Consider the following 57671-nt stretch of genomic DNA (forward strand, 5'->3'; position numbering starts at 1 on the left):
AAAGGAGGTGTTGGTAAAACCGTAGTTGCAGTAAACCTTGCCCTGGCGATGGCAAAGCTGGGTCAGCGTGTCGTTTTGATGGATGGTAATCTTTCTGTACCAGATGTTGAGTTCACCCTCGGGATGAATGAAGAAGGTTTAAAAGAACAATTGTCGTCTGATTTTATTTTTTCATCTTCTGCTGAAGGTGAGTTCGCTACTTCGAGCTCGGGCCATCAGCAGAAAGGACTGTTGGATGGTCCTTCGGGTGTAAGGGTATTTACACCGGCTGCTCAGGGCGATTGGAAAGACAGTATCCAAATTATTCAGGCAGTAGAGTTGATTCAGGACATGGATGATCTTGCGTCAGATCTGGATACTTTGATTATTGATACGGCTCCGGGCCTGGCCCCGGATAATGTAACTCTCATTCAGGCGGCAACAGAGGTAGTCGTTGTCGTCAGTCAGGAAGACGTGTCTGTTGTTGATGCTGTTCGACAGATAAGGCTTCTGTATCGGGTTTTCAATGTTCACCAGTTTTATATTGTCGTTAATCTGGTGAGCAGTAGAAGAGGCGGTGCTAAACAGTTTGAGAAACTGCAGGAGTATCTGAAAGACGACAAACAGATAGTTTTAAGCTATCTGGGGGCAATTCCACATGATAAGACTGTAAGTGAAGCGATATTACAGCAGTCGCCACTGTTGACTGTCAGTAACGATTGTCGGGCTGCAAGAGCGTTTCACAGAATTGGACATCAGCTAGCAAAATTACCGGTGCCTGAGCCAAAAGGTCGTATAGAATTCTTTTTGCCTGGTAGGATCAAGGAGAGGATCTAAACATGACAGAGACAGCACAGGACGTGCAAACCAAGTCGGCACAAAAAACGACACTGAACATGGAAGAGATGGTGGTAAAACATCGCTCATTGGTAAAAAGAATTGCTAATCATCTCGCCGCAAGAATGCCCGCCAGTGTTCAGATTGATGATCTGGTCCAGTCAGGAATGATTGGGTTGCTTGAAGCAGCTTCAAAATATGATGCATCCAAAGGTGCCAGTTTTGAAACGTTTGCCGGTATTCGAATTCGTGGCGCAATGCTGGACGAAATTCGAAAAGGGGACTGGGGGCCAAGATCAGTATATCGCAACAGTCGTCGTATTACTGAAGCGGTTCAGGTTGTTGAGGCGAAACTGGGAAGAGATGCCCGGGATTCTGAAGTCGCCAAAGAGCTTGATGTGAAAATCGATGAGTATTACACCATTCTGAGTGATTTAAGAGGGTGTCGTCTTTTTAGTTATGAAGAGTTATTTGATAGTGAAGAATCAAGAATGCAGGCTCGCTCAGGAGACAGGGGGCCCTCAGCAGATATTCAGGAAGAAAAATTTAAAACAGCACTGATTGAAGCCATTGATAAACTGCCTGAAAGAGAAAAGCTGGTATTGATGCTTTATTACGATGAAGAGATGAATCTGAAAGAGATCGGTAAAGTGTTAGGGGTCAGTGAATCAAGAGTCAGCCAAATTCATTCTCAGGCTGCACTGCGTTTAAGGTCACGGCTGCAAAACTGGCTGAGTTAACGTCTCAGCCACACCTTTTTTACAGGGCAGTGACAAAATATGGTCAAGCGTCGGGAAACGGGTTGTTTTCTTTTTTGATTTGACAGTGTTCAGTTGAGTTGATCTATTTTCAGAAATATATGCCGGTTATATGCTGCATAGCTTTGAACATTTTATTTTTAGTTTCTTATTGTTCCAAGTGAGTGGGTCTTAGCTCCATATACTTCTTTTATTAAGTTGTTTAATAACGGACCTGCATAATATGAAATGGACTTCTATCTCGGCCGCCATTCTGTTGTCGGCACTCTCCTTTATTCTTCCGGCTCAGGAAGAAGCACCAGAAGAAATTAATGGTGTGATTACCATCAATACCCACCAGGCAAAACGCCTTCATGATATTGGCGCACTCTTTATCGATGTGCGTCCCTATCAACAGTGGCAATATGGACACGTAGACGGATCTCATAGCCTTGATCTTAGGGGTGGGTTTCGTCAGCTGCTGGTTCCGGGGGTTCTGGAAAAAGAGACTCCTATCGTGATCTACGGAAACAGCACATACCATATGAGAGGGGCTATTGGCAGTTATCTGGCCGCATTATGGGGTTATGAACGGGTGTTCTTCCTCAGGGACGGTTATTATTCCTGGTTAGCCTTGGATTATCCGGTGACATTGAAGTCTGATGTCGTGGGTGAGTCCTACACCACAGGGGTTATGGCGCAGTAACCCCGCCTTGATCCTTTCAAATACTTTCCTTCTGTACCCGTTTTCAAATGCCTTCTATCTTCACTTTCTCTAATGGGAGTGAAGATCGGTATGCCCTGAGACCCTCCCGGGCTTCTTCAATGCTTGCATTGAACAGTATTTACCCCCGCAGTCAGTAAAATTTCCTGATATAATCGCCAACCGACGCTATTTAGGGACATCTTGGAAAGCAGGGCCTTTCATTGCTCATGGCTGTGCTGCTTTGCGAATCAGGGTCTCGGCGATACACGCTTTTGGATTCAGGAGTTCGCTTTGCTTAATGTGGTTCAGTTGAGCTGTGAGCGGGACGACAGGCTGCTGTTCAGCAACTTGTCCTTTCAGCTTGGTAGTGGAGAAATACTCCAGATTGAGGGGCGAAACGGTGCAGGTAAAACATCGCTGCTTCGCATTATTGCTGGCTTTTCATCCAGTTTGAGTGGCGATATTTTCTGGAACGACCAGCCGTTATCGACAGTGTATGCTGATTTTCGTCTTGACTGTTTTTTTCTTGGCCATAAACCAGGGCTGAAACTGGATCTGACACCTCTTGAAAACCTTGTCTGGCGAGCCAGGCTGGCCAATACCATGATCAATAGGGAAGTATTGCTCGCTGCCCTTGATCGGGTCCAGCTTGCCGGTTATGAAGATATTCCCTGTAGCCATTTATCCGCCGGGCAGTTAAGGCGGGTGGCGTTTGCCGGGTTGATTGCCAGCCCGGCACGACTCTGGATTCTCGATGAGCCATTCACTGCGATTGATATTGAAGGCGTCTCCTGGCTGGAGAGACTCTTTGATGAGCACACTCATCAGGGAGGTATGGTGCTGGTTACCAGCCATCAACCATTAAATGATCGCCAGGGGAAACTGCGCAAGTTGAATGTGGAGCACTTTGGCGAAGAAAGGAGTGTTGATGGTGAGAGGGGGCAAGATGTCCAGGGTTGACGAGCCATCCATGCGGGGTTTCTCAGCCTGCCTGGCCCTTATTCGCAGGGACCTGACGCTCACGTTCCGGTCACCTGGTCAGGCGATTAATCCCATGGCGTTCTTTCTGATGGTGGCTACTTTATTTCCCCTTGGGATTGCACCGGACCGGGAGGTGTTGTCAGAACTGGCGGCTGGTGTTATCTGGATTGGTGCTCTATTAGCTGTTTTGCTGTCGCTGGACTCATTGTTTAAAAGCGACCAGGACGATGGGGCTTTGGACCAATTACTGATGTCGCCACACCCGCTGCCCTTACTGGTATTGGCCAAGGTGTTCAGTCACTGGTTAACCAGTGGTTTTTGTTTAACACTAATGGCACCATTACTGGCCATTATGTTACATCTGCCATCAGAAGCTTTTTCCCCTCTTATGATGACGCTGTTACTGGGAACACCAGTACTCAGTCTGGCAGGAGCCATCGGTGCTGCATTAACGGTAAAAGTCCAACGCGGCGGCGTGTTGCTGACCCTGCTTTCGTTACCGCTTTACATACCGGTACTGATTTTTGCCACAGGGGCCATTAATGCTGCAATGCAAAACATGCCGTATACCGGCCATATTCTCTGGTTGTCTGTGTTCCTGATACTTGGGGTATGTCTGGCACCGCTGGCGATTGCCGGGGCATTAAGGGTGATTAATGAGTAATGAATATGTTTGATACGGTAAAGAGACTTGTCTTTATTCAGGCAATTTCTTGAAAAGTGAAGAGATTTCCAGCACTCTCTGCCTGCAGAGAATCCCTGCAAAATCAGGTCGCATTGGTGGCGGCCTCAGTAAGTAGAACAAGAGTATGAACTGGACGTTTTTTCATAAGTTGGGTTCTCCCAAGTGGTTTTATGATATCAGTGGTAAGTGGTTGCCCTGGCTTCAGGTGTCATCCCTGGTGCTGATATCGGTGGCGCTTGTCTGGGGGCTGGCGTTTACCCCTCCGGATTACCTGCAGGGCAACAGTTACCGCATCATCTTTATTCATGTACCTGCTTCGTTCCTTGCCCAGTCGATTTATATGATGATGGCAACAGCCGCTGCTGTGACCCTGATCTGGCGAATCAAACTGGCGGATATGGCGCTGAAAGTCATGGCACCTGTCGGGGCTTCCTTCTGCATACTCTCTCTGGTTACCGGAGCCATCTGGGGGCAACCGACCTGGGGGACCTGGTGGGTATGGGATGCACGTCTGACCTCTATGCTCATTCTGCTCTTTCTCTATATCGGTATTATTGCCCTGCGCGGTGCCATCCACACCACAGAGGCTGCCGCAAAAGCCTGCGCCATTCTCAGCCTGGTGGGGGTGGTCAACATCCCGATCATCAAGTTTTCGGTGGACTGGTGGAATACCCTTCATCAGGGTGCCACATTGAAACTGACTGAAAAACCTTCCATGGCCCCGGAAATGCTATGGCCCCTGTTATTGGCCATTCTCGGATTTTATCTGTTTTTTACGATGGTCATGGTGCTTCGTCTACGTATAGAAATTATCAGTCGTGAAAGAAAGACCCGCTGGGTAAAAGAGCTGGTGAGTTGATGTCTATGTATTTTGACAGTTGGAGCGGTTTTCTGGTCATGGAGGGGCACGGTCTCTATGTCTGGAGTGCCTACACGATGGCTTTGGCCGTGATTGCTTACAATCTGATTGCACCGTTTATGGCAAGGCGGCGGATACTCGCACAGATAACTGCACAAGTGAGAAGACAGGAGCGATTGGTTCAAAGAAACGTGATCGTGAATGAGGTCAGAGGTGATAACAACGAGAATCGCTCTGCCAACCCTGAAAACACACAACTAAAACATCGCCCCAGGCGACAGGAAGAAGGCTCTGAGTCTGTAGAGAGGAGTGCTCAATGAATGCAGTTCGCAAACAGAGATTAATACTCGTATTACTGCTGCTGGCAGGCGTTGGGGTGGCAGTGGCTCTGATGTTGTTTGCGCTGCGCGAGAACATTAATCACTACTTTTCACCCGCTCAGATGGCTGCCGGTGAAGCTCCGGTAGGTCAGCGGATGCGCGGTGGTGGCCTGGTTGTTCCGGGTTCCGTTGAGCGTGATACCAAAAGCCTGAAGGTCAGCTTTCGCATCACGGATGGCGGCGGAGAAGTGACGGTGCACTACGAAGGTATTCTGCCCGACCTGTTTGTTGAAGGCTCTGGAGTTGTTGCCCTGGGAACGCTCGGTGATGACGGTATTTTTGCCGCCACGGAGGTCCTGGCCAAGCATGATGAAAACTATATGCCGCCGGAAGTGCAGAAAGCCATTGATGAGGCTCATCCGGGTTACACGAAGCCGACGGTTCAAACCACTGCTCAAAGTGAGCTGAGGAGTCTGCAAGATGGTAGCTGAAGCTGGCCTGCTGGCTCTGATTATTGCCTTGTGCCTGAGTCTTTTACTCAGCATTTTTCCGCTGGTGGGTAGTTACACCGGTAATCTCCGGTTGATGAATCAGGCTCGCTCCCTGTCCTGGGGACTGTTTGCGTTTGTTGGCTTTTCGTTCTTGTGTCTGGTCTGGGCATTTATTACCGACGACTTTTCGGTGGATTACGTCGCCAGACATTCAAACAGCCTGTTGCCTGTACAGTATAAGGTCAGTGCCACCTGGGGAGGACACGAAGGGTCGCTGCTGATGTGGGTGTTGATTCTGGTTGGCTGGATGGCGATGGTGGCTGTCAAGAGTGACCGCCTGCCCCCTGAGTTGTCCGCCCGGGTGCTCTCGGTCATGGGGATGATTACCGTTGGCTTTTTGCTGTTTACTCTTCTGACATCCAACCCGTTTAACCGGATTCTGCCTTTCCCACCAGAAGATGGGGCCGATCTTAATCCTCTTTTGCAGGACTTTGGCCTTATCGTTCACCCTCCCATGCTGTACATGGGTTACGTGGGTTTTGCCGTTGCCTTTGCCTTTGCCATTGCTGCTCTGCTGGGTGGCCAGCTTGACACCGCCTGGGCCCGATGGGCAAGGCCATGGACGACTGTGGCCTGGGTGTTCCTGACCCTGGGGATTTCCCTGGGAAGCTGGTGGGCCTATTACGAGCTTGGCTGGGGTGGCTGGTGGTTCTGGGACCCGGTAGAAAATGCCTCTCTGATGCCCTGGCTGGTGGGAACGGCATTGATGCACTCCCTGGCAGTGACAGAAAAACGCGGTCTGTTCAAGAGCTGGACGTTACTGCTGGCCATTTTTACCTTCTCATTAAGTCTGCTGGGCACGTTCCTGGTTCGCTCCGGCGTGCTCACTTCGGTCCACGCCTTTGCCAATGATCCGGAGCGAGGCGTTTTTATCCTCTTTTATCTGATGATTGTCGTCGGTGCATCACTGACGCTGTTTGCCCTCAGGGCACCTGAGGTACGCAGTCGTATCAGTTTTTCCATGGCATCCAGGGAAACGCTGCTGCTGGTCAATAATATTTTGCTGACCGCCAGTGCCGCGACCGTGCTGCTTGGAACATTATTCCCGCTGCTGCTGGAATCCCTCGATATGGGCATGATTTCGGTAGGGCCTCCTTACTTCAATTTTGTCTTTGTGCCAATGGCCATGTTGCTGGCGTTTGCCCTGGGGTTCGGGGTTCTGCTCAACTGGAAGAACGGTTCGGTCAAATGGTTGGTCAGTCAGACTCGATGGATTTTTCTGATATCCATTCTGGGTGGTTTAGGGTTCAGCCTGTTCTACGGTGACACTTTGGCAAAGAATTTTCTGATCAGTGAAGTGCTGGCCATGGCCCTGGTGCTGTGGATCGTACTCACCATGGTCCGGGATATTCTGAATAAAACCCGAAATACCCGGGCAAAAGCCGGGCTGGTTGATGCGCTAAAACGGTTGAAACCAGCGTATTACGGAATGCATCTGGCGCATCTGGGGCTGGCTGTCACCATTGTTGGTGTCGCCATCACCAGTGGCTACAGCAGCCAGCGTGATTTGCGCATGGCTCCCGGTGAACGGGTAACCCTTGGTGCGTATCAGTTCCGTTTTGATGGTGTCAGTTTGCAGCCCGGCCCTAACTACACATCCAACTATGGGTCTGTCACTATCTACAAAAATGGTCGTCAAATAGCGGTATTGCATCCCGAGAAGCGAGTCTATACCGCGCAGCAAATGCCTATGACCGAGGCTTCTATTGACCCGGGGTTAACCCGTGATATTTACGTTGCCCTGGGTGAACCATTGGGTGATGACGGCAGCTGGGCACTGCGACTGCATATCAAGCCCTTTGTCCGCTGGATCTGGCTGGGTTCCCTGTTTATGGGACTGGGTGGTGTGCTGGCGATCTCAGACCGGCGCTACAGAATGAAAGTTCGTCAGAAAGTGAATGCATTGAGACCACTGGGTAATGAGGGAGTAGCCAGCGCATGAAGCGACGATTGCAACTGTTTTTACCACTGGCAATCTTTCTCGGGCTTTGCCTGATGTTTTATGTGGCGCTGTTCCGGGAAAACCCGGGCGAGCTGCCATCTGCCCTGCTGGATCAGCCTTTGCCAACATTCGAGCTGCCAACGGTGAAAAATCCAGACAGAAAAGTGACCAGAGAGAACCTGCTGGGTGAAGTCGCCCTGATCAATGTCTGGGCTACCTGGTGTCCTGCCTGTCGTGTCGAGCATCCCTATCTGGTGGACCTGGCCAATAAAGGCGTACCCATTTACGGTGTGAACTACAAGGATGACCAGCCTGAAGCCAGAAAGTGGTTGAAGACGCTGCACGACCCTTATCGTTTCAGCATCAATGATAACAGTGGTTCGCTGGGCATTGATCTGGGTGTTTACGGGGCACCGGAAACCTATTTGATCGATCATCAGGGCGTTATCCGTTATAAGCATGTCGGCATTGTTGATGCCAATGTCTGGAAGAATGATCTTGAACCCAGATTCAGGCACTTGCAAAAACAAGTGCTCCAGGCCCACGCAAATAACCGTGAAGGGGAGGCCAAATGATAAAGCGCATAACCTCCCGATTGATCATTGTGCTGTCGACCGTACTGTTTATGGGCACGGCTTATGGTGTGATCGACTCCTATGAGTTTTCGACACCGGAACAGGAGCAGCGTTTTTTCGAGCTGACCAACGAGCTGCGTTGCCCAAAGTGTCAAAACCAGTCCATAGGCGATTCTAATGCGCCCATTGCCCAGGATCTTCGGCGGGAAGTGCACCGGCTGTTAAATGAAGGCGCAGATAACCAGACAGTTATCGATTTTATGCTGGCCCGCTACGGAGACTTTGTACTTTACAAACCCCGTATTGCCGGTGTGAATCTTGTGCTCTGGCTTGGGCCTTTGCTCCTGCTGTTGGCAGGTTTGATAGTGCTTATTGTGGTAGTTCGCAAGCATAAGGCAACTGCTTCGGAATCGGCACCAGCGGCTCCCGATCAACATAACGCAGATAAAGAGTTACTGGACAAAAAGCTGAACAGATTTCTGACAGACTATTTGAGCACACACTCATCAAAAGATAATAAAACGGATGGTAAAGAGTAATGATGGAGTTCTGGTTGATAGCCGCATTGCTGATTGCCATTGCCGTGCTGGTTTCGGTCTGGCCATTGATAAAGCCAGTCGTTTCAGCACCCGGTGAGGATGAGTCTGAAGAGTCTGCAAACGTTGCCAGTTTCCGTGACCAGATGGCAGATCTGGACTGGCAGCTGCAACAGGGGCTGGTGTCAGCGGGAGAAGCGGAAAGGTTGAAACTGGAGTTAAGGCAGAAACTGGCTGATGAGTTGGGTGATGGGCAGCCAGCAAGCCCATACTCTCTGTTGAAGAAGCCGGGGTTTGCCCTGCTGATCGCACTGATTGTACCTGTGTCCACCGTACTCCTCTATTTTAAGCTGGGTGCCACCACTGAGATTGCTGTGGTCAACGCCATGAACAATGGCAACCTCAATGGCGAGCAGGTGGAAACGGTACTTAAAGAGTGGGTGGCCAAGCGGCCGGAGAATAATCAGGCGCTGTTCATGCTGGGCAGCCATTACCTGAGAACAGGCAAGCTGGATGAAGCAGTTAAAACCTACCGGCACCTTGCCAGTATCAGTAATGGCCATCCCCAGGTAACTGCGGAACTGGCGCAGGTGCTGTTTTTAAGCAGTAACAATGTGGTCACACCTGAAATTCGCGAACTCTATCTGCAGACACTGCTGAAAGATAGCCAGAATACCACGGCATTGGGATTGAAGGGGATTGATGCCTTTACCAGGGGTAACTATCAGGACGCCATTGCCGCCTGGCAGCTGGCGTTGACCCATGAAGTGGATCCCGCAGCCCGACAGTCATTGAGTGCGGGTATTAATCAGGCTCGTTCAATGCTCGGTGATACCGTGGTTGCCCTTCGGGTCATGATCGATCTGGCCCCTGAGCTGGGTGAGTTGCCCGATGATGCGCGGGTAGTGGTCTTTGCCCGGCCAGCCGGTGATGCCAAACAGCCTCCGCTGGTGGCTGTGCCACTGAGTGTTGGAGATCTTCCCAGGGAAGTTTTGCTTGATGATAACAGTGCCATGATGATGGGCGGACAGCTGCTGTCATCCATTGAGAGTCTTGATATCACCGCACGGATCAGCCTCACCGGCAATGTAATGTCTCCTGATTATCAGGTGCAGGCAAAAGGAGTGAAAACCACGGCAACTGAGCCAGTCAGGTTGACATTTACGCCAGCGGGTTAAGCGTTTGAACTAAAGAACCGCAAAACAGTCTGAAACTATCAGAAATACTGGAAGTCGCCTTTTTCATTTCGGAAAAGGCGACTTTTCTATTTACTGTGGTAATGTGTAAGATCTGCTTTGAAAGAAATAATCTTTCAAACAAACGATTCGCTATGACAAGGAACCGGAGCCCATGCAACATGCTATGAATGGTGGTTTTACCGGAGCATAAAGCCCCATAGCGTGAACTATTGGTCAGTATTCAGGCTCATACATCCTATACCGAGCCGGGCCCCGACAGTGAAGAGCTAAAGGAAACGATGCGTTTAAAATCCATCAAACTGGCCGGATTCAAATCGTTTGTGGACCCCACAACGGTTCACTTTCCCTCCAATATGTGTGGGGTGGTAGGCCCCAACGGTTGTGGCAAGTCGAATATTATTGATGCGGTTCGCTGGGTAATGGGGGAATCGTCCGCCAAGCATTTGCGTGGCGAGTCCATGACCGACGTTATCTTTAAAGGCTCCAACAGCCGCAAGCCTGCCAATCAGGCGTCTGTGGAGCTGATCTTTGATAATAACGAAGGGCGGGTCACCGGAGAATTTGCCGCTTACCGGGAAATCTCGGTCAAGCGAACGGTTAACTCCGATGCCAAGAACACCTATTTTCTCAACGGCAGTAAGTGTCGCCGTAAAGATATTATGGATATCTTCCTGGGCACCGGTCTTGGACCCAGAAGTTATGCCATTATCAGTCAGGGCATTATCTCCAATCTGATTGAATCCAAACCGGAAGAGCTTCGGGTATTTATCGAAGAAGCGGCCGGTATCTCCCGCTACAAGGAGCGCCGTCGCGAGACGGAAAACCGCATCCGCCGAACCAATGAAAACCTGGAACGACTGACCGATCTGCGGGAAGAGCTGGGGCGTCAGCTTGGCCACCTGCAACGACAGGCTCAGGCGGCGGAAAAGTACAAAGAGTTCAAAGCCGAGGAACGGCTGAAAAAGGCCCAGCTGCAGGCATTGAAATGGCAGACCATTAATACCGGAGCCCAGTCCCAGGAACAGGCCATCCGTGAGTTCGAGGTTCAGCTGGAAGCGGCAATCAGCCAACAGCGTTCAGCGGATGCCGCCATGGAAGATGATCGCGTCCAGCAGATGGAGGTGAGCGATCGTTTTCATGAAGCGCAATCCAGCTATTACGGCACAGGTAATGAAGTCACCCGTATTGAGCAGACTCTGCAGCACCGGGAAGAGCGCGCCAAAGAATTGAGTCGCGACCTTGAACAGGTGGAGCACAGCTGGGAAGAGGCCCGTGAACAGCTGGCGGATGATCAGCAACAGCTGGAGTCTTTCCAGGAAGAACTGATCGAGCTGGAGCCGGAGCTGGCCATGCTGCAGGATCAGGAGGCGGACTCTGGTGATGTCCTGACCCGGGCAGAAGAAGCCATGCAGCGCTGGCAGCAGGAGTGGGATAATTTCAATCAGCGATCCCATGAACCAAAGCGAACCGCTGAAGTTGAGCAGTCCCGCATCAATCATGCCGAGCAGGTGATGGGGCGTTTGCAGGAGCGGGAAGGTCGCCTGAAAGAAGAGTCCGCCGCGCTTGGGGGGGCTGAAGACCAGGAAGAGATGACACTCCTTTCGGAAAAGCTGACCGAGCTGGAGTTAACCGCAGAAACCGTTGAACTGCGTATTGAAGAGTGTGTTGAAGCGGTTGAGCAACAGCGTGATCAGGTGCAGAACCTGACGGCTGAGCTGGAAAGCAACCGGGATGAACTCAGCATGGTGCGAGGGCGTCATGCCTCTCTGGAGGCTTTGCACCAGGCATCACTGCATCAGGATACGGGCACCATTGAGTGGCTTGAGCAATACCAGCTCAATAACCACACTCGTCTGATGGATAAGCTTCAGGTCGATGCGGGCTGGGAACGTTCGGTTGAAACCGTACTGGGCGATAGCCTCCAGGCCGTGTGCCTGGATAGCCTTGATCCGGTGGCTGACGCACTGGGTGCGTTAGAGCAGGGATCGCTGGTACTGCTGGAGGCTGGTTCAGGCCAGCAACACGCGCCTTCGTTAAGTGAGTTGCCACTGCTGGCAGACAAAGTGATCAGCGGTCAGGAAGCTCTGCCCCTATTGGCTGGAATCTATGCCGCAGATTCACTGGAAACGGCGCTTTCCCTGCGCGCAAAACTCCAGGCTGGCGAATCGATCATTACACCAGATGGTATTTGGCTCTCTTCCGGCTGGTTGCGGGTTAACCGGGGTGTTGATAATAATGCCGGTGTTCTGGAGCGCCAGAAAGAAATGGACGCTCTGGGTGACAAGCTCACGACTCTGGAAGAAAGCAGCCTGCTATTGAAAGAACAGCTGGAAGGCGCAAGGGCAAAGCTCGAACAGCATGAGACTCAAAGAGAACAGCTGCAAAAGCAACTGTCCGAACTCAACCGGAACCAGGGTGAGGTGCGGGCAGATCTTGGTGCCCGAAAGGTCCGGTTAGAACAGTTTTCCGAGCGCCGTCGACGGCTTGAACAGGAGCTGCAGGAAGTCAGGGAGCAGTATGGGTTGGAGCAGGAAGTGATTGGCGAGTCCCGCATGCGCCTGCAGGAAGCACTGGATCATATGGAAGAAGACATTGGTCGCCGGGAAGCGATGCAGGAGCAGCGTGAGAAGCTTCAGGCCCGTCTCGAAGAAGTACGTCATCAGGCCCGTTTTGATCAAGAGCGGGCCCATCAACTGGCCCTTCGCCAGCAATCCATCAATACCCAGATAGGCTCTCTGAAAGCAGCCATTGAGCGTTTGAGTCAGCAGTCTACCAAGCTCCGGGAGCGACGGGAGTTTCTCCGGGAGTCCATGTCTGAATCCAACTCACCAGAGGGGGATCTGCGGGAGCAACTGGAGGAAATGCTGGCCAGACGTCTTGAGCAGGAAGAGACGATGCAGCAGGCCCGGATGGCGCTTGAAGAAGTGGAGCAGCGGATTCGTGCTGGCGAGAAGGTTCGCCACAGTGCTGAGCAGCAGGCACAGAAAATACGCGAACAGTTGGAAAAGCTGAGGATGGACTGGCAAGGGATGCAGGTTCGTCGAACGACACTGGCTGAACAGCTGAAAGAAGATCAGTTTGATCTGGCAACGGTACTTGAGAACCTTCCGGATGATGCATCTGAACAGCAGTGGGAGCAGGAACTGGAACGGATCGCCGCACGCATTGAGCGTCTGGGGGCCATTAACCTGGCGGCTATTGAGGAGTACGAAACCCAGTCAGAGCGCAAGCAGTATCTGGATGCCCAGAACGATGACCTGGTGTCAGCCCTGAATACCCTGGAGAATGCTATTCGCAAGATCGACAAGGAGACCCGTCAACGGTTCAAGATGACGTTCGATAAGGTCAATGCCGGTCTCCAGGAATTGTTCCCCCGGGTATTTGGCGGTGGTCAGGCCTATCTGGCTTTAACCGGAGAAGACCTGCTGGATACCGGAGTGGCTATAATGGCTCAGCCGCCGGGCAAGAAAAACAGTACGATCCACCTGCTTTCCGGTGGTGAAAAGGCGCTGACGGCTATTGCCCTGGTATTTGCCATCTTCCAGTTGAATCCGTCACCCTTCTGTATGCTGGATGAGGTGGACGCCCCTCTGGACGATGCCAACGTTGGGCGGTATGCCAAAATGGTCTCTGAGATGAGTGATAAAGTGCAGTTTGTGTACATCACTCACAACAAAATCGCCATGCAGGCCGCCAGTCAGCTGGTGGGTGTCACCATGCACGAGCCGGGTGTATCCAGACCGGTGTCGGTGGATATTGAGCAGGCGGCGGCGATGGCTGAGTTGTAACTATCCGGTATGCTTAAGAGTTGGATAAATAAGCTATGACATTGACAATACGCAGTTTATAAAGCACGTAAAGTAAACGTTCATGGCTTAATTTGTTATTTTTTTATTGTAATATTGCAACGTTGGTCGATTGCAGAAGTAATTAATGCAGATGTGATAAATGACGGTGGTCTATTTTTCATTGTCATCAAGTGTTATCACAGGGAAGCAGACTGCAATTCGGGCGTTGTTTCAAGGTCTACAGGGCAGCAAGGACATGAGTTTGCGAGATTGGCTGATACTCATAGGAATACTGGTAATCATCGGCGTGTTGGCCGACGGTTATCGCAGGATGCGATTGGCCAGAAAAAGGTCATCGGAAATCAGCTTTGGTCTGGAGGAAGTCAAAGGCTATGACGATGATTTTTCCAGTGAACTGCCCAATGGCGGTGCCCGGCCCAGTGCGCATAAAGAAAGCACTCTGAAAGAGAGCTTTCTGAAAGAAGGGTTTACCAAAAAAGAGTCTGCCAGACCCCGTGTTGAACCCGGGTTTTCGGGGGGGGACTATTTCGATGACTATCCAGAAGAGGGTATCGAAGAACCGCCCGTGTACCCTGAATCCTTGAGACAGCGCCATCGTCACCCTGAAGAGGCTGAACGACATGCAGAGCAAAGCGACGCAGGGGAAAAAGCGAGAGTTCAAAGAGCGCTTGATCTGGATGAGCCTGTTCCGGTGCTGATGAATCTGGATGAGTCACAGCAACCCTCAAGAAGTAAACGTCTGTCGTCTTCTGAGGATCATTTGCAGTCTGGCGGCTTTTCAAGGGCAGCAGGCGCTGACCGATCCGTTCGCTCCCGTGAAACGTCCAGATTGGATGCTGGGCCGGAAGAGTTTGTTGGTCAGCCACGAGCGGCAACCAGTCAGGGCAAGGCACCGATTCAGGAACGTGACGTTTCGGCCAGAGAGAGCTCCAACCCACAGAAAGAACTCAACCTGGGGGGGCGTGAGAAGGCAGAGAAGTTACAAGAGCGCCCGCCCGCCAGTGAAGTGATTGTGATCAATGTGCTGGCCAAAGGCGGTGGTGTTTTTGCCGGTGACCAGCTGATGCAGTCCATGCTGGCATCCGGCATGCGCTTTGGTGATATGTCGATCTTCCATCGATATACCAATGCCGATGATACCGGAAAAATTCTGTTCAGCATGGCCAACGGCGTAAAGCCGGGTACCTTTACCATTGATAATCTGGAAGCCACCGAGACACCGGCTTTGAGTCTGTTTATGAGTCTGCCGGGGCCGGAAAAACCCATGCAGGCCTTTGCCCTGATGGAAGAGACGGCCCGTCGTCTTGCCCTTGATCTGGGCGGTGAGCTGAAAGATGAACAGTTCAGCGTGATGACTCAGCAGACCCTTGAACACTGTCGTCAGCGTATTCGTGAATATGAGCGCAAGCAGCTGGCGAAACAGCCGGTGCATTGATATTCCTGCTGGCCTAGGAGGCTGACCGAGAATAGACTGCCCTACTGCGGTGGCAGCAAATTGGTCTAAAAAGTCGGAAATTTTTAGCAAATAGAACCACTATTCACTAAAAATTTCCGACTTTTTATCCTCAATTTTCTGCCATCCTCGCTACGGGCGCTATTCTCGGACAGCCTCCTAGCCATTGCTATCTAATGTTTTCTTCAGCGGGTTCTCAGGCAGAGAACCCGCTGGCCTTTGATAATTCCATGAGCATGACTTCTTCAGATACTCCACCGGTTCCTTCCCCTGAGCTTGCAGAACAAGAGATACTTCAGCTGCGTCAGCAGATCGGCGAGCACAACCATCGTTACTATGTCCTGGATGAGCCGGAAATTCCCGACAGTGAATACGATAAGCTGTTTATCCGCCTGAAATCCCTTGAAGCTAAATACCCACAGCTGATAACCGAAGATTCTCCCACCCGGCGAGTTGGCGGTGCTCCTTTGAAAGCGTTTGGTCAGGTTCGCCATGAACTGGCCATGCTCTCCCTGGATAACGCTTTTGATGCAGAAGATCAGGCAGACTTTAATCGCCGGGTTAAAGAGCGGCTGGGCACCACTGAAGACATTGAATACGCCTGTGAACCCAAGCTGGATGGTATCGCTGTCAGCCTGTTATACGAAGATGGTCTTCTGGTCAGGGCGGCTACCCGTGGCGATGGCACTACCGGGGAAGATATTACCCAGAACATTCGTACTATTGAATCAATCCCACTCAAGTTGATGGGCGATGGCTGGCCTCGACGCCTTGAAGTCCGGGGCGAAGTGTATATGCCAAAAGCCGGTTTTGAACAGTTAAACCGGCGGGCCAGTGCCAAAGGTGAGAAGACCTTTGTTAACCCGAGAAATGCGGCGGCTGGCAGTTTACGCCAGCTGGATTCACGGATAACGGCTAAACGACCATTGACAATCTATTGCTACAGTGTTGGCGTTGTCGATGGCGGAGTACTGCCTGACACCCACGGTGAGATACTTGCCTGTCTGAAACAATGGGGTTTGCGGGTCAGCCCCGAATTGCAGGTGGTCAAAGGTGTCCAGGCCTGTGAAGACTACTATCAAGCCATGGCTGAGAAACGTCAGGGGCTGCCTTACGAAATTGACGGTATTGTTTATAAAGTGAATGCCATTGCCCGGCAACAGGCTCTGGGGTTTGTTGCCCGGGCACCGCGCTGGGCCATCGCCCGCAAATTTCCGGCACAGGAAGCGATCACGACTCTAAAGGATGTGGAGTTTCAGGTTGGCAGAACCGGTGCTATCACTCCAGTTGCCCGTTTGCAGCCGGTGTTTGTGGGAGGAGTGACGGTCAGTAATGCGACCCTGCACAATATGGATGAAATTGCCCGGCTGGATATCAAAATAGGCGACAGTGTCGTTATCCTCCGGGCGGGTGATGTTATTCCCAAGGTGAACCGGGTTATCCACTCCATGCGTCCTGATGATGTTCGGGATATCACGTTTCCGGATCGCTGTCCGGTATGTGACTCTGAACTGGAACGTGAAGAAGCCATCTTGCGCTGCTCTGGCGGACTGTTCTGTTCAGCCCAGCGCAAAGAGGCTATCAAGCACTTTGCTTCTCGCAAGGCGATGGATATTGATGGTCTTGGGGATAAACTGGTTGAGCAGCTGGTCGATCGTCAATTGATCGCAACGGTGGCAGACCTGTTCAGTCTCAATGCCCGGGAGGTTTCCGGCCTTGAACGTATGGGGAAAAAGTCGGCCGAGAACTTGATTAATGCGCTTGATCAGTCCAGAAAAACCACGTTTCCCCGTTTTATCTACTCATTGGGCATTCGCGAAGTGGGTGAGGCAACCGCACAGGGGCTGGCAGGACACTACCGTGATTTGTATAAATTGATGGCCGCTTCGGTGGAAGACTTGCAAACCGTGGATGATGTTGGCCCTGTGGTTGCTGGTCATATTGAGAAGTTTTTCCGTCAGGAACACAACCGCGAAGTGATTGATGCACTTCTGGCGAAAGGTGTTGCATGGGAAACGGAATCCCCGGTTGTAGAAGGAGGTGATCAACCACTGGCTGGTGAAACCTGGGTGTTAACCGGGACGTTAAACACAATGACCCGTGACGAAGGTAAGGCCATCCTGCAAAAACTGGGTGCCAAGGTGACCGGATCTGTCTCGGCAAAAACATCAGCCTTACTGGCCGGTGACAAGGCCGGCTCAAAACTGGCCAGGGCAGAGAAGCTGGGAGTGCGTGTCGTCACTGAGGATGACTTTATGCAGATGAGGCAGGCCTGGGGCGTGTAGCGTCTGCGGCATTTGATTGGAGCTGAACCACAAAGGTTGTAAACACTCCGGGAAATCTGGACGGATGAAGCAAGCTAAAGGTTATCTTTTCTCAGTGCTCCTGGTGATCTCTGTGGTTAAACATTGGAGGATGGCGGCTGAATGTCAAACCTGAGTCGAAAGCTGTTTATTTTGATCCTGTCTGCCGTGCTGGCAGGCTGTGCCAGTAAGGCACCACCCGAGAAACCCCACAACCTTTGCAGTGTCTTCAAGGAAAAACGCGGCTGGTACAAAGACGCGAAAAAAGCCAACCAGCGCTGGGGCACCCCCATCCAGATCATGATGGCCATTATGTATCAGGAATCATCTTACCGGCACGATGCCCAGCCGCCACGGCCATGGTTCCTTTTCATTCCATTACCCCGTAACTCTTCTGCTTATGGCTACCCGCAGGCACAGGATGGCACCTGGGAGCAATATGTCAGCGAAGCCGGAGGTTTCTTCCCCAGCCGCGAAGACTTCGGTGATGCTATTGACTTTATTGGCTGGTATACCCACAAGTCACGCAAGCTGAATGGCACTTCACTGTGGGCCGCCGATCAGCAGTACCTGAATTACCATGAAGGCTGGAACGGTTACCGCAAGGGAAGCCATAAGAAAAAGAAATGGTTGTTGAGCACTGCCAGCACAGTAAAACGCAGGGCCAGTAACTATGGTGAGCAGTTGCGCCGCTGTAACCTGTAGTGGATATAGAGAGCTTCAGACTTTAACTGATCATTGGTCAGGGGCAATGAATCATCGGATTGCCTGCTCACCGGGGGGGATATATTGAACCGAAGCTTCGGAACCTTTCCAGCTTTGTTTTGTCTGATCAAATGAACAGATTTTCAAACAAAGGTAGTACTTATGAATCCCGTTTCTTACTTGCCACCCTCTTCAACATCGGAACTTTCCCAAGAGACCAATGCTGTTACCCCTAAGCATGTTGACGAAGCTAAAACCATTGGCCTTGATAATCCAGAGACCTGTACTGCTTCGGCTAAACCGTTAGCTGCATATTCCATTGACTCTTCTGATGATGAGTTTGAAGGTGATGATAATGGCATTCTAAAGCTGAAAACTGATAATTATCAATGGGTTGCCATGAATAGGAATGCTCAGGCTGTAGGGCGTATTAGTTTATGCCTTGTTCATGTTCCTGATGATGGTAGGGGGTATTTAGCCTGGCATATGGATCCCGGAGATTTGAACTTTATACTGAACCCCAACACGCAACTCCCGATTATGCTTATGATGGAGTATTGTCCAAGCTTAATTATTGCTCCTAAAAGTCATGCGCACCATTGGAAGGAGAATGTACAGATAAATCCTGGAACCACCTATTTATGTGGTCCTGATGCTGATGAGTATGAGTCGGTACAGGATTTTTTTAATGTTGATCCAGCTAATGTCGTTAGAACTGAAAAAGACCCTGTCTCAGTAACATTTGACATTGCTACTCGGAGTTTTCATACGAATTATCACGGCCGACATAGTCAGTCATGAGATTTTGCAGACAGATAAACGTCGTTGACAACTGGTAGAACACACTCTGTATCAAGTAAACGACAACGTTTCACATATTGCCCGCCCGGGCGACTTTGTCTGGGGGATCCTGTCCATAATAACGGGTCTGTTTTTCTGGACAGGTTTCTGGAAAAAGGGTGATCAGACGTCCTGCTCGGTCAGCCTCCTAGCGACGTCCTTGTGCAGAATATTCGATGTCTGGCTTTCCTGATCAAATACGATCACCATGTCGCCGGATTTCAAACGGGATAATACCTGCGCCACTCGCTTTGCAAGAGCATCGTCATAGCCATTATCCGTCCCTTCACGGCTGACAAACTCTTCGATCAGACTGTTTAGCGTCTCGGGCTCAATCATTTCGTAGGGAATAATCATTACCCATTACCTTCTACCGTTTTCACGTCAAGCTTCAGAGGTTCCAGCTCTTTAACCAGGAAGTGCTGGTTGGTGTACTCCCAGACCACATTCAGGTCCCACAGTGCGGTGCCATGGCGTCGTCCGGAGGATTCCCTTAGATAAGCGGGTCTCGGGTCCTGGCCAAGTACCTGCTCGATCAGCAAAATCAGCTGCCTGCCGGTTCGTCGTTGATAACGCAGGCATTGGTTCATGGCCTGATCGGTGAACTTCACTTCCGCCATTGCCATTGGCAGGGGAGCAAAGCCACCCTTGGCATCAGGCAGTGCGTCGGCATAGGGCAGGTAGGGTTTGATATCAATAACAGGAGTACCATCAAGAAGGTCCACCGCCCCCAGCTTCAACGTCAGCTTGCCATTGCCGGACTCAATGCTGCGCAGCTCAACCACGGACATACCCAAAGGGTTTGGCCGGTGTGTGGAACGGGTAGCAAATACCCCCATGCGCTGTCGACCTCCCAGTCTTGGTGGGCGAATGGTTGGACGCCAGCCCTCATCCATGGTTTTGTGAAAGATAAAATGAACCCAGATATGTGAAAATCCATCCAGACCACGAACCAGGTTTTCCTGATTGTAAGGGGGGAGAAGTTCCAGTGTTGCTTCAGCGGCGGTGACAATGCCGGGCTGACGGGGGATTCCAAATTTCTGGCGGTAGCAGGAGTGAATAACACCGATCTGTACAAACTGAAATGAGTGGTTGGTGATCTCTTTCACGGTGAGTCTGACAAGTTATTGGGCTGGATATAATGACGGCAGGTGCTGTTTTTAGCAATCAGGTTTTGTGGCCACAAATGCCGATGGCGCGTGAAAATATTTTGCGCCACCCTCAGGGATGAAAAATGGTTACGCAAAATATTTTTCACGGCAAAGTTCAAGAATAAACCTTTTCTTTTTGTCTCTGTGCCTTTGCTCAAGATGGCTGAGCAACCTGATTTTACTGAATGACAGCGAAATATCCAGCCTCTGGATTTTATACTCTCAATGATTGCTGCCCTGGCCAGGAGGCTGTCCAAGTGGCCAGGAGGCTGTCCAAGAAAAGACTGCCCTGCTGCGGCAGTGAAAAAATTATGGCCACTGATTCGTTGTCCGATGGTTTTCTGACCTGCCCGCAGACTACAAATGAACTTCTAGTCAGTTTTTTTGTCTGAATTTGGTAGACAGTTACGATTAGGGATTTGATCCATTAATCTTGGTGGTCCCTCTTTTGTCAGGAGGTTGCTAACTGGTCAACCGCAGGGACTGTGGCAAATAAATTTTACACGATAATGTAAATGGATCTTTAAAAATGATTAATTCTACTACAGATCAACTGCTTAGCCTGCTTGACATATCTGACTGCCGCACACAAGACCCTCAATCAACCGCCAGGACTTTTGACGGGAAGTCTGTCATGCCTGCCGAGGCTAACCCATTAGCTCTTGAGTTGGCATCCCACACTACCGATGTTGCAATATTGGCAAGGGATGTAAAGCCTGATCCTGAGCAGCCCCCATTGCCTGAAACACATCTTGATCATCTTGTGTCCTGGCAACAATTGCCGCGACAAATTACCGAGGCGTTATCCTTCAACGAGCAGTCACTGTTTGCCATTTATTTGGGGTTACCAATACCGGATATCATGAACAAATTTTGGGAGCGTTGTGGTCAAGCTCAACCAGAAAAATTTGATTATATATCCTGGTATTCCCAGCAAGAGGCGACCAGGTTGATTCAGGAAAAAATTACCATAACCCATGAAACACTGCTGACCATGTTGGCGGGTATCTCCAGACCCGATCTGATTGTTTTGCATTGTGAAAACTTCGGCATTGCCCCTGAACAGGTTCGATTCTTGCGTGAAAATCAAGCTCTGGAAATGGATGATAATGGGTTGTTCAGTGTATGGCCCGACTGTGTAAAAGCAATTAATACTGATGCTGCGTTGAATCATGAACTGGATTTTTTCAAGTTGTGCAAGTTTGTGATTGAAGATCGCTACCTCAGTTATACCAAAACAGCAACATTGGCCTTTGCTGCCGGATACCCGGAATTAATGGAGCTGCAGGATTTGCAACAATTATCCAAGGCTACCTTAAGCCAGTCAAACGTCCTTTTGTTCAAGAAAATTCTGGATAAAAAAGGGGGGAGTATGAAGGCCAGGGAGCTGGTAGAAATAATGAGTAACCCTGAGATTATGGCAATAAGTTCCGCGCATAAGTTGATTAACGCCCTGCAAGGGCAACCAGCGCAATTAGATGCTGCTGAAGAAACAAGCCTTATCAGACAGACTGGTCATCTTGGCCATGAACTTGCCTCCATAGGAATCAATGCTGAATCCTTCGGTCATGCTCTTGAATTACCGTTGCATATAATTCAGAAAATTTCCAATAGAGTTAATAAAAACAACAAGGGCTACCAAAAAATTTCAAAATTACTCAGTGCAGCAAAGGGTTGCTTGCCCCAACTCACTCCTGGACATATTGCGTATGCTTCGATGGTGGCTGCAAGGTCCTGCAATTGTGATAGCGAATTATTGGATTTGTTTCAGAAAAAAGGTAAAGATTATGCCTTCTTTCGTAATTTTAATGGCAAAAAGCCTCCTCAAGTCAAACCACTCAATGGGCAGGATAATAACATATCCACAGAGGCTACCGTTTCGAAACCGTTGACTATGGATTTTTTGAGGTGTTTGCCATTAAGCCATAACTGGTTACTGATTGGTCGTACCATGGGATTGTCACAAGCTGAGCTTAAGGGTATTGGCAGCAAGATTACAGCAGATGGCTGGTTAGAATTAGACGAACTCAGTCTTGCAGCTTATGAGTTGTCGAGAATCCTGGTTCAACCCGAAAGAGGTTTGGAAACAGGGCATCTCTTTCAGGCACTGAAATATCTGGATGATCAAGCCGCACTGGCTTACTTTCCCGGTCATCTGTCAGGCGATCCCGACAATCCATTACCAGGGCACATCGCCAAATCCCTTGAAACGGGTAGATTAATGACCCGTCTTCTTCAGACTTGCAACACAGAGGAGATAACTGGTTTTCTGGAATTGTTCCAAAAGTATGATCAGATGCAATAATCCACTTGATAGCAGAATTGGCCCGACAGTATCCGGTGATTTATTCTGGTCCTTCTGTCAGGTCAATATCAAATGCATTGCCACTATTGGGTCAATTCAACACGGTATGCACAAAGCCGAATAAGCAGTTTTGGGTTACACTTCTTTTTGATGAAGATAACCCCCATATTTCTTAAATAATTCTGTGATTTGCAACGGCCCTGGCTATTCGTGCCACGCCTTCTTCCAGAACAGATCGGCTGCAACCAAAGTTAAGCCTCAGGTAGTTTTCATCGCCAAATTGCTTTCCGGGGGACAGGCCAACACCAGCCTGTTCAAAGAACTGATGAGGATCTTCCAGTCCCAGTCCGCTGACATCAATCCAGGCCAGATAGGTTGCCTGCAGTGGTTCCATGGCAAGGCCGGGAATGTTATTGATGGCTTCCAGCAGGTAGTCGTGGTTACCACGAAGATAATCCAGCAATGACTGACGCCAGGGTTCACCATGACGGTAGGCCGCTTTTGCAGCAGTGTAGCCAATCAGGGCGCTGTCCACTGACGGCACAATACCGGTGCGAACCTGGTTGAACTGATGGCGTAACTGATGATTGGGAATAATCGCGAATGCACAGCCGAAACCGGCCAGATTGAAGGTTTTCGACGGTGACATAAGAGTCACTGAGTTGTCTCTGGCAAATTCGCTGATGGCAGCATAAGGAATATGTTCAGCATGGCGATCAAGAATCAGGTCGCAATGCACTTCATCGGAACAGACCACAAGGCCATGTTTTTTACAGAGTTGTTCGAGCTTCTCCAGTTCTGCCCGGGTAAATACCCGACCATTCGGGTTTTGCGGGTTGCAGAGCATCAGTAATTTGCAGGCGGGTGTGATTTTCTGCTCCAGGCTGTCGAGATCCAGCAGCCATTGGCCGTTTTGCTTAATCCATTCCACACCGATTAGCTCACGTCCGGCCAGTTTGGGTGCCATAAGAAAGGGATAATAGACAGGAACGGGGGAAATTACGCCTTCGTTTTTGTCGGCATAGGCACGAACACAGACATTAAGGGCAGAAACCAGGCCCGGCATCCAGACAATCCATTCTGGCTCAATATCCCAGTGGTAGAGATGGCGACAGCGCTCAACGACAAGTTGTTCCAGTTCACTGTCTGGCTCGGTGTAACCAAAAACCCCATGGTCGATACGCTGGTGCAGTGCTTCAATGATTTCAGGCGCTGACTGGAAATCCATATCCGCTACCCACATAGGGAGAACGTCAGGGCCGAAGCGTTCCCATTTAAGGCTGGAGGTGTTGGTTCGATCCACCACTTTATCGAAATCGATGTTCATAGCGCTATCCAGTGTTTGTTTTCCAGTGTTTATTTTCTGGGTATTTTATCAATATTCAGTTTTTTAATTGGCTTTTGGAATAAATTTGGAACAAACGCCTATAACTTTTGCCTACTACTTAGTCATATAAAAAATAACATAGTAGAGTCAGGATGATATCAAGCTTTATTTCCAGCCATTTTCCGCCAGTGATGCCATTTTGTGAAAAACAAGCCACCAGTGGAATAGCTGTACCAAACAATTTTGCTCAGCAGCGTTTATCAGCATTGTCGCAGGATCGGATTGGATTCTGGTCAGGTCATTCTCAGATTGGCTCCCGGCAATGCGCCAATATGACTGAGTTTATCCATACCTATATCCACCCACCTGGCCAGCATGCTGATGGGACTCCGATGTCGGATCAGGAGCGGTTGGAAGAGAGAGAGTTCAACTCTCTGGTGGATTCCATGACCGGTGTGAGTGCTTGCAAACATGCCACAATCGCTGAAAGAAGCGTGAAGCCTTTCAGGCTGAATGGCCTTACCTCAATGTTGGTTGGGCTTGTGTATATTCTTTCCGGTACGGGCACAGCAGCATTGCCTATTCAAAGAGGGGTCGATAACTGCAGGTTGACTGACGACCCTCGGGAAATAGCCTTCTGTCAGCAAGCAAGGTTTGAAAGAGAGAAACCGGAAGACATTATCTGTTCATATGCCGATGATTGTCCCGTGAGGCGTTATCCTGATGCATCATTTACGGTTAAATCTACCCATTCAGTCTGTCAGGCCATTACCAATCGACACCCAATGATCCATGAATTTGAACGGATCAATGAATCCTTTCGTGATCAGCTCTCACCAACTATCAACTTAACCCGTCAGGAGAAGATCATTCGATCCTACCGGTCAATGAGCTTTGATCGTAACAACCGGCAGGGCTCAAACGTTGCCCTTATTCTATCCGGTGGAACCCGGGCGACCGCCCAGCTGACCAAAGAAAATCACGCTGCTTACGCCAGGCTTCGCGGTATCAATTACCGGTTTGTATATCCATTTGAATTCCGGGAAGAGCTGGGCACAAAACAGTTGTACTGGATGAAAGTATTCGCTCTTAAAAACGCCCTGGAGTGTGAAGAGGTACCTGCCGGTCAATGGGTCGTATGGCTTGATGATGATATTGTCATCAACGACTTTGCCGGTATTTCCGGAATGCTCGACCGGTATATCGAAGATTTTGGGAACGCTGATTTACTAGTTGCCGGAGATAACCGCTGGGTCTTGTTGAATACCGGGATAATATTGGTGAAAAAGACCGAGAAAGCACGGTCGTTTTTGCATATGTGGTCGTTATACAGTAATGATTTGACTACTGGCTATAAACCACAAAAAGATACCTTGCACGAGCAGTATGTATTGAAATACCTGATTGAGCGTGCCCCGTTTGGTTCCTATTTTTCCACAATCAACAAAGACCTTAACCTGATCAAGATAGTTCCGAACAGGGTCAGGACTGAGGGACTTAATCTCAATACCTACAAAAGGGAAACATTTGTCAAGCAACAGCCCTGGTACGATCAGAGTCTGCAAATTCAGGGCTGTGATGAAGAACAAGAACAGGGCTATGAGGATGGTGACGGTTTTATTCATCTTGGCACGAAGCTATTTCGAACCCGGCTCATTATGGAAACATTACAACAGCCTATCGATAGTTATCAGCGTCTTAAAGAGACATCTCAGCAATAGTGGTTTTTCAGATGCTCTGCATATGGATAAGGACATTTCAGGCAAGGCCCTGTATTTAAAAGAGCCTTGCCGCTGCCAATGACGCCCTGAATCAGTTTATCAATGAGGTGTTGTAGTAACTTTCAATAGCCTTACGATCTCCCCGAAAAATCACTTTACCTTCCTTCTGCCCCAGCTGATAGTCATACATGGGGTCGTAATAATTGCTGAGCAGATCACTGATCAGAGGGCTGTAGCCTTCTATTCCCCCGCCAGATTTATGTTGCACAATGGCGTTTTCCAGAATATTGGTTAATTGCTGAAAGCGCTCTCCACCCAGTCGGCGGCGAATACGGTAAAGGCTACCAGAGAGGCCTTCGGCGAATTGCTCAAAACCCTGTTGTTCACCATAAGCGGCAATAAATTCGGCAAGATTGTCTGTCACATACTCCTTAAGACCAATCCTGACCCGCTCTTCCATGGTCTCTTCGAGCAAAATTAACGGGGATTGCTGCATTTTGTCCCGCATCGTCTGGGGCAGGCTGCAACGGCCAATCAGTTTACTTTCATCTTCCAGCAGTACCGGCATTCCGGGGTGTCTGTGACGGTGCTTCAGCAGCGCGATGGACAGACGATTTTCAAAATCGATCTGACCTGGCTGTCCACCATATCGGCGGCCAAAGCTGGAGCCTCTGTGGTTGGCGAGGCCTTCCAGGTCAATGCTGTAAGGCAGTTGTTGAATAAGCCAGGTTTTGCCGGTACCGGTTTTGCCACTGAGGATAATGAATGGGATTTCATCAATGGAGCGTTCCAGTTCATCGATCAGAAAACGTCTCAGGGCTTTATAGCCACCTTTGATTAACGGATAAGGGTAGCCAGATTCCTTCAGCCACTGCTGGGTAATATGAGAGCGTTGTCCGCCACGAAAGCAGAACAGGTACCCTTTTGGCTGTTGCCTGATAAGTGATTGCCAGGCTTCGAGTCGCTGAGCCCGAATATCATCAGTAGCCAGCCTGTAGCCCAGGGTGACAGCCGCCTCAGGCCCTTCTTTTTTATGACAGGTACCAATCAGTTCCCGTTGGTGATCATCCAGAATGGGGATATTGATCGCCAGAGGGAAGCTGCCCTTGGCGAACTCCACCGGGGCACGAACATCCATCAACGGAATGTCCTGAAGAAAAATAGACAGGAAGTCTTCAGTGTTGGCTCTTTCTTGATTTATGGATGTGGTCATTGAGGGCTGCTGTGGCTGATCAAAGCTGCATAGTTTCATATCCGTAGCAGTGATTTGGCAAGTCTGAATAGGTGCAGGAGTAACCGTAACTACCCCTACTACCCATCAATAATGCCAATCTCATAATATCCGGCCCAGTCGGGGAAAAAAGAGACAAAAACGGTTGAACATCTATAATTTTCCATTCATATCAAATCGAGTTGCCAGTTAATGGATTCTATCAGAAGTTGTTTTTCTACCTGTCGGATAACCGCTCAAAATGCCTCCTTATCGGGATCGGGCACTGCGCTTTCCATTTCCAGTGCTGATGATGACGATAGATCAAATCCAAATGGTGAGGCTCCGATACTGGCTGCCTGTCGCGGCAAAAATCTTCCCTGGGTACAAGAGTTGCTGGAGAACGATCCGGCTCTGGTGAACAGATCATTCCTGTCGAAAGTTGCTGGTCCTGCCTGGCATGTGTATCCGCTCTTCATCGCTGCCCAATACGGGCATCTCGACGTCGCGAAATGCCTGATTAAGGCTATCAGCGTGGCCCTGGAAACTCTGCCAGAGGCGGACAAGTCTGCGGCCGCCGGGCGGTTCCTGTCGGCCGCTTGCAAGGACGGATCAACTGCCCTCTTTATCGCTGCCCAGAACGGGCATCCTGATTTCGCGAAATGCCTGATCGAGGCTCTCAACGAGGCCGTGGAAACCCTGCCGGAGGCGGACAAGGTCACGGCGGTCAGGGCGTTCCTGTCGGCTGCTTGCAAAGGCGGAGCGACCCCCCTCTTCATTGCTGCCCAGTACGGGCATCTCGGCGTGGTGAAATGCCTGATCGAGGCTCTCAACGAGGCCGTGAAAACCCTGCCGGAGGAGGGCAAGTCCACGGCCGTCTGTGCGTTTCTGTCGACCGCTTGCAAGGACGGAGCGACCCCCCTCTTCATCGCCGCCCAGAAAGGGTATCTCGGTGTGGTGAAATACCTGATCGAGGCTCTCAACGAGGCCGTGAAAACCCTGCCGGAGGAGGACAAGTCCACGGCCGTCAGGGCGTTCCTGTCGACCGCTTGCAAAAACGGAGCGACCCCCCTCAATATCGCCGCCCAGAACAAGCATCCCGGCGTGGCGAAATGCCTGATCGAGGCTCTCAACGAGGCCGTGAAAACCCTGCCGGAGGAGGACAAGTCCACGGCCGTCAGGGCGTTCATGTCGACCGCTTGCAAGGACGGTGCGACCCCCCTCTTGATCGCCGTCCAGGACGGGCATCTCGGTATGGTGAAATGCCTGATCGAGGCTCTCAAGGAGGCCGTGAAAACCCTGCCGGAGGCAGACAAGTCCACGGCGGTCAGGGCGTTCCTGTCGACCACTTGCGAGGTCGAAGCGACCGCCCTCTTCATCGCTGCCCAGAAAGGGCATCTTGAGATCGCGAAATACCTGATCGGAGCTTTCAGCGAGGTCGTGAAAACCCTGTCGGAGGCGGACAAGTCCACGGCGGCCGTCAGGTCGTTCCTGTCGGCCGCTTGCAAAGGCGGAGAGACCGCCCTCTACATCGCTGCCCTGAACGGGCATCTCGGCGTGGTGAAATACCTGATCGGAGCTTTCAGCGAGGTCGTGAAAACCCTGCCGGAGGCGGACAAGTCCACGGCCGTCAGGCAGTTCCTGTCGGCCGCTTGCAAGGACGGAGCGACCGCCCTCTTCGTCGCTGCCCAGAACGGGCACGGCGCGGTTCTGAATTTTTTGCTTGAACAAGGCGCTGACCCGGAACAGAAATGGACTCTTTGCTTTCTCGGGAAATACCGGGTCTTTAAATGGTTCTTCACCAGGTCGCCTTTGGAAGCTGCAGGCATGAGCGGCCATTTAGTGACGAAACGCCGCCTGGAATGCATCCTTCAAGAAAGAAGGATGGCCGTCAAACGACCAGAAATAATGGTGATGGAAGAGGCTGTCACCTTAATGCCGGGCACTGGGGAAACGGCGCTTTGACATCCTCCCACAACTAAAGTTGTGGGATTCCTTCTACAAGACGGCGATGCCCCGTCGCGACATACTTCTAACATACTCTTGTCGGCCTGTTTGCTGAGTGAATCCTGCAATTTTTCCCGTATCTTGCGGTCTCTCCGGATATCGGCATAGACGTTTTCTCTTTGGTGTTGGCTCTTTCTTGATTTATGGATGTGGTCATTGAGGGCTGCTGTGGCTGATCAAAACTGCATGGTTTCGTGCCCTGAACCGTGTTTTGGCAAGTCTGAATAGATGAAAGAATAACCGTAACTATCCCTATCGGAACGCTTATATAGTGGCAATCAGGTAACCTTGTTCCAGCTGGTATTTCAGCGTATCTTCCGAACTGCTGCCCTGTAACCAGTCAACATCTGCGAGTTCAATGGTATTGGTCCATTGGTGGGCGCTGGTACTGGCAAGGTTCAGGTGGGTGCTGCTGCCGTTGGTGTTCAGCGCCATGTAATCATAAGGCTGGGCTCTGGCTTCTGCAGGCAGGAAGCCTGAGATATCGATAACATCTTCTGCACTGTGAAAATTGAATACCCGGTCATAAGCGGGTGCAGCTTCACTGCCAGCGTCTTCTTTCCGCCAGTAGAGCCTGTCTATTGCATGACTGGTTGGGCTCAGCTCCAGAATATCGTTGCCAGATCCGCCTCTCAGTTTGCTGCCTTCATTGTTGGCATACAGGTGATCATCTCCGGCACCGGCATTTACAATGCCATCGCCCTTTAATTCAGCGGCTGGTGGTGCATACAGGGTATCTTTTCCCTGGTGACCAAACTGATGGGAGACAATCAGGTGACCCTGTTCAACCAGCGAACTTAAACGTTCTGCGGTATCCATGGTGTTTCCTCCTGGCAGTAGCGTTTCCAGCGGTATGGTATCCAGGGTAATCACCTCGGATAGTGCAGTGATCCGCGCTTTACCATCCACTTCATCAATAGTGACCTGGTTTGCCAGATCACTACCGGACCACACATCGTCAAGGTTCAGCAGCTGGCTCAAATCAATAACATCCACGCCGGGCTCGAAGTCCTGGATAGCGGTTGTGCCTGTATCGCCAGCCTCAAAGAGGAACGTATCACGGCGACCATCACCTGAGCCTGAGTACGCTCCCCCCCAAACTGTATTGTTTCCTGACCCGGGAAGTATCTGGTTTTCACCGTTACCCCCGGCAATAAGATCATCTCCATTACCAGCGGAGATCTTCGGCGTTGTGCCATCGGAAACGATAATATCGCTGTTTGGGGTGCCGCTGATGTCTTTACTTTTTTCAAACACCACAATGTTCAGGTCAATGACATCGCTGCTCTGGTTATTCCCATCACCAACATCGGAGATGGCCTCAACATTCAGGGTATAACTTCCGGTTTGATGATCTTTAAGGTACAGGTTTTGCAGCTCATTGCTGACCAGTGCAATACCTGCGGGGCTGGAGGAAGGGGTACCTGTTGGTGTTCCGGCATGGTTAACCAGCGATGCACTGCCTGGTAGTCCCTGAACAAGGGTGTAGAGCTCAGTGCCCACCAGATTGCTGACAGTCAAAGCAGGGTTGATCACTGAAGCCCGGAGAAAAACAGGTACGGGTGTTTCTACGGTGGTAATGATGCTTTTGCGATCAATCTGCAGTGAGGGCTTATCAGACTTTGGCGCAATGGTAATGGTGCTATCCATCACAACTTCAGGGCCATAGGCTGTTGTCAGTCCATCGGTTTTATCCACAGACCGGACGGCTAACGACATCAGTAGTGTTCCATGACCATCGCCCGGATTAAATTCCAGCTCGGGTAATGTGGTATCCGCTGTTGCTATGGTTGCGGTGTAACCGCCTGAGGCATTTGCCGAGAATATGGTTGTCGTTTGGCCAGGAATGGTCAGGCCGGGTTTGATGGCCTCTGGCTCAGGAGGCATCAATGTGGGGGCGTTGCCCGGTAAAATCGTCAATGTTGCCTGAAGTTCTTCCGGATGGTCATGTTTGTCTGAATGGGTGTCTGTGGTTTTGGCATTCAGACGAAAGACGATGGGAGTGTTTTCATCCCCCGTCATTGCCCCGGGAATCTGATCCAGTGTGATGGGGTCACCCACAGGCTGTACCTTAATCTGAAATGCCTGCTCGTTACTGCAAACCGTATTCAGGCTCTGTTCGTGGCTGTGACTGTTCAGGGTCAGTTGCACCACACCGCTGAAGTCTTTCACTGGCTTCAGTAACAGTGGCTGTATATGGCCATTGTTATCTATTAAGTGTGCTGGAATCTGCCACTTCCCGCTCCCGTTAAAGGGCAGGGGCTTGCCGGAACTGTCCTTGACCACCTTGCCATCAGGCAGGCCAGAGAGCACAACAGAGATGACTTCAGAGCCATCATTATCGTTCAGGGCCGCAATCAGCCCTTTTATAGGGATATCTGAGTCTTCATGGCCTTCCTGATTGGGTGCAGTAAGGGTGGCACAGTGATTGACCGGTTTAACCATCAGATCAATCGCTTTGCTAAATACTTTGCTGTCGGTATCTCCGGTTCCCGGAGCAGTATCCAGTACTTCTACAGCAAGCGGCATGGTATAGGTTCCCGCCGGTAGTCCCGGTCCGGGCGTGAAGGTGAAGCTTGCTATCCGTTGCTCAAACTGCGCTTCTGTTTCGGATGTTTGTCGAACTACTGAGTTGTCCGGTTGCAGCCCATTACCACGGATAACGATGTTTTCCGGTGGTTTAAAGACAACTTTTTCGATGGTTTCCGAACCATCAATATCCGTGGTTCTTAACTGCAGGTGCATGGGTTCGGGTTGATCCGCATCCTTCCACTCATCGGCCTCCGCTGCCGGTTTTGTCCAGGCTCTCAAGTCATATACCGAATCTTTCGGTGGTTCATCCGGTGAGTTTTCCACCACCGGCAGTACCTTGAACGGGATCTTGAAGTCTGTTTTGCTGGTTTGGTCGGAATCGGTATTTCTCTTCAATATGTGATAGGTAATACTGTCCTCTCCGGAAAAGTCCCTGGGGGGGCGAAATTGAAGGTTTCCGACGTCTTCCGGCCTGGTGATGTACTCGGTGACCTCACCATCGTTATTCCAGTACACCGTTGTGAAACCTTTAAGGCTCCACCCGTGAAGATCAGTCACCGTCATACGGAATGTGGTTTCTTCCTCTGAAGAGGTGTGGGTCTGGTCGAGGTCGATGCAACGGTCTGGAATGGTGAAGTAGTAATCCTCTTTACCCTCTACCGGTTCTGAGCAGACAAACAGGCTCTCCGGTGGTATCGGTTGATCTGGGCCACCGGTATTCTCTTCGACAATGACCTGCATCCGGGCATAGCGTGCTTCCTCATCCCCAGCGTCTTCAACAATGACTTTCGTATGGATAAAGTACGTGCCTTTCTCGGTAAAATGGACTGAGACGCCATCAAGTTCACCACTTTGAATCAGCCATTTATCGTTATCAAAGATCAGCTCCTGCTCTCCGGAGGTTTGCAGATGCCAGCCTCCTGTCACCTTTTTTCCGGCACGGTCATAAACGTCGATCTCATATTGAGGTCGTTTGTCGTCTTTTATTCGCTCACTGCCATCTCTATCGGTGGCAACAAGTTGTAATGCCTCCAGTGGCACATCATTTCCTGTAAAAGGCCCGGGGTTATCAATAATGACCCGGGTGTTTTCATCAGGATTGAACGGTGTGGCTGGAGGCTGTTCTCCATCAACTTCACCTCGCCAGTCAATATGCCCACTGATGGTTACCTCTTTTTTCGCCGTTAAACCATTTTGCTGATCCGAGATTTCCACGGTAAAACTGAAGTCGGTGCTCTGATGGGTGGGTGTCGGGTAATCATGATCAATCGTTCCATCTGAATGGATCGGTACTATGCGGATATCACCTGCAGCAAGCGCCCTTTTCAGTGCATCCAGGCCGCCCGTGTGATCAACCAGGGACCCGCACTGGTTGGCCAGCAATGCGCCATTTACCATCAGTTGGAAACCATCGGGCAAATTGAATCCGGTAATATCGGTCATGGCTTCACTGCCATCACTGTCGCCCGGGGTGAACCCGGTAAGGGCCAGTGGCGCTCCGCCCGAGAGAAATTTGCCGGCTATGTCCAGTTCAACTTCATTACCCCGGATGGGGGCGATGGCCTGATCCCGGGTATCCACCACCGGGGCAAAGACAGCTCGCAGCTGGTAGTCAAAAATAGTATGGGCTCCGTCCAGTTCTGTCACCAGAACCTTCATGGGTACCAGTGTCTCACCGGCATAGTCCGGCGGTGGTTTCAACCTGTATTTGCCAGAGCTAAGATCAGCTGGCGTTATTTGGAAAAACGGTTTGTCATTAACGAGAAAAGCGATGGGCGGCTGCCGTCCGTGATTATCTTCCAGACGAAACTGGCTGTCTTTCAGGGTAACGACTGAGTTCAGGCTTTCGGAGCCATCCATATCTGTTGAGTGCAGATCAAACACCAGGGGCAGTCTTTGGTCTTCCTGGCCACGGCCTGTCAACTCATTGACTTTATCCGGATTCACGGTCCAGGTATCATTCGGGGTCACTTCCGGCGAATCTGGAACCCCTTTGATGCTTATTTGCATGAACCGGTCCGGTGATATGGCTTCTTCTTTGCCAGCCACCGGTGTGAGCCCATCCTGAGTAGACTCACGACTGATGGCGTTTATTTGCAAACGAACATCGTCAAAGTTTGCCGAACTTCGATCTTTTCCCGGTTGATAATAGAGGTGGTCAATATCCGGACCAGTGACTTCAAAATGATTCGTTGAGCCGAGCTTTATTTCTGTCCAGGCGCTTCCCTGCCGAATCCACAGACGGCCTGTAGCTTCTCCGGGCTTAACCAATGGTGTGACTGTCAGGAAGAGGCTTTCAGACCCGTCCGTATCCACCAGTGCTGCCTTGATGTGGTTGCCAATGGCAATGCGCTCATCTTCATGTCCCGTTATCTTAACGGTGTCAGGGTCCGCACCCGCAGGCATAACCACCAGTGTGGGCGGGTCTGCCACAGGTTGAACATTGACAGTAATTGTTGCCGGTGATCGTGCGGTTTCAACCGCAAAATAACCTTGTTCGGTTGCGATGGCATCCACCTTTATTGCCAGTCTGCCGCTCCAATGTTCATCAGACTGAACAATCAGCTGCCCAAACTGCTCTGGCGTAAGCGTGGTCCCGGCGTTAATTTCCTGCCCATGACACAACAGTTTCATGCTGTCTGGTAATTGCATTATCTGGTATGAGAGGACTTCTGATCCATCCTTATCCTTAAGACTGGCTTTTATGCTGTTGCCAAGGGGAATGCTTTGATCCTCCTCGCCGGTGACCACAGGTATCTGTTCGGGCCAGGTGGGGGGATCCGCTACGCCTTTAACATGAATAACCACCGGAGTGCTAAGGCTTTGAACCGACCCCGGGTTGTTGCTGATGGTGGCATTCAGGTTGAGCGTGACCTGGTGGTTGTGGAGGGTAAAGTCCGACGCATCGGCTGCGGGCAGATAACCAAGATTGACAGCGCTCAGGATGATGCTGCCGGAAACCATGCTCCGGCTCATGGCGGCAAGGGGGATATGTACGGTATCACCCGTGGCGCTGAGAAGTTTGCCATTCCAGATAAGCGTTCCTCCCTGAAGATCACGGGTGCTGACCGATAGGTTGGTCAGGGTTTCCTGCCGGTCCGGGTCCCCAAGATCAATGGAAAAGGAGAGAGCAATAGGCGTTTGCGTGTCTTCAGGGCCTTCGGTATTGATGACGCTGGTGAACGTTGCAGCCCGGTCAGCAATAGTGATCTGGAAAGGTGCCGAACTGTTATCACCATCGCCATCGACAATGGTGTGGAACATCTTCAGGGTGAAGTTCTGTCCCGCACTGTGATTAATATGCGGATAGGAAAGGAACCACCATCTGCCATTGCTCTGGACGATCAGTATGCCTACATCCGTGGTGATGGTGGTTGTATCGGTTGGGCTGACTGGATAGACCATATTCTGGTAGGTGATGGCGGTGAGCCTGGCATTATCGGCATCGGCATTCAGGGAATCGTTTCTTAGCAGATTACCACTGAAAGTCTTGCCTTCTTCCCCGATGGGCTGGTTATTTTTCCGATAATAGTTGCCGTTGGCCACCGGTACGGTATCCACGACGGTGTAGAGAAAATTTGCCGGTGTGCTGTTGAGGCTATTGTCACTGTCGCTCATCAATACAGGTATGGTCAGAGTAATCGAGTTGCTCTGGCTGGCAAGCGACGGCGGATGATCGAGGTTGTCCAGCTGTTCAAATTGAATAGTGGCCGCAGTCGGTTGTGGATCACTCACTGAAAAGCGGAAAACCGGCAGGTTATCATTGGCCCGGCTGATGGTCAGCACTGACTGGTCCGGACCAGAGACAGTAATACCGGTCAGTGGCTTACCATCGGAACTGAACCCGGCCACCTCCTGGGCAATGATGAATCGATCAAACACTGGGACGGGGCGGTCAGAACCCGGGATATAGTGGAGGGTACCGGTCACGGAAGTATCGTTGCCTTTGTTAATGTCCGTGGTTGCCGGTGGCTGGGTGATTTTGCCCGGTGTCGGATATTCACCGTCCAGTAGTGACAGGGTCAGGACGTCACTGGTTGTAGTGCCATCGGCATCTATGGCCTCCAGGGTATAGCTGACGGGCAGCATCGGGGTGTTCAGTCTGGTCGCCGTCAGGTGATCAAGGTAATGATACCAGGTGATGCCAATGGTGGCGGTTACTGAGGTGGCTGGGGGCACATAAATCACCGTTCCATCATGCTGTATCGTGGTCAGACTGAAAATATGATCCTTTTGTTTGCCATCCTGAATGGACCAGGCTTCCCAGGTTTCAGGGTAGCGGACTCCTGCCGAGGGTCCGAAGTACCGAATGGGCAGGCCATCGGCTGTCAACCGGTTGCCCAGGTCATCAAGGGCAAAGCCGCTGCTGTCGACGACAGGGGGCAGAAACCAGACTTTGATCACGGCATCGGTATCGGCACGGATGTCGACGTTGATCCGCTCGCTGGCCGGTGTTCTTTGATACAGGGGCTCGGTCATTTCCAGGTCATTTATCGCCAGCTTCAGTTCAAGATTGCTACTGACATCATTGATCTGAACCGGAATCTGTTTTTCCGTGGTATCACCGTCTGAATCCGTAATGGCCACCGCAATGGATAAGGGCCAGCTGCCCTTATCCTGATCCATGGGATGGGAGAGTTTTACTGTGTAGTGCAGTGAGGCCGACAGTGCGGGGAGTGGTTGATCATCAAGCGTCACGGTGAGTACCGGGGATTCCGGCTGGGCAGGCCAGTGCAGGGAAAGGGTTGGCCCCTGAGCTTTCCAGATCAGCGGCTGTTGGTTGGCGAACAATCCATCCAGTCCGGGCTGGCTGGCTGAAAATTGCCAGCTGTCTGGCACGATTTGGTCGGACTTCGGGGTGGCTGTAATCGTCCCGGTGGCGGTAACCGGCAGGTTTACTTCATCGATGTTGATCTTTGAGGGATTGCTTAATACCGGGAATACACCGTCAACAACGGTCACTGTAACCATACTCTCTGTAACTGCCGGTGTGCCGTCAATATCGTCAAAGGTAAAGGGCAGGGAAAGGATAATCCGCTCGCCATTCACCATGACTGAATTATTGCCCACAGTACCGGCCAGGTGATCCAGGGGACGAACCAGCTCGCCATTAACCCTGACCATTAGATTTTTGTTGTTTTTGTTAACAGCCGACAGTGACAGAGTGAGGATATCGATGTTTTGGCCATTCTCGATAACACTGCCCCGAAGCTGGTTACCAGCTGACGTGAAGCTGACCGGAGTGCCCAGTGAGGTCAGGATACCGTTCAGGTTGTCAGGATCTGCAGTGAATCTCAGGCTCTGGGGGTCGATGGCATCAGAGCCATCGCCATGCAGGGTGGCAATAGGGCCAGCGTAATACTCGGGATAGCGGGGCGACGTGGTCAGGTTGTTTTCGCTAAAGGTCAGGTTGATCTGCTCATTTCCCGTGGCGGCCGGGCCATCTTTAATGCTGACAGAAACAGCCGCATGAGCAGTATCACCACTGCTGTCGGTGACAGTGTAGGTAAACTCCTGGGGCAGAGGTTGCTGGCCCGGATGATACAGAGAGTCCCGGGCCGTATAGGCGTACTGGCCATCCGGTTGGACAGTGAGCGAGCCGTAAAGGGTTTCAATCCTGGTGTCGGTTTGAAAACTGAACAGCTGCCCGGTTTTTGCTGTGGTGTTTTTATCCAGATAAAACCGGTCAAGGGAGACCTTGGTAATGTTGAGAGTCTCAAGACATTGCACATCATTGTCCAGCAGATTACCGGTCACCGTTTCACCTTCGGTGAGCTCAATATGGTCATCCCTCAGGGTTACGCCACCATCAATCACCGACAGCGTTACGGTATGGCTGATGGTATTGAGGTCATGATCGCTGGCGGTGAGTACCACGGGAATCATTGCAGGCTCAGGTTCTGTGACATCCAGATTGGCCAGCTGTTTTACTTTCAGGTTGGCAGACAGGTTGCCTGAGGTGTCGGTGCTGATATTTTCCAGATCAATGCTGAGCACCGGTTTGCCGGACAGGGTCGATAGCATCAGACTCTGGTTGCCCGGACCGGGATGCAGGTTATCAAGATCCAGACCTTCTCCGTCGCTATTGGGCAACCGGCTGGCCAGGGCGTTGTTCAGCTGCTCTGCGGTTGCATTAATATCCAACTGCAACTGGTCCGGTGGCAGGGGGTCGGAACCTTTCAGAACGGTAATCTGGCCGTAATCCGGAATGGGGCCGGGCTGGTCACACTCCTGGTCGATGGGCATGGTACTGACCGTGTCGTTTGAAAAGCTCAGTGCTGTGCCATCCAGAACCGTAAAGCAGATGGTGGCACTGCCGCTGTCCCCATCTGTATCAGTAACGGTAAAGGTAAACGTCTCGGTCAGTGTACTGTTGGTGGTATGAACCAGGTTAGGTGTTGCAGAGTATTTCCAGGCACCATCGGGATTGACATACAGGGTGCCGTATTGACCGGAAAATGGGTAAAAATCCGCTATGTCACCGCTGAGGTTATGACTACTGGTTAACGGAGTGCCATTGATGGCCGTGAGCAGGCCGCCATCGCTTCCGGCTAGCGCGGGGGTAAATAATTTGCCGTTATGCTCACTCCACAGTGCCGTAGTGCCTTCCTGCACAAGAACTGGCGTATGATCCACCAGGGTTGGCACATCATCCGTAATGGTGACTCTTAATCCTGCCTTGGAGTAATGGGTTCTTTGATAGGTTGGCGAGTAAAGGCTTTTCTGATAGGGCAGGATAAAGCTGAGTTCGTCATTGCCTCCCGGATGAAAAAAGGGACGGTCAACCTGTAAAGTGGCCAGGCCTGTGCCTGAGTCCGGCAGGGTAAACGTGAGGGCTGTCTGGGTTGATGTCCCATCATGGTAGACGGCAGTCAACGTTTTGGGGTCGGTGATCTGCCAGCTGACCGGAAAGCTGGAGCCGTTGTCAATAATGTTGATATTGTCGGGTAGATCGGTAAGGTAAGCGGGCTCAAAAGAGAGTGCTGTGCCGCTGGCTGCAATGGGATCTATGTCAATGGTAGCTCCCATATCAACGCGCTCCTGAATGTTGATGCCCGGAGGGTTACCCAGGGGCATCAGATGATCGGTGGCGATGGTACAGGCACAGTCTGTAACGGATGCCACAACCTGATAATTGTCGCCTTCGGTTATAGGTAACGTAAAAGGGGGATGGTTCCAGTGGTTATCCTCTACCGGTACTTTGCTCGGGACCTCCTCTACCGGGACTTCGGCCGTTATCCTGTTTTGAAATACGCCGGGGCCAAAAAAAACAGTAACCGACTGTCCATTTTCAATACCTGTGGTCTCACCGGTTATGGGCATATTAAAGAAATTGATACCGTAGGTGTCGATATCGTTGATCCAGATACCTGCTTCGGTATCAATGGACAGCAGCAGCTCTGCAGTGGCCGTATTACCGGCCCTATCGGTAATTTTAGCTGTCAGTGTATGGGGACCATCAGACAATGGCTGGATAATTTGGGCAGACCAGGTTCCATTGCTGCCAACCGGGATGTCACTCTTCAGTAGCTGGTCATCAGCGAACAGCGCTATCGTACTGTTGACTTCACCGGTACCGGTCATCACCGGTATATTATCGCTGGTAGGATTGTCAGGCTTATCAGCTGCTTTGCCATAACAGGAGTCACTCTGTGGGGCGAGTTCAAGGGTAACTTCGGTGACGGTATCCAGCAGAAACGTTGTGCTGTCCCTGGCAATATTGCTGGCCAGATCGCTGGTTTCTGCTGTTATGGTAATAACGCCGTCTAATAATCCGCTCCTGGTAAGATCCGCCTCCATTTGCCAGCTGCTGCCATCGCTGTTCACCGCTGTTTGCAGCTGCCATTGATGGCCGGCCTGATCCGTCAGGGTCAGGATAACCGGGCGCAGGGGCTCAACATTTACCACCTGGCCAGCGATGGACAATGCCCGGGACTCCCGGCTGTTGACGATATTATCCGGGGTGATCGGTGTATCAATGGTAATCAGTGCCAGGCAATCCCTGGCGGTCTGGTCACTGAGCGTTGCGAGAACCACCGGTAGATTATCCAGCCCCGTGCCAATGCCGGCATCGGGTGTGATGGATGGCGTAAGCAGAGGAATGGTGGTCGGCGTCATCAGCCCTTCATCGGCGGTCTGTTCCTCAATGGCTGCCTTCTGATCGTCACTTCGTTCATCAGTAGCCAGGGTGACCGATGGTGTTTCTGACAACCGGTACTCATTGGCATCGGGTAACTCACCAACAGATAAAGCACCGGCAGTAATGGGCTGAATCAGGATATCTGCATTGCCTTCAAGCTCAATCAGCTCACCAGCTATCAGCCGTTCGCCTTCTGCCAACAACTGACGACGTTGGCCTGGTAGTAGCTTCCAGGCATGGCCAGCAATGCCAATGATCCTGCCATCATTACTCAGCAATACGAGTTTATTCATGGTGTGGTGCCATCATTGGATGACGATGGGATAATGAAATGTTTGTGTCGTTGGTCCCATGCTCAGGAACGTTTTCCGTCGGCTGTGTTTTGCGGTAATACTGGCTTCAGGAGCCGAGTCCGGCGGCAGCGTCAGTCCTAACGACTCAAGCAGTCGGTCGGTAATATGCAGCAGCCGGTAGCATGCAACAAGCTGTGCAGCCCAGGCACGGTTCCATGCCAGTTCCGCTTCAAGGCTTTCATTCTCGGCATTCAATACATCCAGTAATGCCCGCTCTCCAAAGGCAAATTGCCTCCGGTAGGCCGATACCGTATCCAGACTGTAGGTGACGTGTTTCTGCAATTGCGGCAGTTGTCTGTTGAGCTGAGCATGGGCTTCCCAGGCGAGACGGGCCTCTTCCTGAGTATCCAGCAATGCCTGGTGGTAGATATCTTTCGCTTCGTTCCAGCGGCTGAGGGATGCCTTCATACGCCCGGAATCAGCGCCACCATTAAACAGGTTGTAGCGGGCATGGAACATCAGATTATAATCATCATCACGCCCAATCAGACCATTCATGTTGTAGTTCCATGATCGGGTTGCCTCAAAGGAGATTTCCGGGTAGAAGCGTCCCTTGCTGGCCAGGTACTCACTCTCTGCGGCGTTATTGTCCTGAAGCGCTGATTTCAGTAATGGGTAGTTTTTTCCAGCCAACAGAACGGCCTGCTCCATTGTTTCTGGCAGTAAATCCATATCAGGCACCGGTTCGAGCAGAAAACAGGCTGGAGCGCCCACCAGCCTGACAAACTGGAAACGGGCATCCTGCAAATTGTTTTCAGCAGCAATGGTATTGGACTGAGCCCTCGCTAGTCGGCCACTGACAAGACTGAGGTCTGCAATGCTCTGCACACCGGACTCAGAACGTTTGAAAATGTTGTAGTAAATGTCCTGGTGAACCTTCAGATTTTGCTCGGACATGGCCAATGCCCTTTCCATCATGATCAAAGTCAGATAGGTCTGGGTCACTTTGAGTGCCATCTCGGAAGCGGTGGTTATCAGTCGGTACTGTGCAGAGCGTGTGCTGGCTTCAGATCTATTACTGTCGTGTATTGTGGAAAAACCGGCAAAAAGCACTTGGCGAAACGTAATGGAAGACTCATATCGATGAAGTCTGTCATCACTGTCAGGTCCACCGGCACGGGTTGTTTGGTTAGAGGACCATTCATAGCCGGAGCCTCCCTGTACATTCAATGTTGGCAGGAATCCTGATTTGGCAATGCTTTCCTCATCAACGCGGGTCTGCACTTTTTGCATGGCCAGGTGCAGCTCCGGGCTCGTCATCAGTGCAGTAGACACGGCTTCTGCCAAACTTTGAGCATTTGCTGACGGGATGTTGGCAGCAACCAGCAGGACAGACAGCCAGCATCGAAGATGATGAATACCGGCAAGACGCTTCATACTCATAACAGTGTTGAAAATGTTCCGGGGGTGATCTTTCACGTAGCGGGAGCCGTGAGGTTCAGGCAAACAAAGAGGGCTACCTGAAAATTAACAACTGACAAGGTCCAGCGATAAAAAAGCCTGAGTAAGCATAGATGATTTTTCTGAGCTTGGCTGAGAATGGCGGGGGAGGCATTTCTACTCTAGGCTCTGTTTTGCTTAAACAGAATCTGTCTCTGGATGAAGTTGCAATGGCGCAAAGCCCTTTACTGACCAGCTTGATCTGGATTGCCAGGTTTTATGGGATCAGGGTCATTGCAGAAAGTGTGCTGACGGGCTTGCCCGTTCAACCGGATGAGTTTGCCGATGAATATCTGGAGCGGGCTGCCGGGAACGCAGGGCTTACCCTGTTCACCAGACCGCTGGTATCCCACGGATCACTGGAAGAAAACTGTCCACCATCGTGCCTTCCCTGCATTGTCTGGTTGGCAAAGTCACCCATCGTTGTTGTACAGATTACCAAAGAGTATGTTGAGTTGCGCCAACCGAAACATGGGATGGCCGCAGAGCGTCTGCATCCTGACGACTTTCTTCAGAATATTGACAACCGGATGGTCTTTTTCAGTCGAGCCAGGGTTGAGGATGATCGTGATCCGGACTATCCACCGGACTGGCGGGATCACTGGTTCTGGGGTTCGTTACTGGAAAGTCGTCGTATTTATCGGGAAGTGTTGTTAGCGTCTCTGCTTGTCAATGTTTTTGCCCTGGCGGTGCCACTGTTCGTTCGCCTGATCTATGACCGGGTGATTCCCGGTATGGCACTGACCACGCTGAATACACTGACCACCGGTGTGGTGGTTGTTATCTTTTTCGAATTGATCTGTCGACAGCTACGCACCCGATTTATTGATATAGCTGCAAAAAAATCCGACCTGCTGATGTCCAGTCAGCTGTTTGCCAAAATTATGAGAATCCGAATGTCGTTTATTCCTGCAGCCGTAGGCTCATTTACACGGCAAATTCAGGACTTTGAGGCCATTCGGGAGTTTATCACCTCCACTACGCTAACAGCCATGGTCGATTTACCATTTGCCATCCTGTTTCTGGTGGTTATAGGGCTTATGGGCGGTCAGCTGGTGTGGATTCCCCTGATAGTTATTGTTTCTATGTCGTTTATCAGTGCCGCAGTCCAACCCCGGCTCCGTCAGAGTATCGAAGAGAGTGAACGACTTTCGGCACGAAAGCATGGGGATCTTGTGGAAAGTATCACCGGTCTCGAAAGCTTGCGGCTTGCCGGTGCACAGAGTCGTTTTCAGCAACGCTGGGAGCAGGCAACCGGGCATATGGCGACCTGGGGGCTTAAAACCCGGGCAATTACCGGCAATGTTACCGCGCTGGCAACCTGGCTGCAGCAATTGGCAACCGTGGGCATTGTCTATTTCGGCGTGCTCTTGATCAGCGCTGGCAGAATGAATATGGGCGCATTGATAGCCATTATGATGCTTTCTGGCAGGGCGATAGCGCCTTTTATGCAACTGGCACTGCTGGGCACACGGTATTACCAGGCTCGCAGTGCTTTTATGGTGATAAACCGGTTGATGGGGGCACCTGAAGAGCAGGGTAAGCAAATGGCCTATCGCCGGGTCAAAAAATTTCATGGAAATATTGAGTTAAAGCAGCTGTCATTTTCTTACACTGATAGTGTGATTCCTGCGCTTTCTGGTATATCCGTGGCCATTAACAGCGGTGAGAAAGTGGCTGTGGTGGGGCGCTCTGGCTCGGGGAAATCAACGCTTGCCCGTATTCTGGCGGCACTCTATCAACCCGACCAGGGACAGGTATTTCTGGACAGTATTGCCCAGGGGGATATTCATCCGGCAACCCTGAGAGCGAAAATAGGCTTTCTGCCCCAGGATCCCTGGCTGTTTCATGGTTCAGTGATGGATAACATCACCATGGGGACTTCCAGCTTCTCCGAGGAAGATCTGCTGACCACTGCGAAAGACTGTGGTGTGACATTTTTCACCGGCGACTCTCTGGCTGCTCTGGAATACCCCGTGGGCGAAGGTGGACGACAGCTCTCTGGTGGTCAACGGCGGGCCGTTGCATTGGCCCGTGCCATGCTATCCAAACCGGACATCCTGATTCTTGATGAGCCCTCTGCGCACATGGATAGCCTGATGGATGCCCGGGTTCAGAAGACACTCAAGAGCTTACCGGAAAATGTAACTCTGATTATCATCACCCATAGAAGCAGTCTGTTGTCGATTGTTGATCGTGTCATTATGTTGGACGGCGGCAAACTGGTTTCTGATCAGCCTGTTCATAGCAGAGAACCGCAGGCATGAAAGCAAAATCATGGTCGGAATGGTTGCGGTTAACCGCCAGTAACCGCCAGCAGGCTCAGCTGATGGACATTACTGTTACTTCACGCTGGTTTATCTGGGTGATGGTTTTTTTTGTCGCTTCATTAATTGTCTGGAGTTGTCTGGCTATGATGGATGAGACCGTCACAGGCTATGGGCGTGTTATCCCTTCCAGTCGGGTTCAAGAGGTTCAGAGTCTGGATGGTGGAACCCTGAAATCTGTCCATGTCAGGGAAGGTGAGTTTGTCCATGCCGGAGATTTGCTCTTACAGATTGATGAAACGCGCTATCAATCCTCTTTTCGGGTGAATGAGTCTGAGCTGGAAAGCCTGCAGGGCTCTGTTGCCAGACTGGAGTCCGAATTATCGGCACTGGCAGGGCTGCAAAATGGCTTACGGTCTATGGATGATCAGGGTGGTATCAACTTCCCTGAGCACTATCAACAGCATTTTCCTGAACAGGCACTTCAGCAAAAAGCACTGATGAATGAACGGATGGCGGCACTGAACAGCCAGATTACCATTTTCGAACAGCAAGTCATTCAGAAGCAGCATGAACTGAATGAGCTCAAGGAAAAAGTAAAAACGCTGACCAGAAGCTTACAGCTTGCCAATGAGGAGTTATCGCTGAAGAAACCGCTCACGGATGATGGCGTTATTACCCGTGTAGAGATTATTAACCTTGAACGAAGGGCGAATGAGCTTCAGGGGGATCTGACCAATGCACAGTTGATGGTCGCTCGTCTTGAATCTGCATTGAAGGAGGCCGTCGGGCGTCGGAATGATCTGGTGATTCGTTACCGGGCAGACTTACAAAAAGAGCTGCAGGATACGCGGGATCGTTCCGGCAAACTGCTGGAGGGGCAGGCAGGCCTGGAAGACCGGGTTCGCAAGGCGGCGTTGCATGCACCAGTGGATGGATTAGTCAAAACGGTGAAGGTGCATACAGAAGGCAGTGTTATTCAACCAGGAAGTACTGTCGTTGAGATTGTACCGGCAGAAGACCCTCTTATTTTTGAAGCCCGTGTTCAACCGGCAGATATTGCCTTCCTTCAGTCCGGACAAATGGCACTGGTAAAGTTAACGGCTTATGAATTTGCCACCTTCGGAAGTTTGAAAGGAATTGTGGATACCATCAGTGCCGATACGCTGGATGATGAAAAAGGTCTGCCGTATTACCGGGTTCGAATAGTGCTGTCAGGTAATAATAGCTCCATGCTGTTGATTCCCGGCATGACAGGGGTAACCGATATTGTGACGGGGAACAGAAGTGTACTTGAGTATTTTATAAGCCCTTTGCTGAGAGGCTTTTGAGTATAGAACAGAGATCAGTTAAGTCATTAACAAGACAGTTAGTCTTACTGACTTATCTTCAGATACAAAAAGGAACTAAATCTGTTTCATGGTACTCAAAATAGAATCAGCTCATGATTCAGGAGATATAACCGGATGGAACCCTCTAATAACAACCCCGTTGACTGGGATTCTGCTGGCCCACAAACCCCGTCGGAAGATACACATCAGGCATTGGGCATCAATATCGTGGGTGGTGCCAGTACTTCTGGCACAATGGATGATTCCGTAACTCTGCATGACAGACAGGTTGAGGCTTTACCGCCTGCCAATAAAGTCCAGAGTGTTTATACTCGCCCTGATCATGATACGGGCAACTTACGCACAGCGCTGATCAGTCAGGCTATCAGTTATTTATCTATTGTCAGGAAAGATATATCCGGTTTGCCGGTGGTAACGGGCGTATTTGTCAGGGCGTTTCGCCAGCCCATGGTTTCAGAAATTCAGGCTTCAGTAGCTCAGGTACCTGTTCTCAGGGATGAAGACTTTCTCAGTAGTTGGCAGATGGATATCGTGGTAAGCCCTGGGCAATGCAAGGATTTAGCCCGGGTAATGGGGCGTTTTTTGCATAAAGAGAAAAAAGAAGATGCTCGTGTTTCTTCTTTCTCTGGAACAGGTGTACTTCAGGAGGAGAAGTTTCATTATCTGTTCAATGGCGAAGAGTTCTTTTCAATCAGGTTATTAACGCTTGACGCCCCCGTAAACCTGAATATTGGAGATTACACCTATCAACCCTCTGAGGGAAAGCCTGTAACACTCAGAATATCCACTGAAGCCTGGGGCACATGGCTGAATCAACAGTTTGCTGGTTTGGTTAATAATCCCTGTGCGTACAATATTATCGAGACCGAATTCCAAACCCAGGCAATAACCGATGAGGAAGCGTGGTGCCTTTGCCCTGAAATTCAGCAATGGATCTACTCACAACAGCCGGTTTATCTGCATCCAGCGGTTTATTATACCTATTGTGCAGCCAATATGCCCCAACCCGTTTATTCGCCATTAGCGACTGCCTGGCAATCCGGATACTGTTCTGGTACTCCGCAACAATTTGAGATAAACGTACCAGTTGATCTTGAGGCGTCGGCTATAACATCGGTAATGCAGCCCGGTAAGCAGGGAATAGTTGAAGATCAGACTGGTGATCTGACACCGTCTTCTACAGCTGAAACCGCAACACCTGTCGCACTTCAATCAGGTCCGGCACATTTGGTGTTGAACAATGGTAGCAGTCTAATAAAAGATACCGATGCCATTCAGGACCTTGGCTTTTCCCTGATTGCAGACGTACTGCCATCTCTTGAACCGGCGGGAGCCGGAATTGTGCACCAGGGCTCGAAAGTTGAACAGTCTGAATCAAATAACGAAAGCAGCGGTGACAGCAAAAGCAGGGGAAGAAGGCAACGACGCGGAGTTAATGCGCCTGAACGAACAAAAAATGCCCGGAAAAAAGGCAGCGCAAGGGGGCTGCGTGCAAGAGGAAGTGATCGTTATGGATTTGCGGCAGCGATTCAGGCTTTAACCAAAGTCACTAATGTTGTCGCTGACGAACAGAGGGCACGGTTGGAGAAGTTGTCTATACCTGATGAGGTGATTAGCGGGTTAAACAACCTTATCAGTACTGAGAAAAGCGCTGAATTAGTGCGCCACCCTTTCAGGCGCAGTCCTTTCCTTGGCAGAGCCCAATGCTACTACGTCAAACAACCTGAAGAGGGCTTTAACTACAGCTATGAAGGGCTGGCTGGCATTATTGAAAAGATGGTTCATGAATTATGTGACTCCCTGAAACAGAGTGAGTGTTCTGTGGCGAGCCAGAATGAAGTCAGGGCGATTATTGCGGCATTAATGCTTAAATATCTGGTCTATATGCCCAAAGAAAAACATCAAATGAGTGCGCTTCTGTTCAAATTAACAGACATGATTGAACATGACTGCAGAATCATTGCGCACTATGAAGCGGGTAGCGGTTCACCGATCCTGAAGTTGTTGCCGCAGACTTTTCTGGTGGTATTGACCTCAGCTGAATTGGAAAAAATAACCCTGCCGGTAAACCTTCAGCAGCGGTTAGTCAGTACTCTTGTCACCATTATGTCTGCGTCTAATCATCATGGCTGCTACGATATTTCTGCATCAATTATTAGCTCGCTTCACCAGTTACCGCTTGATTTGCCTCTGCCAGACCTGAATTGGCAGGAAGTTAATAACCTGGCAATACAGATACAGGAAACCTTTGGTTATTTGCACAAATTGATGGATTTTCCGGGGGCTTTGCGGGTAAACCGTCTCACAGTTGCCCGGGCAGTGATGGATTTGAGGGATGGACTACATGCACTCCAGGAAAAAGGTAAAGATAGCCGGAGCCTATCGTGGTTCTCACCGGCACCCGGGAAGCAAGACCGCATCGCCATGGCTGTTCGTTCCGCTGAGAAAATATTGGGCGACGATGAGCTGGCATTCAAGAAGGCGTGTCGTGAGTTAGTCCTGGCTAAACGTAAGGCGCAGGAGGATATACGCAGAAAGCGACTTGAAGCGCGGATGAGAATGCAGCAAAAAGAGAGCCATCCGCCAGAACAGCCTGGCCGGGACATTGAGCAACCAGAGGAACAAAATGAGGAGCAATCTGAGAAATCGCGTTATTGTCTGGTGACCGCGCCCATCAGGGAGACGGCAGTCGATGCTATCAAGTTGGAACTCAGTCCATGGGAACAGAAATTGGCCGTTGCCGTATCGCTGTATAAAGATGGCCAGCTTGCTGAGGCTGAAGCCAGCAGGGCGTCTGCACTGAAAGCCTGTAAAGATAAGATTGACCGGGCCTGTGTATGGGCGGACTGTGGCAATGCCTTGCTGGAACCCTATCACGAGTTGCTTGCCCGGGTGGTAACGGTCACAGCAAAAGTCACTCCGGTTAAACGTCTACTGGATCTTATTGCACAACTTATTCCCGATGACGTGGTGAAAAAATCTGGCGATGCAAAAAACTGGCTGTCAGCAAAAAAATATAAAATACCAAAAGAAGCGTCACTTTTATCATTAGCCATGAGCTTGCCATCACAAGATGAGATGAATTCTTTACTTAAGGCGCTCAGATCGACTGTGGAGATGTATGAAAAGGCGGTAGAGCTGATGAATGATTGCTCTGTCTTGCAGTTGCGGGATACGGGGGATTTTATCTTGCATATTATGGAGAGTGACCTGAATAGCCTTTTTGATCAGCAGGATGACTTGCTCTCCATCAGAAAGGTGGTTGCCAGTGTCATGACTGCGCGCTCTGAACTTATGAAGAAACTCGGCTTTTATGGTCCTCGCTCCGGGTCCAGTGCCAGCACAGAAGCAGCCATCACTTATCAGAAGAGCGTTTATACTCAGCTGCGTGAGCGCTTGAGCAGGGAAGCAGCACAATTTGATGTTAATGAAGCGGATTTGACGAAATGGGGCAACTTAATGGAACGTATCGGTCAGTTGAGAATAAAGTCTTCTGAAGTGTAAATGCGTTTTGAAGATCTTTTATTGACATATTCGTGTATTCACTACGATGATATAACGTTAGACCTGCAATTTTCTCCCCCGGTTTTATCAACCAACAGTTCCTGATGAACGTTGAGAAAATTCATGCAATCCCTGGTATGGATTGCCACTGGTTTTTGGCTCTCAGCCCTGCGTATGGGTTGGCACGAGCAATAGAACAAGCAGCCTCCGGTACCGGTTGCCACTGTAAATTGATTACAATGTAAGGACTCCTTCATGCCTGTTATTACGCTTCCCGATGGCAGCAAACGTGAGTTTGCTGATGCAGTATCCGTAATGGAAGTCGCCCAGGACATCGGTCCGGGGCTGGCCAAGGCGACCCTCGCCGGTCGCGTCAATGGTGAACTGGTGGATGCCAGCGCCAAAATTGCCGAAGATTCTGATTTATCCATCATTACCACCCGCGATCAAGAGGGTGTGGATGTTATTCGTCACTCTACCGCGCACCTTCTGGCGATGGCTGTGCAGGACCTGTTTCCCGGTGCCCAGGTGACCATTGGGCCAGTGATTGAAAATGGCTTTTATTATGACTTTTCCTACGAGCGCGCTTTCAATATGGACGATTTGTCCAAAATTGAAAAACGCATGGAAGAGCTGGCCAAACAGGATCTCGCTATCGAGCGTGTGGTGATGAGCCGTGAAGAAGCCATCAGCGCCTTTAAAGCCATGGGTGAAGAGTACAAGGTTGAGATTATCAACGACCTGCCCGCCAGCGAAGAGATCTCTGTCTACCGCCAGGGTGAGTGGATGGACCTCTGCCGAGGTCCACACGTGCCTTCCACCGGTAAGTTGAAAGCGTTCAAACTGATGCGGGTTGCGGGTGCCTATTGGCGCGGTGATTCCAATAATGAAATGCTGACCCGCGTCTACGGTACTGCCTGGGAAGACAAGAAAGCCCTGAAGGCCTACCTGCACCGTCTGGAAGAAGCAGAAAAACGCGACCACCGTAAACTGGCCAAGAAGCTGGACCTGTTCCACATGCAGGAAGAAGCGCCGGGAATGGTGTTCTGGCACCCTAACGGCTGGGTGATCTATCAGGAACTGGAACAGTACATGCGCAACAAACAGCGCCTGGCCGGTTATGAAGAGATCAAGACCCCTCAGCTGGTGGACCGCAGCCTGTGGGAGAAGTCCGGTCACTGGGATAAATACGCCGATGGCATGTTTACCACCAGCTCTGAAAACAAGGACATGGCCATTAAGCCCATGAACTGTCCTTGCCACGTGCAGGTCTTTAACCAGGGCCTGAAAAGCTACCGTGACCTGCCGTTGCGACTGGCTGAATTTGGTTCCTGCCACCGTAACGAACCATCTGGTTCCCTGCACGGCCTGATGCGGGTGCGTGGCTTTGTCCAGGACGATGCCCATATTTTTGCCACGGAAGACCAGATTCAGTCAGAAGTTTGTGAGTTCATCGACTTCCTGCACAGCGTTTACGACGATTTCGGTTTTGCCCGTGAAAACCTGATTTACAAGCTGTCTACCCGCCCTGAAAAGCGCGTAGGTTCCGACGAAATCTGGGATAAAGCCGAAAAAGCCCTGGCTGAAGCCCTGGATGCCCAGCAGTTGCCATGGGATGAACTGCCCGGTGAAGGTGCTTTCTACGGACCAAAGATCGAATTTTCCCTGAAAGACTGTATTGGCCGGGTGTGGCAATGTGGCACCATTCAGGTGGATTTCTCCATGCCGGGTCGACTGGGTGCGGAATATGTGGACGAACACGGAGAGCGCAAAACGCCGGTTATGCTGCACCGCGCAACCCTGGGATCCTTCGAGCGCTTTATCGGTATTCTGATCGAGCATTATGAAGGTGCCATGCCGGTTTGGTTGGCTCCCATGCAGGCTGCTATCCTCAATATCACTGATCGTCAGGCCGATTACGCCAGAAAATTGGAAAAAAACCTCTCTGAACAGGGCATCAGGGCAAAAGCGGACTTGAGAAACGAGAAAATCGGCTTTAAAATCCGCGAGCATACCTTAATGAAGGTTCCTTATCTGCTGGTGATCGGTGATAAGGAAATGGAAGACAATACCGTGGCGGTCCGTACCCGCACCGGTGAAGATCTGGGCGTAATGTCCATCGAAGCGTTTCGGGAACGCCTGCAGGCCGATGTCCTCAAGCGTGGTCGCACTGCCTGAGTGGCTGTGCCGCTTGCCGATGCACTTCGAGAACACTGTTCCGGGTTGCCTGATGGTCTGGCAGCCCAGGAGCTTATTATGTTGCTTACACAGGAGATACAACCATCAGACGCAACAGCTTCCGTGATCGTCGCCCAGTAAAGGCTCCGATTAATGAAAATATCCGTGCAAAAGAGGTCCGCCTCATTGGGGCCGACGGAGAACAGGTCGGTGTAGTTGATATACGTGATGCGTTAGGCATGGCCGAGGAAGCGGGGCTGGATCTGGTTGAGATCAATGCGACCAGTGAGCCGCCGGTCTGTAAGATCCTGGATTATGGTAAGCACCAGTACGAATCGAAAAAACAGAAGGCTGCGGCCAAGAAAAAGCAGACTTTGATCCAGGTGAAAGAAATCAAGTTTCGCCCGGGTACCGAAGAAGGGGATTATCAGGTAAAACTGCGCAACCTGATACGTTTCCTTACTGAGGGCAACAAGGCGAAGGTCTCCCTTCGTTTTCGTGGTCGTGAGATGGCTCACCAGGAGCTGGGCATGGAACTGATGAAACGGGTTGAAAAAGACCTGGAAGAAATCGGAACCGTTGAACAGCATCCGAAAATGGAAGGCCGTCAACTGATCATGGTGATTGCCCCTAAAAAGAAGAAGTAATTAAAAAAACGGCGTTTGGGTTTGGTGTTCGTTGAAGGTATCGGGTCTGGCCGTTTTTTTTAGTGCTTCGTGCCGGTTGATGGCTTCGGCTTTTGGCGGCAGTATTTTTAATTGTCCCGACGCTGGTTTCGCAGATCAGTGGTCGCGAATGCGGAGTGTTTTTCATGCCAAAGATGAAAACCAACAGTGGAGCCGCGAAGCGTTTCAAGAAAACCGCTTCCGGTTACAAGCGTAAAGGTGCCTTCAAGAGTCACATCCTGACCAAGATGACCACCAAGCGTAAGCGTCAGCTGCGTGGTACCTCACTGGTATCTCCGGCCGATCAGGGTCTCGTTAAGCGTATGCTGCGCGACTAATCGCTTTTTTGATCATTTTACAGGAGAGATAATTCATGGCACGTGTTAAGCGTGGCGTCATTGCGCGCCGTCGTCACAAGAAAGTTCTGAAGCAGGCTAAAGGTTATTACGGTGCACGTTCACGTGTATTCCGCGTAGCCAAGCAGGCAGTTACCAAAGCGGGTCAGTATGCTTACCGCGACCGTCGTCAGCGTAAGCGTCAGTTCCGCGCTCTGTGGATTGCCCGTATCAATGCCGGTGCTCGCATGAATGGCCTGTCTTACAGCCGTTTCATCGCAGGTATGAAGAAAGCGGCTATCGAAATTGACCGTAAGGTTCTGGCTGATCTGGCCGTTCACGACAAGGTGATTTTTGGCCAGCTGGTGGAAAAGGCGAAAGCTGCTCTGGCTTAAGTTTTTATACCGGTTTGTATGAGGGAGACCTGCTTTTGCGGGTCTCCTTTTTTTTGTTTGTTATTCGTTCAGACTCATTTCCTGTTAGCAGAGAATGAGGCCAGCATTTTTTCCCGAATTTTGCTAAAGTTACCTCTGGTTTTAAGGTCGCTGATAAAAAGGACCTGGCTCCACCGTCGGATATGGATTCCGAAGTCATCTTTGGTAAGGACGCAAACAACGAAAAAGAAGCAAAGTATGTCAGCATTTAATCAAGAAACCGTGTTAACCGTGAAGCATTGGAATGATACTTTGTTCAGCTTCACCACCACCCGTGACTCATCGCTCAAATTTCATAATGGCCATTTTGTCATGCTGGGCCTTGAAGTGGATGGGAAGCCGTTGATGCGGGCATACAGTATCGCCAGTGCCAACTATGAAGAGCATCTGGAGTTCCTTAGCATCAAGGTGCCTGATGGGCCTCTGACTTCCAGGCTTCAGCATTTAAAGCAGGGGGATTCCGTGCTGGTCAGTCGCAAGCCGGTGGGTACCCTGGTGGTGGGTGATTTGAAGCCTGCCCAGAATCTGTTCCTGTTTGCCACCGGTACAGGTCTTGCGCCGTTTATGAGCATTATCAAAGATCCTGAAACCTATGAGCGGTTTGAGAAGGTCATACTTGTTCATGGCGTTCGTTACGTCAGTGAACTGGCTTATCACGACTACCTGCTGGATGAATTGCCTCACCATGAATACCTGGGAGAAGAGATTCGTCAGAAGCTGGTCTACTACCCAACGGTTACCCGCGAGCTTTTCAGAAATACCGGTCGACTGACAGATCTGATTACCAGTGGTCGGTTATGCAATGACCTGGACCTGCCACCACTGAACCCACAAACCGATAAAGCCATGATCTGTGGCAGTCAGGCCATGCTCAATGATACCTGTGATATTCTGGACAGCCTCGGCTTTACTGCATCGGCTCATACCGGAGATGTGGCTGATTATGTGATTGAAAGGGCTTTCGTTGACAAATAATTATCTGATAGTACTTTTGTCCGGTTAAAAATCCGGTTGAGTCTGAAAGTGCCTGTCCTTAATGGTTAAAATAGTGGTTATCCAGGCGGCTATTTTAAAAACCAAAGGGTAGGCATAAATCACACTGCCGCAATTCCCATCAGCTGTTTCCTGCCAATAAATTTCACATTACTTAAGTAGCTAACCATATGGAATCATATATTTCTGACTCCTTGTGCCGGCACTCTGCTTCGTTACAACTCCGGTCACATAGCTACGGCTATGCTCTCTCCGTTGTGCCTCGCATAGTACCAGCCCAGGTAGCCAGAAATATTCGATTCCATATGGCCAGCTACTTACAACAAGCTGTTATATCTATAGAGCTTAATTACAGAACTACACTAAGAGGGTCTAACTCGAACAAAGAACTGTAATATGGATTCCCAAATTTCACCTGAATGCACTTACGCTGCCTCGGGTTCACATGAACCCCTGCTACCCGAACAACAGTCTGCTGATCAAGCGACCACTGTATTCAATCCGAAGCGAGCATTGAAACGCAGTAATGAGGAATGTTGTGTAAGAAAAACAAGCAGTCTGATCAATCTAAAAGAGATAAAAGATTCTCTTCATGCAAGACTTTGCCAGCGTTCAACCAGTAACCAGATGGTATGTGGGTTACGAATACCGTCATCACGACCTCAGCAGAAAGATATATCCCCCCTTCCTGTAGAGATATCTATTGAACAAGTAACGCTTAATGATCAGCCTGCGACAACAGGAAAATCCCGAATAATCAAAGACGAAAAATCAGAGCCTGAAAAGGATCTGGAAATCGGCCGTCTGGAAATAATAAATAGCCTTCAGGCAATCATAAAAGGAGAAGGAGTTTGGGAAAAAATCACACATTCATTGATCAGGTGCTGCGCTGACCTGGAACAAGGGGAAGAAGATGAAGAGTGGCTTGATTACATGTGTTTAAAAATTCAGGTAATTGATGAAAATCCCAAAAAATACTGGAACTATTACCCCAGAGCATTACGCTCCATCATCCAGGAGATAATCTACACAACGCTAAAGACAATTCATCGCTATATAGGATCAATGCCAGACGTAAATCCTGAGCATCTGGATAATCTGAATAATGGGATACAGCAGATGTTAAAGAAATATTACCAAAGGTTTGGTGAAGAATGGTTCTGTCAGATTTTAAATCCTGGCACTTACATGAAAAGAACCATGACTCATCCTTCGCAATACAGTGTCATACCCTGGTATCACTATGAGGTTATTCCCAAAACCCTAACCAGGCTACTCGCTCCAACCTCAGCAACGTTAGCATACCTTCCTGTTTTATGGGCACTGAAAAACGAGGAAAAGGCGATAGAAGTAGCCCTTGGCTTTGATGCACAAGCCATACAGGAAATGGCCGGGAGAAAAGAACAACAACGGCTTCTTAAGTTGTTCACTCATCGTCCGCTGGGTGCACTCCTCTCGTCAGTCAACTCTATGGAAGGATTTACAAACTTTGGTAACACCTGCTTTGCCGCCGTTTCGATCTGGCAAATTCTGGTTTCACGCTATATTTATTTACTTGCAGCTTCCTTGCATCCAGAGGCGGCTGAGGGTGCCCCCGATACTGCGCTGAATCACAATGAAGGGTATATATCCCCAGGCCCGGGAAAAAAAGCAATTCCACTGAAAAAACTCACTCCTGAAGTATGCCTGACATTAATCAAAAACGCGTCAGACATAAAAGTAAAAAAACTACTTTTAACGGATGCGCTCAGAAAATGTCTGATCACTATGGAAAACCAGCATTTAAAAAAACAGTACTCGAAAATGCAAAAAACCTATGAGCTGTTGTTAACGTTATGCTCCGCTTGTGCTTCTGATAATATTTTCATGGGCTTTGAAAATTTCCATGAAAATTATGTAGATTATATAACTACCCGACTCCTGCTGCAGGCAGAAAACAAAAAAAACACAGAGAGTTTGTTCTCTCAAGAATTTGATCAGGATAATGAACTACCGGTTTTACCCCTGAGCAAATTACCACCCCAGGATTCAGCCGAGTTTTTAGCACCACTATTAAAATTGGTTATCCCCGCAGAGCAGCTGAAAAAATGTGCATTCAGGGTTTTAACCGAACGGCAGATTATGAGGGACTCCGATATATTAATGATCACTGATGACCCACGGACAACTCCCGTGAACACCTCCGGAGTCTCTCAGATAGAAGATATAGTTCAACCTGACACGTTGATTTATTCCGTCTCGGTTTCTCCTGAGCAGGCTGAAAGAGATGATTTATCCATTCAAATGCTTCTGGATGATGCGCTTTCCCTGAAAGGTATACCTGACAATGAGCACCAGAAAATAACCATAAATTGTAATAATTTCAGACATGCAATCAATAACCTCCCGGACACTCTGTCCAGGGCAAAAGAGACGGGCACAGGAGACCTCCTATGGGATGTTCTTCAAGAGCGGCAGGTACTATTGGTGGAAGATGTTCCGGAGGTGATCACTGTTCAGCTAAAGATGCTCTCCGATCCATGTGACCGGGCAAAATTTGCGGAAAAATTAGCCCATGATGTCACTCAGGATTTTCAGTTAACCTGCAGAAAAGCCAGTCCTGACGCCTCTCTTCCGCCAGAAGACGTTATCCAAAGGTACAGAATTGTAGCCAAAGTGTTTTATGTTGAGGACAGAGATGTAAGAACACGTCACTACCGGTGTTTGATAAATGGCAGGGACCGGTTACCAGAGAATGATGAACAACCGGTGATTGATCAAGTTGTTATGGATGATCAAAGGGTATTCATCGCACCGCAAAATCAGGAAGACTTATATCAGCTCGGTATTCTCTGTATGTTTACCGCTGAAAAAACCGATGTGACTGCTATGGAAGAACCGGGATAACAACAAAGTCCCCTGTTGATAACCACTAATCCGCCATGGACGTTTATACCAGCTGCGCAACTGGTACGTATAGCCCTATAATAATCTCGCAGAGCTGGATGATAAACGTAAAGAGTGAAAGGTTTTTAAAACCAAGGTGCCGAAGTTGTACGAGCTTTCTGACAGGTCAAAAAAACACATAATCTAATTTTCAACTATTCTTGAGCGTCATTAAGAACAATGATTAAGCCTTTTAATCAGGCTGAGTTCCGGGTGATGAATGGACTGGAAATAAATGGAACTTTATTGCTTATTTCACTGTTCTTAATGTAGACGACAGTATCAATCCGGAATAGCTTGTCAACAATATTAAAATCTAACTGCCTTTATTGAGGATGTAGATTATGTCAGTTTCATATCTTTCGGTATGTCAAGCCCTGAAACACCATTGTACAGTTTGTCTGGATTCTGTTGATCCTTTCAATTTTCCTGGCGAAAAAGAACTCACTAACTCATTTCTGGAAAAATATGTGTTTGTCCTGGATAAATGCAAACACCTGATGCATTTGGATTGTTTTCGGAAATGGCAAGACCACTGCCGGGATCTGTCTGAACGAGACCCCAGCCTTCCGTTAGTAACTTGTTGTCCTACCTGTAAAACGGAAGTTAAGAAGGAGCCGGAGAATAAGAGGGTCCTTAGTAGCTTCGCTTTTGACTGCTGTGAAAAAGCCGAAACCCGGGACCCAAAACCCTCGTTACTGGAAACACCTGTGAAAATTACCCCCCAGATTTTGGATACCGTGAGGCCTTTTATGGACGAAGCGGTAAGTACCAACAACTTTCCCGCAATGTGGCAACTGAAAAGCCGATACAATATCACACTAAGTGCAGCGCAATTAAAAGAGGTTTTGTGGCAATCGCTACCACAATCTTTCCATGTGTATGTAACACCCTTTGTCAATAATAAAATTCGAATGGCTCTGGATTTAATGACCCATGATGAGGCCTCAAAATGGGTTGTTTGTGATTTTCTGAAGGAAGTGTTTGAGAAAGATGGTCAGTTGGAGACGACGGTCAAAATATTGTTAGACTCAAAAATGCTTAGTGAAAGCGCACTGAAAGCGACACTGAACTACTTTATTTCAAGAGGCAAGTTCCATGATGCAAGAATCATGAAAGAGCAATATGGAGTCTCCATTAATAGTCCGAAATTGAAGCAAGAACTGACTAAAGCTTATAAGTCGGGAGCAGGTAGGTGTGTGCTGGAACGCATCTTGAGCCTATATGATAAAGATGACAAGCCTTGCATAGTAACCCTGCGTGATATTTTAAAAATCGCTGCGATGCAGCCGGAGGATTACTCTCCGGAGCTTCTTGGTCAGAATCGTAGCAAATTTTTTGACAAATATATGGAGTTTATCAATACACTGCTGAGTCACGGTGTTGAGGAACAAACTGCCGTTGATGCCGCAATGTCAAAAGCCGTCAGTACTCTTCGTTCCCAAGGTTTAAAATGGGCTGGCGAATTGAAGACCAAATATGGGGCAAAGATGGATCCTGCAAAGCTCAGAGTGGCGATGGATAAGGCGGTAGATAAAGAAAATCTTTTCCTGCTTGAACTGATAGCCCCTTTGTTCACCAATGGTAAAGACGCCGATGAGGCGAATATCATGTCTCTGGAAAAGCTGGCAAGCAAACCCAATCAGTATTTTGGTGGATATCGTGATGCAAAAGAAACCTTGACAGAACAACTGGAAAGAATCGGTAATTGGAGTCAGCACGCTGTCAATACACTCATTAAAAAAGCTGTAGAGGGCAGTGATTTTTTCTGGGCTGATGAGCTGCACAGAAAATATAATGCACATATTGATCCTG

General features: G+C 50.0%; 36 protein-coding genes and 1 pseudogene (2 of these 37 cut by a window edge). 30 read left to right on the plus strand and 7 right to left on the minus strand.

Going from position 1 to position 57671, the window contains the following annotated elements; genetic code table 11:
- From J7438_RS10070 to J7438_RS10150, 17 genes and pseudogenes are all read left to right on the plus strand, one after another.
- On the plus strand, positions 1-816 hold the 3' portion of the coding sequence (locus J7438_RS10070; protein WP_286196515.1) for a MinD/ParA family ATP-binding protein. The gene continues 42 nt to the left of window position 1, outside the view; the window shows 816 of its 858 coding nt (coding positions 43-858); its start codon lies beyond the left edge, outside the window; its stop codon occupies positions 814-816.
- Between the two features lie 86 nt (positions 817-902).
- A pseudogene (locus tag J7438_RS10075) lies at positions 903-1556 on the plus strand (RNA polymerase sigma factor FliA); the annotation flags it as partial.
- Positions 1557-1797: 241 nt separating this feature from the next.
- Positions 1798-2259, plus strand: coding sequence for a rhodanese-like domain-containing protein (locus tag J7438_RS10080; protein ID WP_101745914.1), 462 nt, complete (start codon positions 1798-1800; stop codon positions 2257-2259).
- A 300-nt stretch (positions 2260-2559) separates the two neighbouring features.
- Entirely contained in the window at positions 2560-3219 is a 660-nt protein-coding gene (ccmA, locus tag J7438_RS10085; protein ID WP_353620119.1) for a cytochrome c biogenesis heme-transporting ATPase CcmA, read from the plus strand.
- The gene (ccmB, locus tag J7438_RS10090; protein ID WP_286196510.1) at positions 3206-3904 is read left to right on the plus strand and encodes a heme exporter protein CcmB; all 699 of its coding nucleotides are present in this window, start codon (positions 3206-3208) and stop codon (positions 3902-3904) included. Before ccmA ends, ccmB begins: the two co-directional genes overlap by 14 nt.
- A 145-nt stretch (positions 3905-4049) precedes the next feature.
- On the plus strand, positions 4050-4784 hold the full coding sequence (locus J7438_RS10095; RefSeq protein WP_209276443.1) for a heme ABC transporter permease: 735 nt from the start codon (positions 4050-4052) through the stop codon (positions 4782-4784).
- The gene (gene ccmD / locus J7438_RS10100) at positions 4784-5104 is read left to right on the plus strand and encodes a heme exporter protein CcmD (protein WP_286196511.1); all 321 of its coding nucleotides are present in this window, start codon (positions 4784-4786) and stop codon (positions 5102-5104) included. Before J7438_RS10095 ends, ccmD begins: the two co-directional genes overlap by 1 nt.
- Positions 5101-5595: a cytochrome c maturation protein CcmE gene (gene ccmE / locus J7438_RS10105; protein WP_209201100.1), complete on the plus strand. Its 495-nt coding sequence runs from the start codon at positions 5101-5103 to the stop codon at positions 5593-5595. The genes ccmD and ccmE overlap by 4 nt, the downstream gene beginning before the upstream one ends.
- Positions 5585-7597, plus strand: a complete 2013-nt coding sequence (locus tag J7438_RS10110) for a heme lyase CcmF/NrfE family subunit (RefSeq protein ID WP_209276444.1) — start codon at positions 5585-5587, stop codon at positions 7595-7597. Before ccmE ends, J7438_RS10110 begins: the two co-directional genes overlap by 11 nt.
- Complete coding sequence (locus J7438_RS10115; RefSeq protein WP_209201102.1) at positions 7594-8172, plus strand: DsbE family thiol:disulfide interchange protein; 579 nt, start codon at positions 7594-7596, stop codon at positions 8170-8172. The genes J7438_RS10110 and J7438_RS10115 overlap by 4 nt, the downstream gene beginning before the upstream one ends.
- Positions 8169-8711, plus strand: a complete 543-nt coding sequence (locus tag J7438_RS10120) for a cytochrome c-type biogenesis protein (RefSeq protein WP_286196512.1) — start codon at positions 8169-8171, stop codon at positions 8709-8711. The genes J7438_RS10115 and J7438_RS10120 overlap by 4 nt, the downstream gene beginning before the upstream one ends.
- Positions 8711-9886: a c-type cytochrome biogenesis protein CcmI gene (ccmI, locus tag J7438_RS10125; RefSeq protein ID WP_209201103.1), complete on the plus strand. Its 1176-nt coding sequence runs from the start codon at positions 8711-8713 to the stop codon at positions 9884-9886. Before J7438_RS10120 ends, ccmI begins: the two co-directional genes overlap by 1 nt.
- A gap of 299 nt (positions 9887-10185) precedes the next feature.
- Entirely contained in the window at positions 10186-13695 is a 3510-nt protein-coding gene (gene smc, locus J7438_RS10130) for a chromosome segregation protein SMC (RefSeq protein ID WP_209276474.1), read from the plus strand.
- A 256-nt stretch (positions 13696-13951) separates the two neighbouring features.
- Positions 13952-15151 carry a cell division protein ZipA gene (gene zipA, locus J7438_RS10135; RefSeq protein ID WP_209201105.1) on the plus strand — a complete coding sequence of 400 codons (1200 nt, stop codon included), beginning with the start codon at positions 13952-13954 and terminating at the stop codon, positions 15149-15151.
- A 254-nt stretch (positions 15152-15405) separates the two neighbouring features.
- Positions 15406-17454, plus strand: a complete 2049-nt coding sequence (ligA, locus tag J7438_RS10140; RefSeq protein ID WP_209276475.1) for an NAD-dependent DNA ligase LigA — start codon at positions 15406-15408, stop codon at positions 17452-17454.
- A 150-nt stretch (positions 17455-17604) separates the two neighbouring features.
- Positions 17605-18177 (plus strand): transglycosylase SLT domain-containing protein, encoded by a 573-nt coding sequence (locus tag J7438_RS10145; RefSeq protein WP_209276476.1) that lies wholly within the window; start codon positions 17605-17607, stop codon positions 18175-18177.
- A gap of 162 nt (positions 18178-18339) precedes the next feature.
- Positions 18340-18978, plus strand: a complete 639-nt coding sequence (locus J7438_RS10150) for a hypothetical protein (RefSeq protein WP_209276445.1) — start codon at positions 18340-18342, stop codon at positions 18976-18978.
- 162 nt (positions 18979-19140) lie between these two features.
- On the opposite strand, the gene J7438_RS10155 is transcribed toward J7438_RS10150, so the two are convergent.
- The 3 genes from J7438_RS10155 to J7438_RS10165 are packed head-to-tail and all read right to left on the minus strand — an operon-like array spanning position 19141 to position 20425.
- Positions 19141-19374, minus strand: coding sequence for a YheU family protein (locus J7438_RS10155; RefSeq protein WP_209276446.1), 234 nt, complete (start codon positions 19372-19374; stop codon positions 19141-19143).
- Positions 19374-20126: a tRNA (N6-threonylcarbamoyladenosine(37)-N6)-methyltransferase TrmO gene (gene tsaA / locus J7438_RS28250; RefSeq protein ID WP_353620118.1), complete on the minus strand. Its 753-nt coding sequence runs from the start codon at positions 20124-20126 to the stop codon at positions 19374-19376. Before tsaA ends, J7438_RS10155 begins: the two co-directional genes overlap by 1 nt.
- Positions 20123-20425 (minus strand): hypothetical protein, encoded by a 303-nt coding sequence (locus tag J7438_RS10165; RefSeq protein ID WP_209276447.1) that lies wholly within the window; start codon positions 20423-20425, stop codon positions 20123-20125. Before J7438_RS10165 ends, tsaA begins: the two co-directional genes overlap by 4 nt.
- A 479-nt stretch (positions 20426-20904) precedes the next feature.
- Between J7438_RS10165 and J7438_RS10170 the strand changes: the two genes are divergently transcribed.
- Positions 20905-22473, plus strand: a complete 1569-nt coding sequence (locus J7438_RS10170) for a hypothetical protein (RefSeq protein WP_209276448.1) — start codon at positions 20905-20907, stop codon at positions 22471-22473.
- Positions 22474-22645: 172 nt separating this feature from the next.
- Here the strand turns inward: J7438_RS10170 and J7438_RS10175 are convergent, their stop codons facing one another.
- Positions 22646-23800: a MalY/PatB family protein gene (locus tag J7438_RS10175; RefSeq protein WP_209276449.1), complete on the minus strand. Its 1155-nt coding sequence runs from the start codon at positions 23798-23800 to the stop codon at positions 22646-22648.
- Between the two features lie 332 nt (positions 23801-24132).
- On the opposite strand from J7438_RS10175, the gene J7438_RS10180 reads away from it, so the two are divergent.
- Positions 24133-25521 (plus strand): glycosyltransferase family protein, encoded by a 1389-nt coding sequence (locus J7438_RS10180; RefSeq protein WP_209276450.1) that lies wholly within the window; start codon positions 24133-24135, stop codon positions 25519-25521.
- 91 nt (positions 25522-25612) lie between these two features.
- On the opposite strand, the gene mnmH is transcribed toward J7438_RS10180, so the two are convergent.
- Entirely contained in the window at positions 25613-26734 is a 1122-nt protein-coding gene (gene mnmH, locus J7438_RS10185) for a tRNA 2-selenouridine(34) synthase MnmH (RefSeq protein ID WP_209276451.1), read from the minus strand.
- A gap of 210 nt (positions 26735-26944) precedes the next feature.
- Between mnmH and J7438_RS10190 the strand changes: the two genes are divergently transcribed.
- A complete protein-coding gene (locus J7438_RS10190; RefSeq protein WP_209276452.1) occupies positions 26945-28696 on the plus strand; it encodes an ankyrin repeat domain-containing protein in 1752 nt (583 codons plus the stop codon).
- Between the two features lie 306 nt (positions 28697-29002).
- Here J7438_RS10190 and J7438_RS10195 read toward each other — a convergent pair whose 3' ends face one another.
- Entirely contained in the window at positions 29003-39703 is a 10701-nt protein-coding gene (locus J7438_RS10195) for an Ig-like domain-containing protein (RefSeq protein WP_209276453.1), read from the minus strand.
- Positions 39704-39715: 12 nt separating this feature from the next.
- On the minus strand, positions 39716-41209 hold the full coding sequence (locus tag J7438_RS10200) for a TolC family outer membrane protein (protein ID WP_209276454.1): 1494 nt from the start codon (positions 41207-41209) through the stop codon (positions 39716-39718).
- 68 nt (positions 41210-41277) lie between these two features.
- Between J7438_RS10200 and J7438_RS10205 the strand changes: the two genes are divergently transcribed.
- From J7438_RS10205 to J7438_RS10250, 10 genes are all read left to right on the plus strand, one after another.
- Positions 41278-43470, plus strand: coding sequence for a type I secretion system permease/ATPase (locus J7438_RS10205; protein WP_209276455.1), 2193 nt, complete (start codon positions 41278-41280; stop codon positions 43468-43470).
- Positions 43467-44801 carry an HlyD family type I secretion periplasmic adaptor subunit gene (locus J7438_RS10210; RefSeq protein WP_209276456.1) on the plus strand — a complete coding sequence of 445 codons (1335 nt, stop codon included), beginning with the start codon at positions 43467-43469 and terminating at the stop codon, positions 44799-44801. Before J7438_RS10205 ends, J7438_RS10210 begins: the two co-directional genes overlap by 4 nt.
- Positions 44802-44936: 135 nt before the next feature.
- On the plus strand, positions 44937-48326 hold the full coding sequence (locus J7438_RS10215; RefSeq protein ID WP_209276457.1) for a hypothetical protein: 3390 nt from the start codon (positions 44937-44939) through the stop codon (positions 48324-48326).
- 255 nt (positions 48327-48581) lie between these two features.
- On the plus strand, positions 48582-50504 hold the full coding sequence (thrS, locus tag J7438_RS10220) for a threonine--tRNA ligase (protein WP_209276458.1): 1923 nt from the start codon (positions 48582-48584) through the stop codon (positions 50502-50504).
- A 104-nt stretch (positions 50505-50608) separates the two neighbouring features.
- A complete protein-coding gene (gene infC, locus J7438_RS10225) occupies positions 50609-51151 on the plus strand; it encodes a translation initiation factor IF-3 (RefSeq protein ID WP_209276478.1) in 543 nt (180 codons plus the stop codon).
- Between the two features lie 164 nt (positions 51152-51315).
- Positions 51316-51507, plus strand: a complete 192-nt coding sequence (rpmI, locus tag J7438_RS10230) for a 50S ribosomal protein L35 (RefSeq protein WP_066018013.1) — start codon at positions 51316-51318, stop codon at positions 51505-51507.
- 35 nt (positions 51508-51542) lie between these two features.
- The gene (gene rplT, locus J7438_RS10235; RefSeq protein WP_209201120.1) at positions 51543-51899 is read left to right on the plus strand and encodes a 50S ribosomal protein L20; all 357 of its coding nucleotides are present in this window, start codon (positions 51543-51545) and stop codon (positions 51897-51899) included.
- Positions 51900-52136: 237 nt separating this feature from the next.
- Positions 52137-52913 (plus strand): ferredoxin--NADP reductase, encoded by a 777-nt coding sequence (locus J7438_RS10240; protein ID WP_209201121.1) that lies wholly within the window; start codon positions 52137-52139, stop codon positions 52911-52913.
- Positions 52914-53444: 531 nt separating this feature from the next.
- On the plus strand, positions 53445-55817 hold the full coding sequence (locus J7438_RS10245) for a hypothetical protein (RefSeq protein WP_209276459.1): 2373 nt from the start codon (positions 53445-53447) through the stop codon (positions 55815-55817).
- Positions 55818-56200: 383 nt separating this feature from the next.
- On the plus strand, positions 56201-57671 hold the 5' portion of the coding sequence (locus J7438_RS10250; RefSeq protein WP_209276460.1) for an RING finger protein. It continues 239 nt past the right edge of the window; 1471 of the gene's 1710 nt are visible here — the first part of the coding sequence; the start codon lies at positions 56201-56203; the stop codon falls past the right edge of the window.

Origin of the sequence: Thalassotalea sp. G20_0 (assembly GCF_017744175.1) — a bacterium.
Lineage (GTDB): Bacteria > Pseudomonadota > Gammaproteobacteria > Pseudomonadales > Endozoicomonadaceae > Endozoicomonas.

What these genes read in the sequence shown, in the direction of transcription:
- J7438_RS10190 (WP_209276452.1), top strand. Translation starts at nt 26,945, where the DNA reads ATGGATTCTATCAGAAGTTGTTTTTCTACCTGTCGGATAACCGCTCAA.
- J7438_RS10120 (WP_286196512.1), top strand. Translation starts at nt 8,169, where the DNA reads ATGATAAAGCGCATAACCTCCCGATTGATCATTGTGCTGTCGACCGTA.
- ccmI (WP_209201103.1), top strand. Translation starts at nt 8,711, where the DNA reads ATGATGGAGTTCTGGTTGATAGCCGCATTGCTGATTGCCATTGCCGTG.
- smc (WP_209276474.1), top strand. Translation starts at nt 10,186, where the DNA reads ATGCGTTTAAAATCCATCAAACTGGCCGGATTCAAATCGTTTGTGGAC.
- J7438_RS10240 (WP_209201121.1), top strand. Translation starts at nt 52,137, where the DNA reads ATGTCAGCATTTAATCAAGAAACCGTGTTAACCGTGAAGCATTGGAAT.
- mnmH (WP_209276451.1), bottom strand. Translation starts at nt 26,734, where the DNA reads ATGACCACATCCATAAATCAAGAAAGAGCCAACACTGAAGACTTCCTG.
- J7438_RS10155 (WP_209276446.1), bottom strand. Translation starts at nt 19,374, where the DNA reads ATGATTATTCCCTACGAAATGATTGAGCCCGAGACGCTAAACAGTCTG.
- ligA (WP_209276475.1), top strand. Translation starts at nt 15,406, where the DNA reads ATGACTTCTTCAGATACTCCACCGGTTCCTTCCCCTGAGCTTGCAGAA.
- J7438_RS10080 (WP_101745914.1), top strand. Translation starts at nt 1,798, where the DNA reads ATGAAATGGACTTCTATCTCGGCCGCCATTCTGTTGTCGGCACTCTCC.
- J7438_RS10210 (WP_209276456.1), top strand. Translation starts at nt 43,467, where the DNA reads ATGAAAGCAAAATCATGGTCGGAATGGTTGCGGTTAACCGCCAGTAAC.
- J7438_RS10195 (WP_209276453.1), bottom strand. Translation starts at nt 39,703, where the DNA reads ATGAATAAACTCGTATTGCTGAGTAATGATGGCAGGATCATTGGCATT.
- J7438_RS10215 (WP_209276457.1), top strand. Translation starts at nt 44,937, where the DNA reads ATGGAACCCTCTAATAACAACCCCGTTGACTGGGATTCTGCTGGCCCA.
- zipA (WP_209201105.1), top strand. Translation starts at nt 13,952, where the DNA reads ATGAGTTTGCGAGATTGGCTGATACTCATAGGAATACTGGTAATCATC.
- rpmI (WP_066018013.1), top strand. Translation starts at nt 51,316, where the DNA reads ATGCCAAAGATGAAAACCAACAGTGGAGCCGCGAAGCGTTTCAAGAAA.
- J7438_RS10150 (WP_209276445.1), top strand. Translation starts at nt 18,340, where the DNA reads ATGAATCCCGTTTCTTACTTGCCACCCTCTTCAACATCGGAACTTTCC.
- J7438_RS10115 (WP_209201102.1), top strand. Translation starts at nt 7,594, where the DNA reads ATGAAGCGACGATTGCAACTGTTTTTACCACTGGCAATCTTTCTCGGG.
- J7438_RS10180 (WP_209276450.1), top strand. Translation starts at nt 24,133, where the DNA reads ATGACTGAGTTTATCCATACCTATATCCACCCACCTGGCCAGCATGCT.
- ccmB (WP_286196510.1), top strand. Translation starts at nt 3,206, where the DNA reads ATGTCCAGGGTTGACGAGCCATCCATGCGGGGTTTCTCAGCCTGCCTG.
- J7438_RS10175 (WP_209276449.1), bottom strand. Translation starts at nt 23,800, where the DNA reads ATGAACATCGATTTCGATAAAGTGGTGGATCGAACCAACACCTCCAGC.
- J7438_RS10110 (WP_209276444.1), top strand. Translation starts at nt 5,585, where the DNA reads ATGGTAGCTGAAGCTGGCCTGCTGGCTCTGATTATTGCCTTGTGCCTG.
- J7438_RS10095 (WP_209276443.1), top strand. Translation starts at nt 4,050, where the DNA reads ATGAACTGGACGTTTTTTCATAAGTTGGGTTCTCCCAAGTGGTTTTAT.
- thrS (WP_209276458.1), top strand. Translation starts at nt 48,582, where the DNA reads ATGCCTGTTATTACGCTTCCCGATGGCAGCAAACGTGAGTTTGCTGAT.
- ccmE (WP_209201100.1), top strand. Translation starts at nt 5,101, where the DNA reads ATGAATGCAGTTCGCAAACAGAGATTAATACTCGTATTACTGCTGCTG.
- ccmD (WP_286196511.1), top strand. Translation starts at nt 4,784, where the DNA reads ATGTCTATGTATTTTGACAGTTGGAGCGGTTTTCTGGTCATGGAGGGG.
- rplT (WP_209201120.1), top strand. Translation starts at nt 51,543, where the DNA reads ATGGCACGTGTTAAGCGTGGCGTCATTGCGCGCCGTCGTCACAAGAAA.
- J7438_RS10205 (WP_209276455.1), top strand. Translation starts at nt 41,278, where the DNA reads ATGATTTTTCTGAGCTTGGCTGAGAATGGCGGGGGAGGCATTTCTACT.